Genomic DNA, 57,671 nt, shown 5'->3' on the forward strand with positions numbered 1-57,671 from the left:
TGGCGGTAGACCCAGACCCAAAGCTGCGCGCCCATGCCCAGCAGCGTGGCTGGCAGGTCATTTCCCTGCGCGATTGATCACAGCTATCGCGGTGCAAGCCCACTGCCACGCGGGTTACGAAGGTTGCGTGGGAGCGGGCTTGCCCCGCGATAGCGTCAGCACTAACTACGCTATCGCGGGGCAAGCCCGCTCCCACGCAAATGCTCTCTGCGCCTTATAGCACCTGACGCAAGAACGCCTGCGCGCGCGGATCCCTCGGCGAATCGAAGAACGCCACCGGCGCCGAGTCCTCCAGCAACCTGCCATGATCGAAGAACAGCACCCGATCAGCCACTTCGCGGGCAAAGCCCATCTCGTGGGTCACGCAGACCATGGTCATGCCCTCTTGCGCCAGGGTCTTCATGACGTCCAGCACTTCACCGACCATTTCTGGGTCCAGCGCCGAGGTCGGCTCATCGAACAGCATCACCTTCGGGTCCATCGCCAGCGCCCGAGCAATCGCTACCCGCTGTTGCTGGCCACCGGAGAGCCGCGATGGGTACTCGTTGACTTTCTGGCCGATGCCCACCTTTTCCAGCAGCGCCCGCGCCTTGGCTTCGCGGTCCGCCTTGTTGCGCTTGCGCACGACTTTCTGCGCCAGGCACAGGTTCTCCAGCACGGTCATGTGCGGGAACAGGTTGAAATGCTGGAACACCATGCCGACTTCGCGACGATAGGCGTTGATGTCGGTCTTGGGGTCATCCAGTTGCAGGCCATTGATCGACACATGACCGGCATCGAAGTGCTCCAGGCCATTGAGGCAGCGCAGGAAGGTCGATTTACCGGAACCCGACGGGCCCAGCACCACCACCACTTCGCCTTTGGCCACCTGCGTGGTGACGTTGTCCACCGCACGCACCACCTGGCCGCGGGTGTCGAACACTTTCAACAGATCACGGACTTCAATCACTTTGCGCAAGCCTCCGCTCGAGCCGGCTGGCAAGGTGCGACAGCGGCAGGTTGATCAGCAGGTACAGGCCTGCCACGCAGAACCAGATCTCGAAGGTCGAGAACGAGGTGGTGATCGCCTCGCGACCGCTCTTGGTCAGCTCGGTGATGGCAATGACCGACACCAGCGAGGTGTCCTTGACCAAGCTGATGAACTGCCCAGCCAGCGGCGGCAGTACGCGTTTGAAGGCCTGCGGCAAAATCACATGACGCATCGACTGCCCGGCATTCAGGCCCAGCGAGCGCGCCGCCTCGTTCTGCCCCTTGGCGATCGACTGCACACCGGCGCGCACGATCTCCGCGACATAGGCGCCCGTGAACAGCGCCAGCGCGGCCACCCCAGCGAACTCGCGAGACAGATTGAGCACAGTGCCGATGAAGAAGTAGAAGATGAAAATCTGTACCAAAAGCGGTGTGCCGCGTACCAGTTCGACGTAGACCGTCGACAGATCACGCAGGGTCGGGTTGTTCGACAACCGGCACAAACCGGCGATCAGGCCGATCACCAGGCCCAACGCACCGGATACCACCGACAGCCACAGCGTGGTCCACAGGCCCCAGGCCAGCGGACCGGCCGCCCAGTGCCGGGTGACACCGATCTGATCGCCTTCGGCGACGTCGTCACCGCGGCTCAGTTGCAGGCTGTCCTTGGCCACGTCCAGCACCTGCTCTTGGCCATCCTCGCCCTTGAGCGTGACGCGGGCGCTGTCGCCTTGCAGGACGATATCCTGCACGGTGCCATAGCTGGCCGCGCGCTGGGCTTCTTCGGCCTGGTAGGCGAAGTACTGGGGAACGCGGTTCCAGCGCCACTCGTAGGACATCAACGAGGTGGCGAAGTACAGGCTGATCGCCAGGCCCACCAGCACCAGCGCGGTCAGCGCGTGCCAGGGCCACTGGGCTTTCTTGTGTTTGATCACGAGGGGTACTTCCGTAAATGCGAACGCGCAGGGTTTGCCTGCGCGTTGGGGTCAAAGCCTAGGCTTGTGGCCTGCTTATTCCATTTCCTTCAGCCAGTCCTTGTTCTTGAACCACTTGTCGTGGATACGATCGTAAGTCCCGTCATGCTTGATCTGGTGCAGGAAGTTGTTGATGAAGTTGATGCTGTCGTAGTCGCCTTTCTTCAGGCCAAAAGCCAGCGGCTCGTAGGTGAAGGGCTCTTCGAGGAACAGCAGCTTGCCAGCGCCGGCCTTCTCCACCGCCACCACGTTGTACGGCGCGTCATAGACGAAGGCATCAGCCTTGCCGTTGACCACGTCCATCACCGCTTCCTGCTCGTTGTCGTAGCCGTGGTACTTGGCTTTGCTGATCAGCTTCTTGGTGACCATCTCACCGGTAGTGCCGAGCTTGGAGGTAACGCGGTATTTCTCGTTGTTCAGGTCTTTGTACGACTTGATCTCACCCGCCAGCTCCTTGCGGATCAGCAGGGTCTGGCCGACAACGATGAAGGGTTCGCTGAAGTTCAGGCGCAGGTTGCGCTCTTGGGTCAGGGTCATGCCGCTGCCGATCATGTCGAACTTGTTGGTCAGCAGGGCGGGGATGATGCCGTCGTAGGCGGTGGAGACGGTCTCCAGCTTGACGCCCATGGACTTGGCCATGGCCTTGAGGATGTCCACTTCGAAGCCGATGATTTCACCGCGCTTGTTGGTCATCTGGAAGGGCATGTAGGTCGGATCCATGCCGACCCGCAGGGTACCGCTCTTGACCGCGTCGTCGATGGCGCCGGCCTGGGCGCTGGCCACCGCGACCAGCGCGGTGACGCCGACCAGCAGTCGCGACAGGTATTTCTTCATCATCACCAAGTCCCCTAGCAAAAAGAGTACGAATCTTATTGTTGGCAGTAACGGTCCTACAGACCGCTGCGAAATATCGGATGGGATGCTAACGCATGCGCGGCTCGGGACCTAGAGCCTGGGGAGACTTTGTTGGCCAAAATAGGCCTATGGGGCTGCTTCGCAGCCCATCGCAGGCAAGCCCGCTCCGACAGGTCGTGCATCGAACCCTGTAGGAGCGGGCTTGCCCGCGAAGGGCCGCAAAGCGGCCCCAATGCTGGATCAGGCACCTACCAAGGAAGGCTGTGCCTCATTCTCCGGATGCAACGGCAACAGCGGCGAATGCGGATCGCTGTTGATCGAGTTGCGCCAGACATCGATCCAGGCCGAATTGTGCTCGGCCCAGACCCGCTCATGCAGACGCGACAGCGCCACCGGATCGCTCAACAGCGCCAGACGGGTATTGCCGTCCAGCCCTTTCGGCCCGACTTCCAACGCCTTGGCGATGCGTTCTTCACGCAGCGCTTCGATCGGTGCCGCCTGGCCATGCCGGGCAGTCCCCATCGCGCAGGCCAAAGCGTTCTGGCGTGGGTCGACCACTGCCCGCACGAAGCCGTCATGCAGCGCATGCCAGCGGTTCTCGTGGGTGTACTGGTCGGTCGCCAACAGCTCGTGCGGGGTCGCGTACTCCTCAGGAATGAGGAACAGCTTCTCGTCCTTGGCCCGCAGGCCCAGGCGCACCCGGCTGGAAATCACCGAAACCGGGATCGACAGTACCAGCGAACCAACGATCGGCGCCAACCACCACAGGAAGCTTGGGTTCAACCAGGCCACCAACGCGGCCCAGGCAAAGCCCAACAGGGTCTGTGGACCATGGCGACGCACCGCTTCGCTCCACGGGGTGGAGTCGTCGTCACGCTGCGGCGAGTTCCAGGTCGCCGCCCAGCCGAGGAAGGCAGCCAGGACGAAGCGGGTATGGAAGATCATCCGTACCGGCGCCAGCAGCATCGAGAACAGCATCTCGATCAGCATCGACAGGGTGACTTTAATCCGCCCACCGAACTCGGTGGCGCCCTTGGCCCAGATCAGAATGATGCTCAGCAGCTTGGGCAGGAACAGCAGCACGATGGTGGTGGAGAACAGCGCAATGGCCTTCTCCGGGTGCCATTGTGGCCACAGCGGGTAGAGCTGGAACGGCTCGATGAAGTACTGCGGCTCCATCAGGGTGTTGGTCGCCAGCAAGGCGGTCGACAGCACCAGGAAGAAGAACCACAACGGCGCCGACAGGTACGACATCACCCCGGTAAGGAACACCGCACGGTGTACCGGGTGCATGCCCTTGACCAGGAACAGGCGGAAGTTCATCAGGTTGCCGTGGCACCAGCGCCGGTCGCGCTTGAGCTCATCGAGCAGGTTGGGCGGCAACTCTTCATAGCTGCCCGGCAGGTCGTAGGCGATCCACACACCCCAGCCAGCCCGACGCATCAATGCCGCTTCGACGAAGTCGTGAGACAGAATCGCACCGGCGAAGGCGCCCTTACCGGGCAACGGCGCCAGGGCGCAGTGCTCGATGAACGGCTTCATCCGAATGATCGCGTTGTGGCCCCAATAGTGCGATTCGCCCAGCTGCCAGAAGTGCAGGCCAGCGGTGAACAGCGGGCCGTATACGCGGGTAGCGAACTGCTGCAGTCGCGCATACAGGGTGTCCATGCCCGACGCCTTCGGCGCGGTCTGGATGATGCCGGCATCCGGGTTGGCCTCCATCAGGCGCACCAGGCTGCTCAGGCAGTCACCACTCATCACGCTGTCGGCGTCGAGTACCACCATGTACTTGTACTCGCTGCCCCAACGACGGCAGAAGTCGTCAAGGTTGCCGCTCTTGCGTTTGACGCGACGGCGGCGACGGCGGTAGAAGATGCGACCAAAGCCCTTGGCCTCGCGGCACACGTCCAGCCAGGCCTGCTGTTCGGCAACGGCGATGTCTGGATCATTGGTGTCGCTGAGTACGAAGAAATCGAAACGATCGAGGTTGCCGGTGGCGGCCACCGACTCGAAGGTCGCGCGCAGACCGGCAAACACCCGTGGCACGTCTTCGTTGCAGATCGGCATTACCAGCGCAGTACGCGCCTCGGCGGCGATCGGCTCGCTACCGGCACTGCTGCCGGAGATCTTGTACTTGTCACGCCCGGTGAGCAGCTCGAGGAAGCCCATCAGCGCGGTCCAGAAGCCCGCCGACACCCAGCAGAAGAGGATACCGAACAGAATCAGGATGGAGGTCTGCAATGCATACGGCCAGACCTGCACGACGGTGTCCCACAGCGACTGGTTCATGATCTCGTCGAGATCGACGAACGACCAGCCCTGGTACGGCAGGATGCCTTTCATGTACCAGCCGGCAACGATGGTCTGACCGAGCATCAGCGCCAGCAGGATATAGCGACGCAGCGAGCCGACCCAGCGCCAGCGCGCTGGCGGCAGTTCGCGTTTGGGCGGCTGCGGTGCGTTGGTGCGGCCCGTCATGCGCCGCCACATGCGCACCAGGATATTGGTGCGCCATGGTTCGGGCAGAACCCGGGTGCGCTTGATCGGCGGGGCGATCTTCAGGCACAGCCGGCCGCTGCCGTCGACGCCGAGCATTTCGGCGTCTTCCAGCTCGGCGGCGCTGCCCACGGTCAGGCGCGGGCCCACCGAGGCCTGTACGGCCTCGGTGGCAGTGGCGGCCGGAGTGGCCGCCAGGCGTTGGTGCAGCTCGCTGAACGAGGCGCAGTTGGCGAGCTCCGCCCGCTGCTCGTCGCTCAGTGGTAAGTGGGCCAGGTACTCGCCAAGCGATTCTGGCCTTGCGCTTGAGTTACTCATCGGCAGGCAACTGATAGCTCCAGGTTTCGGTCAGCACCTTCTCGGTGGTGGCCGGGGCCCCGTTGGTGGACGCCGCATCGGCGGCTGGTTGCTCGGCAGGCTTTTCAGCCTTGGCATGCTTGGCCGCAGCCTTGTCATGCTTGGTGTCCTTGGCCGGCTTAGGTGCTTCGACCGGAACGTCCTGCAGCAGGGCAGCGCGCATCTCGGTGGACTTCTTCGGATCCTGGATCTTCAGGCGCAAGGTCAGGCGCCAGCCCTTGGTCTCTGGGTTATAGCGCAGATTGTTCTCGACCACCTCGGCGTTGTCGCCAACGCTGATCTGGCTACGCACCTTGGCGTCTTCCTTCAACGCAGCCAGGACGGGGCCCGCGAAATCGACCAGGAAAGCCACGCTGCCGTCCGGCTGACGGATCAGGTTGGATTGCTTGACGTCACCGGTCGAACGCAGGGTCTGCTTGACCCAACCCAGCTCTGGGGCCTGGAACTTAGGCTCGTCGATGGTCCAGTGCAGGCGGTAGTCATAGTCGACCGGCTTGCCTGGCTCTGGCAGCGTCTCCGGGCTCCAGAAGGCAACGATGTTGTCGTTGGTCTCGTCGGCGGTCGGGATCTCGACCAGATCGACGGTGCCTTTGCCCCAGTCGCCCTTAGGCTCGATCCAGGTGCTTGGACGCTTCTGGTAGTTGTCATCGAGGTCTTCATAGTCGCTGAAGGCGCGGTGACGCTGCATCAGGCCGAAACCACGCGGGTTCTCGACGCTGAAGTTGCTCACAGCCAGGTGTTTCGGGTTGTTCAGCGGGCGCCACAGCCATTCGCCGTTGGCGGCATGGATCGACAGGCCTTCGGAGTCGTGCAGGGCCGGACGGTAGTTCATGACCTTGGAGGGCTGGTTAGGGCCAAACAGGTACATGCTGGTCAGCGGCGCGATACCCAGGCGGCTGACGTGATCACGCAGGTAGATGCGCGACTTGACGTCGACGATGGTGTCGTTGCCCGGGCGCACGGTCAGCTTGTAGGCGCCGGTGGAACGCGGCGAGTCGAGCAGGGCATAGATCACCAGGTGCTTGTCGGCCGGCTTGGGCTTTTCGACCCAGAACTCGGTGAACCGCGGGAATTCTTCGCCGGACGGCAGCGCGGTGTCGATGGCCAGGCCACGGGCCGACAGGCCATAGGCGTGGCCCTTGCCGACGACCCGGAAATAGCTGGCGCCAAGCAAGGTCATGATCTCGTCTTGCTTGTCAGCCTTGTTGATCGGATAGAGCACGCGGAAACCGGCGTAGCCGAGGTTCTCGACGGTCTTGGCGTCGTGCGGCACGTCCTGGAACTCGAAGCGGCTCGGGTCGTACTTGATTTCCTCGACCTTGGTGGCGGTGACCTGGTTGATTTTCACCGGTGTGTCGAAGTGCATGCCCTGGTGGTAGAAGGACAGCTTGAACGGCGTCTTGTCCTTGGCCCACTCGGCCTTTTCCTGAAGGAAGCGGATTTTCTGGTAATCGGCGTACTTCATGTCGCGGAACACCGCCGGCAGATTGCTCTTCGGTGCTTCGTACTTCTGGCCGGCCAGATCCTTTGCCTTGGCTGCAACATCGTCAAGATTGAATGCCCACAGCTGGCCAGCGCTCATCAGGCCGACCAGTGCTACGCCAGCCGCCAGGGCCTTGCGCAGCCGATTGCCGGGGATTCTTGGTGCATTACAGGGACTTACAATCACGAGCAACCCTCGCCGAAAACAGATCATGAAACCAACGGCCAGCGACCAATGCCGGGTTGGCGAGCACTGTTCGGACCCCGTGAGGGCGTAATGATTCCCCAAACGGATCCAGACAATGCTCGAGTCAAGGTGAAACGAACCTGCGAACGCAGGTTCACGCAGCGCGCGATTATCCAGCAGGCCGCGTCACAACGCATCAGGCTGTACAAACTATTTATCGTACAAACCCCCTTGTTTTCCTGCAAACAGGGGGTTATTTCGCCTCAGATTTGTAACATAAATGTTACGGGGCCATCATTGACCAGGTGCACCTGCATGTCGGCGCCAAAACGACCGCTGGCAACGTCCTCGTGCGAGGTCCGTGCGCGCGCCAGCAGATAGTCGAACAACTCGGCGCCCAGCGCCGGTGGTGCGGCAGTCGAGAAGCCTGGGCGCATGCCGCTGCGGGTATCAGCCGCCAGGGTGAACTGGGACACCAGCAGCAAGCCGCCGCCGATGTCCTTGAGCGACAGGTTCATCTTGCCGTCGGCATCGCTGAACACCCGGTAGTTGAGCAGCTTGTGCAACAGCTTATCGGCATGTTCGCGAGTATCTTCAGGCTCGACGGCCACCAGCACCAGCAAACCCTGGTCGATGGCACCGACGATCTCCCCCTCTACCTCGACTCGCGCCCCGCGCACTCGCTGCAGCAGGCCTTTCATGCTTCTTCCAGGGGCAGGTCGAGCAGGCGCCGGGCCATTTGATCGGCAGCGCGCACCAACGCATCGGTGATACCGGGCTCCGACGCGGCATGACCGGCATCGCGGATAACCTTTAGCTCACTATTGGGCCAGGCCTGATGCAGCTCCCAGGCGTTGTCCAGCGGGCAGATGACGTCGTAGCGGCCATGCACGATCACCGCTGGCAGGTGGGCGATCTTGGGCATGTCGCGGATCAGCTGGTCCGGCTCCAGGAAAGCATTGTTGGTGAAGTAGTGACACTCGATCCGAGCGATCGACAACGCGCGCTGTGGCTCGGAGAAACGATCGACCACCAGCGGATTGGGGCGCAGGGTCGCGGTCCGGCCCTCCCAGGTCGACCAGGCCTTGGCCGCGTGCATCTGGGCGATCTGGTCGTTGCCGGTCAGGCGCTTGTGGAAGGCCTTGACCAGGTCGTCGCGTTCATCGGCGGGGATCGGCGCGATGTAGTCCTGCCAATAGTCAGGGAACAGGCGGCTGGCACCTTCTTGGTAGAACCAGCGGATCTCCTGTGGACGGCACAGGAAGATGCCGCGCAGGATCAAGCCATGCACGCGCTCGGGGTGGGTCTGGGCGTAGGCCAGGGCCAGGGTCGAACCCCAGGAGCCGCCAAACAGCACCCACTTGTCGATGCCCAAGTGTTCGCGAATGCGCTCCAGGTCCTCGACCAGATGCCAGGTCGTGTTGTTCTCCAGGCTCGCGTGGGGCGTGGAACGGCCGCAACCGCGCTGATCGAAGGTAATGATGCGATACAGGTTTGGATCGAAATAGCAGCGGCTCTGCGCGTCGCAGCCGGCACCTGGGCCACCGTGGATGAACACCACCGGCAGACCTTCCGGCGAACCACTCTCATCGACATACAGCACATGCGGCGCTTGCACGGCCAGATCGTGCCGGGCGTAAGGTTTGATCTGCGGGTACAGGGTCTGCATTGCGCACTCCATGAAGGGCTATTCTTCGGCTGGCGCCATCATAAACCCGAATCATGCCAGGGCGCACCGGCAACGAGTGCTAACAATCGGCGTCGCCCTCTCGGACTCGGCTGCCCTTAAGATAGCGCCAGCCCATCAACACCGAGGGAGCCCCATGAAAACCTCTGCGCGGCGTCGGCCACGGCGATGGGCAGCTAGCAGGTCCAGACGCGGCTCCGGCGGTGCAACTAGAGTGGAAAAAGACAGCAGTGCGAGAACAGCGATGGTTACTGCTGGGGGCGCTGACGACAGCCTCCGCCCGCTGCGCCATTATTTGCCGTAGCGCTCCCGGCCCCATGCCAGCAGCGTTTCCAGCAAGCCTTTGAGCACCACCTGAGTAGGCCCGGCCAGATCCTCACGGTAAGTGAACGGCTTGACCTCCTCCATATAGGTGCTCTGGGCCAACTCCAGTTGCACCGCATGGATGTGCTGCGCTGGGTTGCCGTAGTGACGGGTGATGTGCCCGCCTTTGAAACGTCCGTTGAGCACGTGGCTGTAACCTCCGGCCCCAGCGCACACCTCCTTGAGCCGCTCCGCCAACTGCGCGTCGCAGCTGGCGCCGTTGAACGTGCCAAGGTTGAAGTCCGGTAGCTTGCCAGCGAACAGGTGCGGGATATGCGAGCGGATCGAATGCGCATCCCACAGCAGGGCATAGCCAAACGCTTCGTGTAGACGCGCCAGCTCGTGCTTGATCGTGTCGTGATAGGGGCGCCAGATCTGCTCCAAGTAAGTCGCACGCTCGTCAGCAGAAGGCGTCAAGCCGTCTTTGAACAGGGGCTTGCCCTCGAACAATGTGGCCGGATACAGGCCCGTGGTAGCTCCGGCGTACAACGGCTTGTCATCGTCAGGCCGATTGAGGTCGATGACAAATCGCGAGTAGTGCGCCGCCACTACACTTGCGCCCATCTCGCGGGCGAAGTCGTAGAGCTGGGGAATGTGCCAGTCAGTGTCGGGCAGGCTGCGCGCCTGATCGACCAGGCCATCGCGCACAGCCGGCGTCAGGCCAAGGCCTGCATGCGGCATGCTGATCAGCAGCGGCAGCCGACCTTGATGGAAACTCAATACCTTGTGCATGTCTGCCTCGCTCAATTGGAAATCTCGTGGCCGCGGCGCACCACGCGCTTGGGCAAGTCACCGCCGAGCCAGTAGGCCAGGTCGGCGGGGCGTTCGATCTGCCAGGCGATGAAGTCCGCCAACTTGCCGACTTCCAGCGAGCCGTGGCTGGCGCCCAGCCCTAGCGCGGTAGCGGCGTGCAGGGTGACGCCGGCCAGGGCCTCCTCCGGGGTCATGCGGAACAACGTGCAGCCCATGTTCAGCATCAAGCGCAGCGACAGGCCTGGCGAGGTGCCTGGGTTAAGGTCGCTGGCCAGGGCGATCTTCACGCCATGCTTGCGCAGCGCGTCCATCGGCGGCAGCTGGGTCTCGCGCAGGAAGTAGAAGGCGCCCGGCAGCAGCACGGCAACCGTGCCGGCCGCAGCCATGGCGATGGCATCCTCTTCGGTCATGAACTCCAGATGATCGGCGGACAACGCCTGGTAGCGCGCCGCCAGGCTCGAGCCACGCTGCGACGACAACTGCTCGGCATGCAGCTTGACCGGCAGGCCCAGTTCACGCGCCTTGATGAACACCCGCTCGACCTGGGCCGGGGAGAACGCCAGGTGCTCGCAGAATGCATCCACCGCATCCACCAGGCCCTCGCCCGCCAGCGCGGGCAGCAGCTCGTCGCAGATATGCGCGATGTAGTCATCGGCCCTGCCTGCGTATTCCGGCGGCAAGGCATGAGCGGCCAGACAGGTACTGCGCACGGTCAGTGGCAGCTCTTCGGCCAGGCGCCGGGCCACGCGCAGCATCTTGCGTTCGTTGGCCAGGTCCAGGCCGTAGCCGGACTTGATCTCCACGGTAGTGACGCCATCGCGCATCAGCGCTTGCACGCGCTGGCGGGCACTGGCGAACAGCTCGTCCTCGCTGGCCGCGCGGGTGGCCCGCACGGTGCTGGCAATGCCGCCGCCTTGCGCGGCAATCTCGGCATAGCTGACGCCCTGCAGGCGCTGTTCGAACTCGCCGCTGCGGTTACCGCCGAACACCGCGTGGGTGTGGCAGTCGATCAGCCCTGGGGTAACCCAGGCGCCCGCCAGATCCACCGTGCGCTCGGCATCGACCGACGGCAGTTCGCCACGCGGGCCGATCCACTCGATCAGGCCTGCGTTGCTGACGATGGCCGCGTCGTCGATGATCGAGTAGCTGCCTTGGGCCATGCTGGCCACCTGGCAATGCTGCCAAAGGGTTCTCATAGAGCCTCTCCGTTACTAACGATGCAGCTCGGCGTGCTCCCTGGCCAGCTCGCCCTGGCCTGCGCGCGGTTTGCACCACAGCAGGTAGGAGGCCACCAGAAACACCACCCAGACCACACCGACGAGCAATGCCGCCTGGGTATCCGGGAAGTAACCGAGCACCGCAAAGATGAACACCATGAAGGCAATCGCCAGCGCTGGTCCATACGGCCAGAACGGCACCGGGAACTTGAGCTGGGCCGCCTCTTCGCGCGTCATCCGGCGACGCATGGCGACTTGTGTGACCAGGATCATCAGCCAGACCCACACCGTAGCGAAGGTGGCGATCGAGGCGATCAACAGGAACACGTTTTCCGGGATCAGGTAGTTGAGCACCACGCCGATCAACAGCGCCGCCCCCATCACCAGCACCGTGAGCCACGGTACGCCGTGTTTCGACAGCTGGGCAAAACCGCGTGGCGCGTGGCCCTGTTGCGCCAGGCCATACATCATCCGGCCAGCGCCGAAGATGTCGCTGTTGATCGCCGACACAGCCGCAGAAATCACCACCACATTGAGCACGGCGGCGGCCGAGCCAATCCCCAGGTTGCTGAAGATCTGCACGAACGGGCTGCCTTGGCTACCGATCTGCGGCCACGGGTACAGGCACATCAACACGAACAGGGTGAGCACATAGAACAGCAGGATGCGCAGCGGCACGGCGTTGATCGCCTTGGGAATCACCCGCTGCGGATCCTTGGCTTCACCGGCGGTGATGCCGATGATTTCAATACCGCCAAAGGCGAACATCACCACCGCAAAGGAGGCGATCAACCCGCCGATACCGTTGGGCATGAAGCCGCCATGCTCGAACAGATTGCCGACCCCCACGGCAGCGCCGTTGCCGACCTGGCCAAAGCCGAAGGCCATGATGCCCAGACCGGCGAGGATCATCGCCACGATGGCGCCGACCTTGAGCAGCGACAGCCAGAACTCCATCTCGCCGAACACCTTGACGTTGCACAGGTTCAGCCCGCCGATCAGGAAGACGATGCCCAGTACCCAGATCCAGCGCGGCACGTCGGGGAACCAGAAGCCCATGTAGATACCGAAGGCGGTCACGTCGGCAATGCAGACGATGATCATCTCGAAGGCGTAGGTCCAGCCGAGGATGAAACCGGCCATAGGCCCTAGGTAGGTACTGGCGTAGTGACCGAAGGAGCCGGCCACCGGGTTGTGCACGGCCATCTCGCCGAGGGCGCGCATGACCATGAACACCGCGGCGCCGCCGATCAGGTAGGCCAGCAGCACGGCGGGGCCGGCCATCTGGATGGCCGAGGCCGAGCCGTAGAACAGGCCGGTGCCGATGGCAGAGCCGAGGGCCATGAACCGAATATGGCGGGACGATAGCCCGCGTTTGAGTCCTTGAGCTTGTTGCATTCTGCGTCCCTTTTATTTTTTTTGGACGAACGACCGCGTGTTGGGGCCGCTTTGCGACCCCCGCTATCTCACAGGCTCGGCAACACTCCAGCCGGCAACAACCCCGTCAGCGTGCCCTCAGCCAGCAGTTCGCTGGCAATCTCGATATCCGGCGAGAAGAACCGGTCACGCTCGTAGTGCGCGACTTTCTCGCGCAGTGCCTTGCGGGCCTGTTCGAGCTTGGCCGAGGTTTTCAGCCCCTTGCGCAGGTCGAGCCCTTGGCACGCGCCCAGCCATTCGATAGCCAGCACGCCACGGGTGTTCTCGGCCATTTCCCACAACCGCTTGCCCGCCGCCGGGGCCATCGACACATGGTCTTCCTGGTTGGCCGAAGTTGGCAGGCTGTCGACGCTGTGCGGATGCGACAGCGCTTTGTTTTCGCTGGCCAGCGCGGCAGCCGTCACCTGGGCGATCATGAAGCCCGAGTTGACCCCGCCGTTTTCTACCAGGAACGGCGGCAGCTGGGACATGTGCTTGTCCATCATCAGCGAGATGCGCCGCTCGCTCAGCGCACCGATCTCGGCAATCGCCAGTGCCAGGTTGTCAGCCGCCATCGCCACCGGCTCGGCGTGGAAGTTACCGCCGGAGATCACATCGCCTTCGGCGGCGAACACCAACGGGTTATCCGACACCGCGTTGGCCTCGATGGCCAATACCTCGGCAGCCTGGCGCAACTGGGTCAGGCAGGCGCCCATGACCTGTGGCTGGCAGCGCAGCGAGTAGGGATCCTGGACCTTGCCGCAGTTCTCGTGCGAGCGCGACACCTCGCTGGAATCGCCGAGCAGATCGCGGTAGCAGGCTGCCGCGTCGATCTGCCCGCGCTGGCCACGCACTTCGTGAATACGCGCATCGAATGGCGAACGCGAACCCAGCGCCGCTTCGACGGTGAGGCCACCGCAGGTGATCGCCGCAGCGAACAGGTCTTCGGCGTGGAACAACCCACGCAAGGCGTAGGCAGTCGACGCCTGGGTTCCATTGAGCAGGGCCAGGCCCTCTTTGGCTGCCAGGGTCAGCGGCTCGAGGCCGGCCACTGCCAGGGCCTCGTTAGCGGGCAACCACTGGCCCTGGTAACGCGCCTTGCCCTCGCCCAGTAGCACCAGCGACATGTGCGCCAATGGTGCCAGGTCGCCCGAGGCGCCTACCGAACCCTTGAGCGGAATGTGCGGATAGACTTCAGCGTTGACCAAGGCGATCAGCGCATCGATGACCTTGCGCCGAATACCGGAGAAGCCGCGGCTCAGGCTGTTGATCTTGAGCACCATGATCAAGCGCACCATGGCGTCATCCAGCGGCGCGCCGATGCCGGCAGCGTGCGACAGCACCAGCGAGCGCTGCAGGTTTTCCAGGTCTTCGCGGGCAATGCGGGTCGAGGCCAGCAGGCCAAAACCGGTGTTGATGCCGTAGGCTGTGCGGTCCTCGGCGAGAATCTGTTCGACGCAAGCGACGCTGGCATTGATCGCCGGGCCAGCACTGTCATCCAGGCGCAGTTGCACGGGCGCGGCGTGAATCGCGCGTAGCTGGGCCAGGGTCAGGGTACCGGGCTTTAGGGTCAGTTCGGTCACTTCGCTACTCCATTCGCATGGGGCCCACAGGCCCCTTCTTGTTATTCAGTATCGCCCTTGTTCGGTGTCGATGATCAACCTGTGATCATCGGCAGATCGAGGCCCTGCTCTTTGGCGCAGTCGACAGCGATCGGGTAACCGGCGTCGGCATGGCGCATGACGCCGGTGCCTGGGTCGTTGGTCAGCACGCGGGCAATGCGCTCGGCGGCTTCGTCGCTACCATCGCAGACGATGACCATCCCTGAGTGTTGCGAGAAGCCCATGCCCACGCCGCCACCATGGTGCAGCGAAACCCAGGTAGCGCCGCTGGCGGTGTTGAGCAGGGCGTTGAGCAGCGGCCAGTCGGACACCGCGTCGGAGCCATCGCGCATCGATTCGGTTTCGCGGTTCGGGCTGGAGACCGAGCCGGAATCAAGGTGGTCGCGGCCAATGACGATCGGCGCCGACAATTCACCGCTACGCACCATTTCATTGAAGGCCAGGCCCAGCTTGGCCCGCAGCCCCAGGCCAACCCAGCAGATACGCGCCGGCAGGCCCTGGAAGCTGATGCGCTCACGGGCCATGTCCAGCCAGCGGTGCAGGTGGGCATCGTCAGCGATCAGCTCTTTGACCTTGGCATCGGTTTTGTAGATGTCTTCGGCTTCGCCCGACAGCGCGGCCCAGCGGAATGGACCCACGCCGCGGCAGAACAGCGGACGGATATAGGCCGGAACGAAGCCTGGGAAGTCGAAGGCATTGCTCACGCCCTCTTCCTTAGCCATCTGGCGAATGTTGTTGCCGTAGTCGAAGGTCGGCACACCTTGCTTCTGGAAGTCGAGCATGGCCTGCACGTGCACGGCCATGGACTGCTTGGCAGCCTTGACCACTGCCGCCGGTTCGGTCTGGGCGCGGTCGCGGTACTGCTCCCAGGTCCAGCCCGCGGGCAGGTAGCCGTTGAGCGGGTCGTGGGCGCTGGTCTGGTCAGTGACCATGTCCGGACGCACGCCACGCTTGACCAGCTCCGGCAGGATTTCGGCGGCGTTGCCCAGCAGGGCGATGGAGATGGCCTTGCCTTCGGCGGTGTATTTGCCAATGCGCGCCAGCGCATCGTCCAGATCGGTGGCTTGCTCGTCGACATAGCGGCTGCTCAGGCGGAAATCGATCCGGCTCTGCTGGCACTCGATGTTCAGCGAGCAAGCGCCGGCCAGGGTCGCCGCCAGCGGCTGGGCGCCGCCCATGCCGCCAAGGCCGGCGGTGAGCACCCACTTGCCCTTGAGGCTACCGTTGTAATGCTGGCGACCGGCTTCGACGAAGGTTTCGTAGGTGCCTTGGACAATGCCCTGGCTGCCGATGTAGATCCAGCTGCCGGCGGTCATCTGGCCGTACATGGCCAGGCCCTTGGCATCCAGTTCGTTGAAGTGCTCCCAGTTGGCCCAGTGTGGTACCAGGTTGGAGTTGGCGATTAGTACGCGCGGGGCGTTGCTGTGGGTCTTGAACACGCCGACCGGCTTGCCAGACTGCACCAGCAGGGTCTCGTCGTCTTCCAGGCGGGTCAGGGTCTCGACGATCTTGTCGTAGCACTCCCAGTTACGCGCGGCGCGGCCGATGCCGCCATAGACCACCAGCTCCTTGGGGTTCTCGGCCACTTGCGGGTCGAGGTTGTTCATCAGCATGCGCAGCGGCGCTTCGGTCAGCCAGCTTTTGGCGGTCAGCTTGTTGCCACGCGGGGCACGGATTTCTACGTCACGGTATTTGTTGTTGTCAGTCACGGGGAAGGTCCTCTGCGGTCATCCGACGGCGGTGTGTCGATGGACAATATACAAGCACACCTTTACTTGTATGTACAAGCATGGACAACTAAAAATATTGTGCCTTTCCCTTAAATGATTAGGGCCGCTTTGCAGCCCATCGTGGGGCAAGCCCGCTCCCACGCAAGCCTGTAGTGCGCACGTGGGAACGGGCTTGCCCCGCGATGGGCTGCAAAGCGGCCCTGGTAATCGTTATCTCAGCGCGCAGTCAGCTCAATCAGGCAAAACCGCCCCTGCACATCCAACCCCAGCAAGCCATCATTGCCTTCCAGCCGCAGGCAGTCATACAACCCCAGGCTCTGCGACTGATGCCCGGCCAGCCCGACTTCGACATGATTGCTGCCAGCAAACAGCAACACCGTCGGCGCCGAACTGAATAACCGGCTGCTGCCATCGAACCACTGCAAGCGCGCCCGATAGCGCTGCGGCGCATAGATCAGGTTGAAATCCCTGATAGGGCCACCCAGCAGCTTGCAGCTGACCTGGCTCTCGCCATTGAAGGCGAAGGCATCGAAGCTAAGTAGCGGTCGGCTAGCCTGGCCATCGACCAACAAGCGCATGCCATCGCCTTGCAGCACGGTGATGATCCGCTGATAACCGCTGAAGCTGGAGAAACCGCCGGACTCTTCGATATCGGCAATCGACAGGCGCCAGCCAAATCCTTCCAGGCTATCGCCCGCGTCGCGGGCAATCTCCTCGGTGAAACCGCCGCCGTTCTTCCACGGCATGCGGGGGTAGTCGCGGGCACGCAACAACTGCAACTGGCTCATTTGCTGAAACGTCCTTCCAAGCGATGACGGGAGCCGGGGTGGATCAATCGCGCAGCCGTAACTGGCTGGCGACCGGACCAGGTACGCCGGCGAATCAACAGGCACGGCTCGCCAGGTTCGATCTGCAGCAAACGGCACTCTTCGGGCTCGGCAAGAATGGCTTCGACCACGTGCTCGCCCTCGGTCAGCGGAGCGACTTGGGACAAGTAGGCGTAGGGCGTCTGCCGGGTGAAGTCCTGGCTCAGGTAATCCGGGGCGATCAGGGCGTTGACGTAGCGGTCTTCGATCTGCACCGGGATGCCGTTCTCGTAATGCACGATCAGCGAATGGAACACCCGCTGACCTTCGCGCATGTCCAGCGCCAGGGCGCGCTCGGAGCCTGCCGCTTCTTCGGCCAGGGTAATCACTTGGCAGCTATGCTGATGGCCACGGCTGGCGATCTCGTCGGCGATGTTGTTGACCTCGAACAGCGCCGAACGGGTCTTGGGTTCGGCAACGAAAGTGCCCACCCCTTGCATGCGCACCAACAGGCCATCGGCGGTCAGTTCGCGCAGGGCGCGGTTGATCGTCATGCGGCTGAAGCCCAGCTGACTGACCAGCTCGCTCTCGGAGGGCACCCGGTGGTGGGGCGGCCACGTGCCGTTTTCGATCTGCTGGATGATCATCTGTTTGACCCGGGCGTACAGCGGCGCCGGCCCTTCGCCCATCTGGGCCACCAGCGCGGAGACAGGAGGTGTCGGCACGGCTTTTATCCTTGTGCGGTATGAGTGAACGGTAGCTTGCCGGAGTTTACCGGGCAGGCAAACGCCTGTATATGTATATACAAGCTAACAAGAACAGGAAAAACCCATGCCCGTCTTCTTCGCCGAGCGCGCACTGCTGTCCACTGGCTGGGCGCGCAACGTCCGTCTTGAGGTCGCCGCCGATGGTCGACTGTCCAGTCTCCAGGCCGACGCCTCGGCCGAGGGCGCCGAGCGTCTGGCCGGCCCGCTACTGCCGGGCATGCCCAACTTGCACTCGCACGCCTTCCAGCGCGCCATGGCAGGCCTGGCTGAGGTGGCGGGCAATCCCAACGACAGTTTCTGGACCTGGCGCGATCTGATGTACCGCCTGGTCGGTCGGATCAGCCCGGAGCAACTGCAAGTCATCGCCCGCCAGCTGTACATCGAAATGCTCAAGGCCGGCTACACCTCGGTGGCAGAGTTCCACTACGTGCATCACGACCGCGATGGCCAGGCGTATGCCGACCCCGCCGAGCTGTCCCGGCGTATCAGCGCTGCCGCGAACAGCGCCGGGATTGGCCTGACGCTGCTGCCGGTGCTGTATAGCCATTCGGGCTTCGGTGGCCAGGCGCCCAGTGACGGCCAGCGCCGCTTCATCAACTCAAGCGAACAGTACCTGCGCTTGCAGGAGCAGCTACAGCCGCTGTTGGCCGCTCAACCAGCGCAACAGCTAGGCCTGTGTTTCCACTCCCTGCGCGCGGTGACCCCGGCGCAGATTGCCGGTGTTGTGGCGAACGGTGACCAGGCCTGCCCGATCCACATCCACATCGCCGAGCAACAAAAGGAAGTCGACGATTGCCTGGCCTGGAGCGGCCTGCGTCCGCTGCAATGGCTGTATGAACATGTCGATGTCGACCGCCGTTGGTGCCTGGTGCATGCCACCCATGCCGACCCAGATGAAGTTCGCGCCATGGCTCATAGCGGCGCGGTGGCCGGGTTGTGCCTGAGCACCGAAGCGAACCTGGGGGACGGGATCTTCCCTGCGGTGGACTACCTGGCCCTGGGTGGCCGCATGGGGATTGGCTCGGACAGCCATGTATCGCTCAGCGTGGTCGAGGAGCTGCGCTGGCTGGAGTATGGCCAACGGCTGCGCGACCAACGACGTAACCGGCTGTACCGGGGCGATCAACCGATGGTTGGCAGAACCCTCTACGATGCCGCGCTCAGTGGTGGCGCGCAGGCGCTGGGGCAGCCGATTGGCGAGCTCAGCGTGGGCAAGCGCGCCGACTGGCTGGTGCTCGATGGGCAGGATCCGTACATTGCCACCGCCGAGGGCGACGCCATTCTCAACCGCTGGCTGTTTGCCGGCGGTGATCGCCAGGTGCGCGATGTGATGGTCAACGGGCTGTGGGTGGTGCGCCAGGGGCGGCATGCGCAGGATGAGGACAGTGGGCGAGCGTTCGTCGAGGTGCTGCGCCAGCTGCTGGACTGATTAAACGCAGTTCCACCGCTATCGCGGGGCAAGCCCGCTCCCACGCTATCTATCTAGACAAGCGTGGGAGCGGGCTTGCCCCGCGATGACAAGCGCATTACCTGGCGGCGATATCCCGATCCGCCACCCGCCAGATCAAGCGATTGGTGTCATACCCTTGCTGGCGCGCCTTGGCCAACAGGTTTTCACGCTGCCACGCCGGCAACGATGGGGTGCGCGACAGAATCCACAGGTACTTGCGATCAGGGCTGCCGACGATGGCCGTGCGGTAATGGGCATCCACATACAGCACCCAATACTCACCCTTGGCCACGCCCGGCGCCAGACGGGTAAACCAGTTATCGAACTCGACCCATAGCTTGTCGGTATGCCCCACTTCCTGCGGCTTGGCATTGCCTTCGGCACGAATCCACTCGCCATCGAGCATCCGGCAGCGGTTCAACACACCAAGGGTGCCATCGGGCTTGGCGTTGTAATGCGCCTCGGACTGGGCACAGTCGCGCTGGAAGTACATCGGCAGGCGCGCCAGCTCATACCATTTGCCCTGGTAGCGCTTGAGGTCCACCGTGCCAGCCGTCTTCGGCGCCAGCGGGTCGACGCTGGAGCTGGCACAGCCGCCCAGCAGCAGCGCCAGGCAGACGCCCAGCAGCAGGGTCAGCCGCCTCATTTGAGGCCCTGCCCGGAGTACATCAACACCTTGTCCGCCGCGTACTGCACGCTGATGAAGCTCTTCTCGTCACCCCAGGTGCAGCTGCTCATGCCCAGCGCTCCGGAGCATTCGGTTGGCGTACCCAGCAGTTGCTCGACCTCGACCTTGTTCATGCCGGCCTTGAGCTTGGAATAGTTTTCCTGATTGATCTTGCTGCACGCGGTCAGGACGACGCACAAGGACAACAGGGCGAGGGAACGCAACGACATGAAGGGACACTCCTGGGACATGGGGCTCAGGCGAGGCGCCTGTGGAGAGCTTAGAAGGCAAAAAGCCTCCTCGGTTCCCTGCCCTGTGTGCTTTGACCCCCTGCCATTGGTCGACTGGTTCGCAATTGATTAATGTTTTACCCACGCAGGTCGACACAGCTCCCAGCGGTGTGGCCGATTGCCGCACCCTCCCTTCGACGTGCTTCCCTGCGCAGACTTTGCCATGACCAACAACCTCAAGTTCAGCCACAAGATCCTGCTGGCCGCTGCCCTCGTGGTGGCCGTTGCCTTTACCTGCTTCGTGCTGTTCAACGATTACCGACAACGCCAGTCCCTGCGTAGCGATACCGAGTCGACCCTGCAGGACCTGGGCAACCTGACTGCCGGCAACATCCGTAACTGGCTCGACAGCCGTATCCAGCTGCTCGACACCTTCGCCCAGCAGATTGCCGTCGACGGCAAGCCCGGCCTGGACCGCGCCCTGGCGCTGCCGGTGTATGCCAGCAACTTCCAGCTCACCTACTTTGGCGGCCAGGACGGCAGCATGCAGTCGGTGCCGGTAGGCAACCGCGCCGCCGACTACGATCCGCGCGTGCGCGGCTGGTACAAAGCCGCCAGCGCCGCCAACCAGACCATCGTCACCGAGCCGTACATCTCGGCCTCGGCCGGCAAGCTGGTGATCACCCTGGCAACCCCCGTGCAGCAAGGCGGCCGACTGATTGGCGTCAGCGGCGTCGACACCGACCTGCAGACCATCAGCAACCTGATCAACGCGCTGGACTTCGATGGCAGTGGCCACGCGTTCATCGTCAATGGCGAAGGCAAGATCCTGATTCATCCCAAGGGAGAGCTGGCGCTCAAGAGCCTCGCCGATATCTACCCGACCGACACCCCACGCATCGGCCGCGGCCTGAAGGAGGTCGAGTTCGAGGGGCGCAAGCAGTTCATCAGCTTCAACCATGTCGACGGCGTGCCCTCGGCTGACTGGTACGTGGCGCTGGTGCTCGACCAGGACGCAGCCTTCGCCATGCTCAGCGAACTGCGCACCTCGGCAGTGGTGGCGACGCTGATCGCAGTAGTGGCGATCATCGCCCTGCTGGGCCTGCTGATCCGCGTCTTGATGGAACCGCTGCACATCATGGGCCGCGCCATGCACGACATCGCCCAGGGCGAAGGCGACCTGACCCGGCGCCTGACCATCCACGCCCAGGACGAGTTCGGCAGCCTCGGCCAGTCGTTCAACCGCTTCGTCGAGCGCATCCATGAGTCGATCCGCGAAGTGTCCTCGGCCACAGGTCAGGTCAATGCGGTGGCTAGCCAGGTGATTACGGCCTCCAACGCCTCGATCCACAATGCCGACCAGCAATCGAGTCGCACCAGCAGCGTTGCCGCAGCGATCAACCAGCTTGGTGCCGCCGCCCAGGAAATCGCCCAGAACGCCGCCCTCGCCTCGCAGCACTCAAGCGATGCGCGCAGCCTGGCCGAGGACGGCCAGCAGGTGGTCGGCCAGACCATCGAGGTGATGAACCAGCTGTCGGCGCGGATCAGCGATTCGTGCGGCAACATCCAGACGCTCAACTCACACACTGCCAACATCGGTCAGATTCTCGATGTGATCAGCGGTATTTCCCAGCAGACCAACCTGCTGGCACTCAATGCCGCCATCGAAGCTGCCCGTGCCGGTGAGGCCGGGCGCGGCTTTGCCGTGGTCGCCGACGAAGTGCGCAACCTTGCGCATCGCACGCAAGAGTCGGCACAGCAGGTTCAGCGCCTGATCGAAGAGCTGCAAGCGGGCGCCCAGGTGGCGGTGAGCACCATGAACCAGAGCCAGCAGCAGAGCGAGCACAGCGTGGGCATCGCCAACCAGGCCGGTGAACGCCTGGGCAGCGTGACCCAGCGCATTGGCGAGATCGACGGCATGAACCAGTCGGTGGCGACTGCCACTGAAGAGCAGACAGCCGTGGTCGAGTCGATCAATGTCGACATCACCGAGATCAATACGCTGAATCAGGAAGGAGTGCAGAACCTGCAGAGCACCTTGCGCGCCTGCAATGACCTGGAGCACCAGGTGGACCGTTTGAAGCAGTTGGTGGGCAGTTTCAGGATCTGATCCTGCAACTGCTGGTATCAGCGAGATCATGCGCGGGAGCGGGCTTGCCCTGCGATGGCGATGGTGAATTCACCACTACTATCGCGGGGCAAGCCCGCTCCCACGTTCGATCCAAACGATGGTGCGCCCTTAGAACCTGGAGCCAGGCTCGAGGAGAAAATCCATCTCTTCACTGGTACTAGGGCGCCCCAGCATCAGGTTGCGATGCGGGAAGCGCCCGAACCGGGCAATCACCCGCTGATGCTGTTCGGCATAATCCAGAAAACCTTCGAACAACCGGCGGTTAGCCTCCGGTTGCTCTTCGAGCAGGGTCTGGTAACGCTCGACGCTCAGGTTCTGCCAATCGAGCACCTCGGCATGCTCCAGCACCAGCAGCACGAACACGCGCTGGATCGGCAGCAGCTGGTAATCCCAGCCTTTCTGCAAGCCCTGCATCGCCACCACTTGGGCACGGCGGTCGCCTTCGAAGGCCAACGGCGTGTCGCGGTGGATCATGCGCGGCAGCTGGTCGAGCAGCAGGATCAGCCCCAGCCAGCCCTGCGGGCTCTGCTGCCACTCATCCAGGCCACCGGCCAAGGCTTGCTCGCATAGATCGCCGAAGCGCTCGCGCGCTTCGTCGTCATGGTGCTTGCCAAACCACAGCGTACTCTTCTCGTCAGCCACGGCCTGGGCACTGGTGCCCCAACCGAACCACCATTCCAACAACGGCTGCCAAGGTGCGAGCATGACTTACTCCTTGTGGTAGGCGGTGACGCGCTCCACCTCTTCCTTCGAGCCAAGGATTACCGACACACGCTGGTGCAGGCTTTCTGGCTTGATGTCGAGGATACGCTCGTAACCGTTGGTGGAGGCGCCGCCGGCCTGCTCGATGATGAACGACATCGGGTTGGCTTCGTACATCAGGCGCAGCTTGCCCGGCTTGCTCGGCTCGCGGGCATCGCGCGGGTACATGAACAGGCCGCCACGGGTGAGGATACGGTGCACGTCGGCCACCATCGAGGCTATCCAACGCATGTTGTAGTTCTTCTTCAGCGGGCCGGTCTCACCTGCCAGCAACTCGCCGACGTAACGCTGCACCGGGGCTTCCCAGTGGCGTTGGTTGGACATGTTGATGGCGAACTCGGCGGTGCTGGTCGGCACCTGGATGTTTTCGTGAGTCAGGACGAAGCTGCCCAGCTCGCGGTCCAGGGTGAAGCCCTTGACGCCATTACCCAGGGTCAGGATCAGCATGGTCTGCGGACCATAGATCGCGTAACCGGCGGCGACCTGCTCAGTGCCAGGCTGGAGGAAGGCGTTCTCGTTGAGGGTTTCGTTCTGGCTCAGGTATTCGTTGGGGCAGCGCAGGACCGAGAAGATGGTGCCGACCGAGACGTTGACGTCGATGTTCGACGAACCGTCCAGTGGGTCGAAGACCAGCAGGTAGGCGCCTTTGGGGTATTTACCGGGGATCTGGTAGGCATTGTCCATTTCTTCGGACGCCATGCCGGCCAGGTGACCGCCCCATTCGTTGGCTTCGAGCAGGATCTCGTTGGAGATCACGTCGAGCTTCTTCTGCACTTCGCCCTGCACGTTTTCGGTGCCCATGCTGCCCAGTACGCCGCCCAGGGCGCCTTTGGACACGTTGTGGCTGATCTCCTTGCACGCACGCGCCACCACCTCGATCAGGAAGCGCAGATCGGCAGGGGTATTGTTGCTGCGGGTCTGCTCAATCAGATAGCGACTCAGGGTAACGCGGGACATGTATGGCTCCGAAAAGGATAGGGGGTGAAAAACCCCCGCAGTTTACAGGGAGAGTGACGGCCTAGCGAGTAAAGAGACGCGCCTGGCGGATCAGACGGTAGATTGGGGGTTGAGTTCATTGGTTGCAGGGCCGATGGTCGGCGGGGGCCTCATCGCGGGACAAGCCCGCTCCCACGCAGCCATGAGCTGCTGCGTGGGAGCGGGCTTGTCCCGCGATAGCATTGCTCAATCCAACGCTTTCCAGATTTCCGTCGCATACTCGCGAATGGTCCGATCCGACGAGAACCAGCCCATTCGCGCAGTATTGAGCACCGCCATGCGCCACCATTCCTGCGGCTTGTGCCAAAGCTCCTCGACCCGGCGCTGGGCATCCCAGTAGGCATCGAAGTCGGCACAGACCAAGAAGCGGTCATAGGCAATCAGCGAATCGATCAGGTGCGCATAGCGCGACGGATCATCCGGCGAGAACACCCCACTGCGAATCGCCTGCAAGACATCCCCCAGACGATGGGAAGCGGCAATCGCCGCATTGGCACCGAAGTCCCCTGCCCGCTTGCGCGCCTCGACCTGCTGAGCAGTCAGGCCGAAGATGAACATGTTTTCCTCGCCGACCTGCTCACACATCTCGACGTTGGCGCCATCGAGGGTGCCGATGGTCAGCGCGCCGTTGAGGCCGAACTTCATGTTGCTGGTACCGGACGCTTCATAGCCGGCGGTGGAGATCTGCTCGGAGAGGTCCGCCGCCGGGATGATGCTCTCGGCCAGGCTGACGTTGTAGTTGGGCAGGAACACCACCTTGAGCAAGCCGCGCACGGTCGGGTCGTTGTTGACCACCCGGGCGATGTCGTTGGCCAGCTTGATGATCAACTTGGCCTGGTGATAACTGGCCGCCGCCTTGCCGGCGAAGATCTTCACCCGCGGCACCCAGTCAGTGCCAGGCTCAGAGCGCATCGCCTGATACAGCGCCACGGTGTGCAGCAGGTTGAGCAACTGGCGCTTGTACTCGTGGATGCGCTTGACCTGAACGTCGAACAACGCCTCAGGATTGACCGTTACCCCCAGCCGATCCTGAATGATGCTGGCCAGCGCGCGCTTGCTATGCAGGCGCTGGGCGGCGAACTGCTTGCGAAACGCCGGCTTGTCAGCGAATGGAGCAAGGTTGGTCAGGCGTGTTTCCGAATCGTCCAGCACCTCTGCCCCCAGCGACTCGATGAGCATGCTGGTCAACTGTGGGTTGGCTTGGTACAGCCAACGACGGAAGGTGATGCCGTTGGTCTTGTTGTTGATCCGCTGCGGATACAGCTTGTGCAGCTCGGCGAACACGGTGCTCTTCATCAGCTTGCTGTGCAGTGCCGACACGCCATTGACGCTGTGCGAGCCGAGGAAGGCCAGGTTGCCCATGCGCACCCGGCGGCCGTTGTCTTCCTCGATCAGCGACACCGCGCGCAGCACGTCGAAGTCGTGCAAGCCTTTGGCCCGCAACGCGTCGATATGGTAGGCGTTGATCAGATAGATGATCTGCATGTGCCGTGGCAGCATGCGCTCCATCAGGGCTACCGGCCAGGTTTCCAGCGCTTCCGGCAGCAGGGTGTGATTGGTGTAGGCCAACGTGCCGACTGTGACTTCCCAGGCTTTCTCCCAAGGGATTTCATGCTGGTCGACGAGTAGCCGCATCAACTCGGCCACAGCGATCGAGGGGTGGGTGTCGTTGAGCTGGATCGCCGCAGCGTCTGGCAGGTTGAGCAAGGTGTCGTGCATGTTCAAGTGCCGACGCAGCAAATCCTGCAATGAGGCGGAAACGAAAAAGTACTCTTGGCGCAGGCGCAACTCCTGCCCCGCTTCAGTGCTATCGGCTGGGTACAGCACCCGCGAGATGCTCTCGGCTCGCGCCACTTCCGCCACCGCGCCTAAATGGTCGCCGGCATTGAAGCGTTCCAGATGCAGCTCTTCCAGGGCCCGCGCACGCCACAGGCGCAGGGTATTGACGCTGGCACCCCGCCAGCCGACCACCGGCGTGTCGTAGGCCACCGCCCGCACCGTCTCGCCCGGCCACCAGACCTGGCGCTGCTGGCCGGCGCTGTCTTGCACGGTTTCAACGCTGCCGCCAAAGCTGATCGGGTAGATCACCTCGGCGCGCTCGAACTCCCAGGGGTTGCCGAAATCCAGCCAGTTTTCGGTCTGCTCCTGCTGCCAGCCATCGACCACCGCCTGGCGGAACAGGCCGTGCTCGTAGCGGATGCCATAGCCATGCGCGGCGATGCCGAGGGTCGACATGCTTTCCATGAAGCAAGCCGCCAAGCGGCCCAGGCCACCATTACCCAGCGCCGCATCGGGTTCGAGCAGGCGGATTCGCTCAAGGTCGACATCCAGCCCATCGAGGGCTTCCCGGGCAATGTCCAGCAGCCCGAGATTGCTCAGGCTGTCGAACAGCAACCGGCCTATCAGGAACTCCAGGGAGAGGTAATAGACGCGCTTCTGGCTGCGTCGATAGGCCTGTCGGGTGTGATCCATCCAGTGGTCGACCATATGGTCGCGCGCGGCCAGGGCGATGGCCTCGAACCAGTCATGATCGAAGGCGTGCTCCGGGTCCTTGCCGACCGCGTAGGTCAGCTTGGCCAATACAGCGGCACGAAATTCGGCCACCTCGGCGTCACGTGCTTTAGGTTCCTGGGACATGCGGCATCCTCGGGCAAGTTGACGAAAGCGGAGGGAGATTGTTGAGACTAGACCCTTCGACAGAGAGTGACAGTTCCCGTTCGCAGTTTTCATGCCCATAACGGCAATCGGGCAAAAGGTTGTTCACAAATTGAACAACTCCGGTATGATCGCGCGCCCCAAGACCGTGATCTGCCCCCCATAACCATGAAACCGACCCTGATTGCCGCGGCCGAAGTCGACCGCCTGGAAACCTGGCAGCGCTATGCCAGCCATATGTGCGGGGGCTGCCATTCGACCTGCTGCACCCTGCCTGTTGAAGTGAAGATCAAAGACCTGATCCGTATTGGCGTGGTGGATGAATTCGAAAAGGACGAGCCGCCAAAGAACGTCGCCAAGCGCCTGCAGAAGGAAGGCATCATCGAACGCTTCAACCAGAAGTCGGGGATCTTCACCCTGACCCGGATGAGCAACGATGACTGCATGTATCTGGATCGTAAAAGCCGCCTGTGCACCATTTATGACAAGCGCCCGGATACCTGCCGCAACCACCCCAAGGTCGGGCCGCGGCCGGGATACTGCGCCTACAAGCCCAAAGCCGTTACGCGCTAATAGCTGGACAGTCTGTTAGCACGCTGAACGTCCTGCGTGGGAGCGGGCTTGCCCCGCGATTACCCCCCTGACTGACACCCCGCACAAACAAAAACGCCCCCGGCCTTTCGACCGGGGGCGTTTTCATTCAGCCTGAGCTAACTCAGTTCTTGGCTTTCTTGGCAGCGCGGGTACGCTCGCCTTCGTCCAAGATCTTCTTACGCAGACGGATCGACTTCGGCGTGACTTCGCACAGCTCGTCGTCCTGGATGAATTCCAGGGCCTGTTCGAGGGTGTGGCGAACTGGCGGAACCAGGGCGATGACTTCGTCCTTGCCCGAAGCACGCATGTTGTCGAGCTTCTTGCCTTTGGTCGGGTTAACGCCCAGGTCGTTGTCACGGCTGTTCAGGCCGATGATCTGACCGTTGTAAATCTCTTGGCCGTGTTCAACGAACAGCTTGCCGCGAGCCTGCAGGGTTTCCAGCGAGTAGGTCAGAGCCTTGCCAGTCTCGACCGACACCAGAACGCCGTTCAGGCGGCCGGACATCTGGCCCGACTTCATGGTGTCGTAGCGATCGAAGATCGAGGTCAGGATGCCTGCACCGTTGGTCAGGGTCAGGAACTGGTTACGGAAACCGATCAGACCACGAGCTGGAATGTTGTACTCCAGGCGAACACGGCCCTTGCCATCCGGAACCATGTTGGTCAGGTCGCCTTTACGCAGACCCATCTCTTCCATGACCTTGCCCTGGGATTCTTCAGGGATGTCGATGGTGACGTTCTCGAACGGCTCCTGCTTGACGCCGTCGACTTCGCGGATGATCACTTCAGGACGGCCTACGGCCATCTCGAAACCTTCACGACGCATGGTTTCGATCAACACCGACAGGTGCAGTTCGCCACGGCCCGATACCTTGAACTTGTCAGGGGAATCGGTTTCCTGAACGCGCAGGGCAACGTTGTACAGCAGCTCTTTGTCCAGACGGTCCTTGATGTTACGGCTGGTGACGAACTTGCCTTCCTTGCCGCAGAACGGCGAGTCGTTGACCTGGAAGGTCATCGAAACGGTCGGCTCGTCAACGGTCAGCGGCTTCATCGCTTCTACCGCGTCAGGTGCGCACAGGGTGTCGGAGATGAACAGCTCATCGAAACCGCTGATGCAGACGATGTCGCCCGCTTGGGCTTCTTCGACGTCGATGCGGTGCAGACCGTGGTGGCCCATCAGCTTGAGGATACGGCCGTTACGCTTCTTGCCGTTGGTGTCGATGGCGACAACCGGGGTGTTCGGCTTGACGCGACCACGGGCGATACGGCCAACGCCGATAACACCGAGGAAGCTGTTGTAGTCCAGAGCGGAGATCTGCATCTGGAACGGACCGTCACGGTCGACAGACGGCGCTGGTACGTTGTCGATGATCGACTGGTACAGCGGGGTCATGTCTTCGGCCATGTCGGTGTGGTCCAGACCGGCGATGCCGTTCAGGGCCGAGGCGTAGACGACTTTGAAGTCCAGCTGTTCGTCGGTAGCACCGAGGTTGTCGAACAGGTCGAAGATCTGGTCCAGAACCCAGTCAGGACGCGCGCCCGGGCGGTCGACCTTGTTGATCACGACGATTGGCTTCAGACCTGCTTCGAAAGCCTTTTTGGTCACGAAGCGGGTTTGCGGCATCGGGCCGTCTTGGGCGTCGACCAGCAGCAGCACCGAGTCAACCATCGACATTACACGCTCAACCTCGCCACCGAAGTCGGCGTGGCCGGGGGTGTCGACGATGTTGATGTGGTAGCCGTTCCAGTTGATGGCGGTGTTTTTCGCCAAAATGGTAATGCCGCGCTCTTTTTCCTGGTCGTTGGAGTCCATCACGCGCTCGTCGTTGAGCTCGTTACGCTCCAGGGTGCCGGACTGGCGCAGGAGTTTGTCGACCAGGGTGGTTTTACCATGGTCAACGTGGGCGATGATGGCGATGTTACGCAGATTTTCGATCACAAATGTATCTCGATCAGAGGATTCGGTTTGCTGCCCAGTCTAGGCAGCCAATATGAAGGTAAAAGGCTCAGCGGGCCCATTGGTCGGGAGGGCGATGGCGGATGCTGCCGCCATACAGCCCTGGCGTCTTATGCCGGACGATAAACACGCACATTGGCATGTCCCTCACTGAGCAGGTGATGCGCGTGCAGGCGGCTCATGACGCCCTTGTCGCAATAAAGAAGGTACTGACGATTGCCATCGAGGTGCTTAAAGCGGCTGTTGATGGCATAGAAAGGCATGACCTGGACCTCGATGCCGTCGATCACCAGGGGTTCGTCTTCCTGGGCATCGGGGTGGCGGATATCGATGACGATCTGGCCAGGCAGGGCTTCGCCCACTTCCTCGACCTGAATGTCCTGGCCCAGCTCGTCGATAACGTGGTCGATCGAGATGAAACGGGCACGCTCCAAGGCGCGCTCGAGCACCTGCATGTCGAACTGGTTTTCTTCGTGCACGACCCGGTGCGGTTTGGCACAGGTGGTCGGGTTCACCGAGATCACGCCGCAGTATTCTGGCATGTGCTTGGCGAACTCGGCGGTACCGATCTGATAAGCGGTGTCGATGATGTCCTGCTTGTGGCTGGCCAATAGCGGGCGCAGTACCAACTTGTCGGTGGCCTGGTCGATCACTGCCAGGTTTGGCAGGGTCTGGCTGGAAACCTGGGAGATCGCCTCGCCGGTGACCAGGGCGTCGATTTCCAGACGGTCGGCGATTTTCGCCGAGGCGCGCAACATCATGCGCTTGAGGGTGACGCCCATGTAGCTGTTGTCGACCTTGCCGAGAATCTCGCCGACCACTTCTTCGAACGGCACGCTGATGAACAGCACGCGCTGGCTGCTGCCGTATTTCTTCCACAGGTAGTGGGCAACTTCCATCACCCCCAGCTCGTGGGCACGGCCGCCGAGATTGAAGAAGCAGAAATGGGTCATCAGGCCGCGGCGCATCATCTGGTAGGCGGCCACCGTGGAGTCGAAGCCACCGGACATCAACACCAACGTCTGCTCCAGAGCGCCCAGCGGATAGCCGCCGATGCCCTGGTGCTGATTGTGGATCACGTACAGGCGCTGGTCGCGGATCTCGATGCGCACCATCACTTCTGGAGTCTTCAGGTCGATCCCAGAGGCGCCGCACTGCTGGCGCAGTTGGCTGCCGACGTAGCGATCGACGTCCATCGAAGTGAAGTCATGGTGGCCGCCGCGCTTGCAGCGTACGGCGAAGCGTTTACCGGCCAGCAGGTGACCGAAGTGCTGCTTGCACTTCTCGACGATATCGTCGAAGTCGCCCAGCGGGTATTCCTCCACTTGCAGGAAGTGGGTGATCCCCGGCATGCAGGACAGGCGCTCGATCATCTCGCGCTGGACTTTTTCGTCTTCGACGCGGGTGACCACTTCGAGGTTGTCCCAGACACCATCGACCTTCAGCTCAGGGTCCAGATCCTTGAGCACATTGCGAATGTTCTTCGCGAGCTGACGGATGAAGCGCTTGCGCACTGGCCGGCTCTTGATGGTGATTTCTGGGAAGACTTTGACGATAAGTTTCATGGGTAAACAGCGCGCCCAGGGCCTGCCGAAAATGAGGGGCGCGAATTATAGCGGAAATTGCTCAGGATTTGAGCAACTTTTGTACAGAAGGTTTGACTTTCTCTGCCAAGCCCTGTTTTACAGGCCTGCAGCTATCGCGGGGCAAGCCCGCTCCCACGCAGCCTCCACGTTCTCCTGTACAGGCAGCGTGGGAGCGGGCTTGCCCCGCGATAGAGCCCTGGCGATGAGAAGCAGTCGAATTTCGCACCGTTACGGTGCATAAACTTTCAAAAACGCCTCTTATCAGTGCGCCACAGCCCGCCCATCCCGGAATAAATGCCCATAAACGCCTGCTTTTGTCCTGCCCTCGCCATTTTTGGGCACTGGCATGCAATTTGCTCCCTTGTGAGGCAGGTAAGCTTGGCCGACTATGCGCGCCCGGCGACACCCTTTTTCCAGGGCAGCGGCCCACCGCGCTCTAGACCATCCGGAGGACAACATGTCGAAGTCGGTTCAGCTCATCAAAGATCATGACGTCAAGTGGATTGATCTGCGTTTCACGGACACCAAAGGCAAGCAGCAACACGTCACCATGCCAGCTCGCGATGCGCTGGATGATGAGTTCTTCGAAGCTGGCAAGATGTTCGATGGTTCCTCCATCGAAGGTTGGAAAGGCATCGAAGCCTCCGACATGATCCTGCTGCCGGATGACAGCACCGCCGTGCTGGACCCGTTCACCGAAGAGCCGACCCTGATCCTGGTCTGCGACGTGATCGAGCCGTCCACCATGCAAGGCTACGACCGCGACCCACGCGCTATCGCCCGTCGCGCCGAAGAGTACCTGAAGACCACCGGTATCGGTGACACCGTCTTCGTCGGTCCAGAGCCTGAGTTCTTCATCTTCGACGACGTCAAGTTCAAGTCCGACATCTCCGGTTCGATGTTCAAGATCTTCTCCGAGCAAGGCTCGTGGATGACCGACCAGGATGTCGAAGGCGGCAACAAAGGCCACCGCCCAGGCGTCAAAGGCGGCTACTTCCCGCTGCCGCCGGTCGACCACGACCACGAAATCCGCACCGCAATGTGCAACGCCCTGGAAGAAATGGGCCAGGTCGTCGAAGTTCACCACCACGAAGTGGCAACTGCCGGCCAGAACGAAATCGGCGTCAAGTTCAACACCCTGGTCGCCAAGGCTGACGAAGTTCAGACCCTGAAGTACTGCGTGCACAACGTTGCCGACGCATACGGCCGCACCGCGACCTTCATGCCTAAGCCACTGTACGGTGACAACGGTTCGGGCATGCACGTGCACATGTCGATCGCCAAAGAAGGCAAGAACACCTTCGCTGGTGAAGGCTATGCCGGCCTGTCGGAAACCGCCCTGTACTTCATCGGCGGCATCATCAAGCACGGTAAAGCCCTGAACGGCTTCACCAACCCGGCTACCAACTCCTATAAGCGTCTAGTACCAGGCTTCGAAGCTCCGGTCATGCTGGCCTACTCGGCCCGTAACCGTTCGGCTTCGATCCGTATCCCTTACGTTTCCAGCCCGAAAGCTCGCCGCATCGAAGCGCGCTTCCCGGACCCAGCTGCCAACCCATACCTGTGCTTCGCTGCACTGCTGATGGCTGGCCTGGACGGCATCCAGAACAAGATCCACCCAGGCGATGCCGCCGACAAGAACCTGTACGACCTGCCGCCTGAAGAGGCCAAGGAAATCCCACAGGTTTGCGGTAGCCTGAAAGAAGCCCTGGAAGAGCTGGACAAGGGCCGTGCGTTCCTGACCAAGGGCGGCGTGTTCTCCGATGACTTCATCGATGCTTACATCGAACTGAAGTCGGAAGAAGAAATCCGCGTTCGCACCTTCGTCCACCCGCTGGAATACGATCTGTACTACAGCGTCTGATGCTAGCGGCGCCTGGCGCCGCAACCATCACCAAGAAACGGCCTCCTCGCGAGGCCGTTTCTGTTTTCAGAGGCACCTTTTTCGGAAGTGTCTGACTGCCGATATTTGAGACGGGTTGCACACTTCGGGGCTCCACTGCCACAGGAGACTCATCATGCGCCTTGCCTCACTTGCGCTGTGCTGCGCACTCGGCCTCACTGGCTGCAGTGCCGAGCCAGTCGATCCTGCCCTGTCCCGATTACTCGACAGTATCGAACGCCGGCTGGCGCTTGCCGAAGCCGTGGCCCTGCACAAGTGGGACCGCCAGCAACCGGTCCAAGCCACTGCCCGCGAGCAATCGGTGCTCGACGCCGTGCGCCGCTCAGCCCCAGCCCATCAACTCAGCACAGAACACGCCGAGGCGTTCTTTGCCGACCAGATGGAAGCCAACAAGCTGCTGCAATACGCCTTGCTGTCGCAATGGCGACTGGATGGCGAAGCCCCCGATCTGCCGCGCCAAGACCTGCAAAGCAAGATTCGCCCTCGACTGGATGTCCTGCAGGATGATCTGCTGCGCAACCTCGCGCAGTTCCGCCATAACCGTTCTGCCCAGTGCCCTGAGCAAGTCGCCAGCGCACTGCGACAGCGCGAAGGCGACTTCCTGCATTACCTGGCGATGATTCGCGCCTCTGGCCAGCTGTGTGAATGAGTCAAGCGTCGCTATGCTCTATATTGGTGCATGAAAAGTCTAAGCGCCCCGCGATGCAGCCCAATTTGGGTCACGTGAAACGATAAACCACGATTTAAATCCCCCGAATGGCGCGGTAGCAGGTGTTTCTCGGGAAATTGCGCTTCTTTTCGGAGCCTTGGTTTGTTTCTTGCATTTTCAAGCCATCACGCGGATCACCAGCGCGCCCGCCCTTGGCCCAGCCATCGGCGGCCCATGTGCCAAAAGAGGTCAACGACGCCCCATGACCATCAGCGATGCACAGCACCGTCTGCTTCTGGACAACCTGACCACCGCCACGCTGCTGCTCAACGCCGAGCTGCGCCTGGAGTACATGAACCCGGCTGCGGAAATGCTCCTGGCCGTCAGTGGCCAGCGCAGTCATGGCCAGTTCATCAGTGAGCTGTTCACCGAGTCGACTGAAGCGCTCAACTCGCTGCGCCAGGCGGTGGAACAAGCACACCCGTTCACCAAGCGCGAAGCCCAACTGACCTCGTTGACCGGCCAGAGCATCACCGTCGACTACGCCGTTACGCCGATCCTGCATCAGGGCCAGACCCTGCTGCTGCTTGAAGTACACCCGCGCGACCGACTGCTGCGCATCACTAAAGAAGAAGCCCAGCTGTCCAAGCAGGAAACCACCAAGATGCTGGTGCGTGGCCTGGCCCACGAGATCAAGAACCCGCTAGGCGGTATTCGCGGCGCAGCGCAGCTGCTCGCGCGCGAGCTGCCCGAGGATGGCCTGCGTGACTACACCAACGTGATCATCGAAGAGGCCGACCGCCTGCGCAACCTGGTCGACCGCATGCTCGGCTCGAACAAACTGCCGTCGCTTGCGATGACCAACGTGCATGAAGTGCTGGAGCGCGTGTGCAGCCTGGTCGAGGCCGAGAGCCAGGGTGGCATCACGTTGGTGCGCGATTACGACCCGAGCCTGCCGGACGTGCTGATCGACCGCGAACAGATGATCCAGGCCGTCCTCAACATCGTGCGTAACGCCATGCAGGCGATCAGTGGCCAGAACGAGCTGCGCCTGGGTCGTATCACCCTGCGCAGTCGTGCGGTGCGCCAGTTCACCATCGGCCACATCCGTCATCGCCTGGTGGCTAGGGTCGAGATTACCGACAACGGCCCCGGCATCCCGGCGGAACTGCAAGACACCCTCTTCTATCCCATGGTCAGCGGACGCCCGGACGGCACCGGGCTCGGCCTGGCCATCACCCAGAACATCATCAGCCAGCACCAGGGCCTGATCGAATGTGAAAGCCACGCCGGCCACACCACCTTCTCGATCTTCCTGCCCCTGGAACAAGGAGCCACAGCCCAATGAGCCGTAGTGAAACTGTCTGGATCGTCGACGATGATCGCTCCATCCGCTGGGTCCTGGAAAAAGCCCTGCAACAAGAAGGCATGACCACCCAGAGCTTCGACAGCGCCGACGGCGTCATGGGCCGCCTGGCCCGGCAGCAGCCGGATGTGATCATCTCTGACATCCGCATGCCCGGTGCCAGTGGCCTGGACCTGTTGGCGCAGATCCGCGAACAGCATCCGCGCCTGCCGGTGATCATCATGACCGCCCATTCCGACCTGGACAGCGCCGTGGCCTCGTACCAAGGCGGCGCGTTCGAGTATCTGCCCAAGCCATTCGACGTGGACGAGGCGGTGTCGCTGGTCAAGCGTGCCAATCAACATGCCCAGGAGCAGCAAGGCCTGGACGTACCGGCAGCCCTGACCCGCACCCCGGAGATCATCGGTGAAGCGCCGGCGATGCAGGAGGTGTTCCGCGCCATTGGCCGGCTCAGCCACTCCAACATCACCGTGCTGATCAACGGTGAGTCGGGCACCGGTAAAGAGCTGGTCGCCCACGCCCTGCACCGCCACAGCCCGCGCGCGGCGTCGCCGTTCATTGCCTTGAACATGGCGGCGATCCCCAAGGACTTGATGGAGTCCGAGCTGTTCGGTCACGAGAAAGGCGCCTTCACCGGCGCGGCCAACCTGCGCCGTGGCCGCTTCGAACAGGCCGACGGCGGCACCTTGTTCCTCGACGAGATCGGCGACATGCCCGCCGACACCCAGACCCGACTGTTGCGGGTGCTGGCCGACGGCGAGTTCTACCGGGTTGGCGGCCATGTGCCGGTCAAGGTCGACGTGCGCATCATCGCCGCGACCCATCAGAATCTGGAAACCCTGGTGCAGGCCGGCAAGTTCCGGGAAGACTTGTTCCATCGCCTGAACGTCATCCGCATTCATATCCCGCGCCTGGCAGATCGCCGCGAAGATATTCCGACCTTGGCGCGGCACTTCCTCGGGCGCGCGGCCCAGGAGTTGGCGGTCGAGCCCAAACTGCTCAAGCCGGAGACCGAAGAGTTCATTCGCAACCTGCCGTGGCCAGGCAACGTGCGCCAGCTGGAGAACACCTGCCGCTGGATCACCGTAATGGCCTCCAGCCGCGAAGTGCTGATCGGCGACCTGCCGCCCGAGCTACTCAACCTGCCGCAGGATGCCGCGCCGGTGACCAACTGGGAGCAGGCGTTGCGCCAATGGGCCGACCAGGCGCTGGCCCGGGGTCAGTCCAACCTGCTCGACAGCGCAGTGCCCAGTTTTGAACGGATCATGATCGAGACGGCGCTCAAGCATACGGCGGGGCGTCGGCGCGATGCTGCGGTGTTGCTGGGTTGGGGGCGCAATACCCTGACGCGCAAGATCAAAGAACTGGGAATGAAGGTCGATGGCGGGGATGATGATGAAGGCGATGAGCATTGATCAACGCTAGCCATTGACCGGCATCGCGCGGCAGCCCCTCCTCACGCGGGAGCGGGCTTGCCCCGCGATAGCATTGTTGCAGACACATCCTGCTCCAATCCTGCCTGGCAACGGTTCACATTGCGGCCCACCTTGAGAGCTCATCATTCAAGGAGACCGACATGGATCGTCCCGCCTCCAACCGCCTGCGCCGAGGCCGCTTTTCAGAACCCGGCCGTATCTACCTGCTGACCAGCACAACGAAGGACCGGCGGCCCATATTCGCCGATTTCGGTGCTGCCCGCTGCCTCCCCCCGCCGAAATTGAAAACGCCCTTCGCTCTCTTGCCTGGGTAATCATGCCCGATCACTTCCACTGGCTGATCGAACTGCACGACAGTACGCTGTGTAGCTTGATGCGGCGATTCAAATCCAGAAGCCGTTGCTCGCTATACAAACAAGGCAAGGTATAGGGACGGTTATGGCAGCCTGGCTACCATGACCGGGCACTGAGGCGCGATGAGGATGTGCGCGACTTTGCGCGCTATATCGTGTGCAATCCGCTGCGGGCAGGCTTGGCAGAGCGCCTTGGCGATTACCCTCATTGGGACGCTGTTTGGCTGTGAGGATGCGATCGCGGGACAAGCCCGCTCCCACGTTGATGCGCGCTGTTAAAGATTGAACCGCGCCACCATGCCCCTGCAATACTGCTCCAACTACTCTTACTCGCCTTGCGTCAGGCGCTGAAAGGCCAACGAGCGTTTGCGTGTGAGGCCTTAACTTTGTCTGGGGTCGAACTGTCTGCATGCACCGTTGCTGTGCTTCATGCACCTCGCAAAGGCACAAATCCCCTCAAAGCCTGGCCGAACTGTCTTGAAACGCAATGTTTCCGGGCTCTCCGAAACTGGCACGACACCTGCAATAAGTACTGTATCTCCAGTTTCGGGGACCTCGGTACAGGCAGGCCGGGAATTCCCCTCTTTTATTCGTGCAGTTCGCTGCACATCCAACGCCCAGCGTGCTCCCGGCCTATCGCCGCGCTGCACGCTCCAGTTCTGGGGACCTCGGTACAGGCAGGCCGGGAATCCCCTCTTTTATTCGTGCAGCCTCACCTGCACTCGCCAGCGTCCCGCATCCTCTGCACCGACCCAGTCGCCCTGCAGAGGGCGCGCGGCGACCACTGTCAGCAGCAAGCCTTCCTCGCTCTTCTGCACCCGCCAGCCCACTGGCTTACCCTGCAACGTCAGCTGCCCACGCTGGGACTTGCCCTGTGCTTCGAAGACCACTGCAACCGTGCCTTCGACATTCTCGCCATGCAGCTTGGGCTCTTCGTTGAACCACAGGTCCAAGCCGCCCTGCACCACTTCTATCTGCTCCAGCACGCGCTCTTCAGGGGTAGTAAGGCGGCCGATCATCAGCCCGACCATTACCCCGACGATGGCCAGGGAAAACATCACGCGTGGGAAGGCTTTCGAACGCAGGTCGGGTTCGGGGGTAGAATGCCCGTCATCTTCATGCTTGGAGCCGTGCATGTTTCACGTCATCCTTTTTCAACCAGAAATTCCGCCGAATACCGGCAATATCATCCGCCTGTGTGCCAACAGCGGCTGCGCCTTGCACCTGATCGAGCCGATCGGCTTCGAGCTGGACGACAAGCGCTTGCGCCGGGCCGGGCTGGATTACCATGAGTATGCCACGCTCAAGCGCCACCAGAGCCTGGCCGGATGCCTGGAAAGCCTCGGCCAGCCGCGCCTGTTCGCCTTCACCACCAAAGGCTCGCATCCGTTTCACGAGGTCGCTTACCAGCCGGGCGATGCGTTCTTGTTTGGGCCTGAAAGTCGCGGGTTGCCCGCCGAAGTGCTGGACAATTTGCCGGCTGAGCAGAAGCTGCGCCTGCCGATGCGTCCGGGCTGTCGCAGCTTGAACCTGTCCAATACCGTTGCAGTGACGGTATACGAGGCGTGGCGTCAGCAAGGGTTTGCCTGACGGCCATGAAAAAAGCGCCCCAAGGGGCGCTTTTCGTTTCTCGCAAGCCGTGCTTACTGCAGCGACGGTGCTTCGCCAGCGGCCTGCATGCGCTCCATCTCTTGCGCGTACAGGGCGTCGAAGTTGACCGGCGACAGCATCAGGGCCGGGAACGAACCACGGGTCACCAGGCTGTCCAGGGTTTCGCGCGCATACGGGAACAGGATGTTCGGGCAGAATGCACCCAGGGTGTGGCTCATCGATGGCGCGTCGAGGTTCTTGATCAGGAAGATACCCGCCTGCTGAACTTCGGCAATGAACGCCACTTCGTCACCGTTCTTGACGGTTACCGACAGGGTCAGTACGACTTCGTGGAAGTCACCTTCCAGGGCTTTCTGACGGGTGTTCAGGTCCAGCGAAACCGCCGGTTCCCACTGCTGACGAAAGATCTGCGGGCTCTTTGGCGCTTCGAACGACAGGTCGCGCACATAGATGCGCTGCATGGAAAATTGTGGGGCGTTTTCGTCGGCGGCGGCGCCGTTATTTTGTTGGTCAGTCATGGCAGATCCTTTTCCTAATGGGGTTCTAAGCGGTGTGAATCAGGCCGCGAGAAGGCTGTCGAGCTTGCCCGCCCGCTCCAGGGCATAGAGGTCATCGCAACCACCGACATGGGTACTGCCGATCCAGATCTGCGGCACCGAGGTACGGCCGGCCTTCTGGCTCATTTCGGCGCGAACCTGTGGTTTGCCGTCGACCTTGATTTCCTCGAACGCCACGCCCTTGCTCTCGAGCAGGTACTTGGCGCGCATGCAGTAGGGGCAGTAGTCGCTGGAGTAAACGATGACGGGCTTCATATCACTTCACCAGGGGCAGGTTATCGGCTTTCCAGCTGGAAATGCCACCGCTGAGCTTGGCGGCGGTGTAACCAGCCTTGAGCAGTTCACGGCAATGGGTACCAGACTGCTGGCCCATGCTGTCGACCACGATCAGGGTCTTGTCTTTGTGTTTCTCCAGCTCTGCCATGCGAGTGGCGAGCTTGTCTTGCGGGATGTTCAGCGCACCGACGATGTGCCCTGCCGAATATTCCTTGCTCGGGCGGATGTCGATCACCAGACCCTTGTCGGCATTGACCAGGGCGGTCAATTGGCCGTTGCTCAGGCTCTGCCCGCCGCGACGAATTTCATTGACCAGCAGCAGGATCAGCAGAACGAAGAAGATCGCCACCAAAATGAAGTGGTTTGTGGCAAAAGTGATCAGGTTAGCAACCATCAGGTGTGTTCCACGCGATTGAAAATGGCGGCCAGTATACACAGCCCCAAAGGCCCACCAAAGCCCGTAGGCCAGGCAGGCGAACAGCTTTCATTACAGCTGGTCGGGACGATGGTCGGGCAGCACGATGAATTTTCGCCCCAGATGGCGTATTTGCCCTAAAATGCGTGTCTTTATCATCTTCTAGCAACCGTGAGTGGGATTGATGACGAGCACGCCTAAACCCCTGGTCCTGATCATCCTGGATGGTTTCGGTCACAGCGAAAGCCCCGAGTACAACGCCATCTTTGCAGCCAACACCCCGGTCTACGATCGCCTGCGGGCTACCCAGCCCAACGGCTTGATCTCCGGCTCTGGCATGGATGTCGGCTTGCCCGACGGCCAGATGGGCAACTCTGAGGTCGGTCACATGAACCTGGGTGCCGGGCGCGTGGTGTACCAGGACTTCACCCGGGTGACCAAGGCCATCCGTGACGGCGAGTTCTTCCATAACCCCGTGCTGACGGGTGCGGTGGACAAGGCCGCCAGCGCCGGCAAGGCCGTGCACATTCTCGGCCTGCTTTCCGACGGCGGCGTACACAGCCACCAGGACCACCTGGTCGCCATGGCCGAACTGGCCGCACAACGTGGCGCCGAGAAAATCTACCTGCACGCCTTCCTCGATGGTCGCGACACCCCGCCACGCAGCGCCCAGTCGTCGATCGAACTGCTCGACGCGACCTTCGCCAAGCTGGGTAAAGGCCGCATCGCCAGCCTGATTGGCCGCTACTTCGCAATGGATCGTGACAACCGTTGGGACCGCGTCAGCGCCGCCTACAACCTGATCGTCGACTCGGTCGCCGATTACACTGCCGATACCGCCGTGGCAGGCCTTGAAGCGGCCTACGCACGCGACGAGAGCGATGAGTTCGTCAAGGCCACGCGCATTGGCGAAGCGGTGAAAGTCGAAGATGGCGATGCGGTGATCTTCATGAACTTCCGCGCCGACCGTGCCCGCGAGCTGTCGCGCGTGTTCGTCGAGCCAGACTTCAACGAATTCCCGCGTGCCCGCCTGCCCAAGCTTGCCGCCTACATCGGCCTGACCCAGTACTCGGCCAAGATCGCTGCCCCTGCGGCCTTTGCCCCAGCCAGCCTGGACAACGTACTGGGCGAGTACCTGGCGAAAAACGGCAAGACCCAGCTGCGTATCGCCGAGACCGAGAAGTATGCCCACGTGACGTTCTTCTTCTCGGGCGGGCGTGAAGAGCCGTTCGAAGGCGAAGAGCGCATCCTGATCCCGTCGCCGAAGGTCGCCACCTACGACCTGCAGCCAGAAATGAGCGCCCCTGAAGTGACCGACCGCATCGTCGAAGCCATCGAGCAGCAGCGCTTCGATGTCATCGTGGTCAACTACGCCAACGGCGACATGGTCGGCCATACCGGCGTGTTCGAGGCAGCGGTCAAGGCTGTCGAGGCGCTGGACACTTGCGTGGGACGCATTGTCGAGGCGCTGGACAAGGTTGGCGGCGAAGCGCTGATTACCGCTGACCACGGCAACGTTGAACAAATGGAAGACGAGTGCACCGGCCAGGCGCATACCGCTCATACCACCGAGCCGGTGCCGTTCATCTATGTTGGCAAGCGCAAGCTCAAGGTCCGCGAAGGCGGCGTGCTGGCGGACGTGGCGCCGACCATGCTGCAACTGCTGGGCCTGGAAAAGCCAGCAGAGATGACCGGAACCTCGATCCTGGTGGATGCCTGATAACTACGGGGCCTGTCCAACAGGTCCTGGCACACCGCCTGTTTTATGATCGACTCGATTGCTGTGGGAGCGGGCTCGCCCGCGAAGGGCCGCAAAGCGGCCCCAGTCTCACGGTTTTCCAGACCAACGCCTCGCCGCAGATGCCGCGAGGCGTTTTTTTTGCAGGCCCAGGCGGGCATACTAGGCCAGTCTCCATCCCTGGTACGCCCAACCTCATGCTTCGCGCCCTGATTCTTCTCGCCCTGTCTTGCCTGTTCAGCCCGGCCTTCGCCGATGAGCGTGCGCAGACCCAGCAACAACTGGACGCCACCCGCCAGGACATCGCCGAGCTCAAGAAGATGCTGGGCAAGCTCCAGGAGGAAAAGTCTGGCGTGCAAAAAGACCTCAAGAGCACCGAGACCGATATCGGCGCGCTGGAAAAACAGGTGGAGGCGTTGCAGCAAGAACTAAAAAAGACCGAGGGCGAACTGGAGCGCCTTGATACCGAGAAAAAAAAACTCCAGTCCGCCCGCGTTGAACAGCAACGCCTGATCGCCATTCAGGCCCGTTCGGCTTACCAGAACAATGGCCGTGAGGAATACCTCAAGCTGCTGCTCAACCAGCAGAACCCTGAGAAATTCGCCCGCACCCTGACGTACTACGATTACCTGAGCAAGGCGCGCCTGGAGCAACTGCGCACCTTCAACGAAACCCTGCGCCAGCTGGCCAATGTCGAACAGGACATCGCCAGCCAACAGGCGCAACTGCTGGCCCAGCGCGGCAATCTCGACAGCCGCCGGCAAGAGCTCGAAGCCGAGCGCAGCAAGCGCCAGCAGGTGCTGGCCAAGCTCAACAGCGACCTGAAAGAGCGCGACCAGAAACTGCAAGCGCGCCAGCAGGATCAAGCCGAGCTGGGCAAAGTCCTCAAAACCATCGAGGAAACCCTTGCTCGTCAGGCCCGCGAAGCCGAGGAGGCGCGCCAGAAGGCCTTGCTCGCTCAGCAGGAGGCTGAGAAGCGTCGCCAGCAAGAAGCCCTGGCCGCTCGCCAAGCGCCAGAGCCGCCGAAGAAAAAGGCCCTGACCACCCTCGGCCCACTGGTTTCTGGTGATGGCGCCAACTACGGCGGCGCATTTTCTGCCGCTCGGGGAAAACTTCCGTGGCCAGTCAATGGTCGACTACTGGCACGCTTCGGCGATGCGCGCGGTGGCGATGCCCGGGCCAAATGGGATGGCGTGATGATCAGCGCCGCCACCGGCACCCAAGTGCGCGCTGTGCATGGCGGTAGAGTGGTATTTGCCGACTGGTTGCGCGGCGCTGGACTTCTGGTCATTCTCGACCATGGTAATGGTTACCTGAGCCTGTACGGCCACAACCAGAGCCTGCTCAAGAGCGCCGGTGACGTAGTCAAGGCCGGCGAAGCCATCTCCACCGTGGGTGACAGCGGTGGCCAGGATAGCGCAGGCTTGTACTTCGCCATTCGCCAGCAGGGCCGCCCCAGCGACCCCGCGCAATGGTGCCGTGGCTAGGCATTTTATTTTTACGGTGGCTGCACCGTGGCTCCTGCGGGAGCGCCAACAGGATCAGGAGTTCGTTCGACATGCTGCACTCGCCTCGCCTCACCCAACTGGCCCTGACCATCGCCCTGGCGATCGGCGCGCCCCTGGCCGTTGCCGCTGAGCCGGCCAAGCCAGCCGCGGTGCCAGCGCCGGTGCCTGCCACCGAGGTGACGGCCAAGTCGCCGCTGCCGCTGGAGGAGCTGCGCACCTTTGCCGAGGTCATGGACCGGATCAAGGCGGCCTACGTCGAGCCGGTGGACGACAAGACCCTGTTGGAAAACGCCATCAAGGGCATGCTCAGCAACCTCGACCCACACTCCGCCTACCTCGGCCCTGAAGACTTCCAGGAGTTGCAGGAAAGCACCAGCGGCGAATTCGGCGGTTTGGGCATCGAAGTCGGCATGGAAGACGGCTTTGTCAAAGTCGTCTCGCCGATCGACGACACCCCGGCCTCCCGCGCAGGCATCGAGGCGGGCGATTTGATCGTCAAGATCAACGGCGCGCCCACCCGCGGCCAGACCATGACCGAAGCGGTCGACAAGATGCGTGGCAAGATCGGCGAAAAAATCACCCTGACCCTGGTTCGCGATGGCGGTACGCCGTTCGACGTCACCCTCGCCCGCGCGGTCATCCAGGTCAAGAGCGTCAAGAGCCAGCTGCTCGAGAACGATTACGGCTACATCCGCATCACCCAGTTCCAGGTCAAGACCGGCGATGAAGTCGGCAAGGCCTTGGCCAAGATGCGCAAGGACAACGGCAAGAAGCTGCGCGGTGTGGTCCTGGACCTGCGCAACAACCCAGGCGGCGTGCTGCAGTCGGCGGTAGAAGTGGCCGACCACTTCCTCACCAAGGGCCTGATCGTCTACACCAAGGGCCGTATCGCCAACTCTGAACTGCGCTTCTCGGCCAACGCCGCCGACGCCAGCGAAGGCGTACCGTTGGTGGTGCTGATCAACGGTGGCAGCGCCTCGGCCTCGGAGATCGTCGCCGGCGCTCTGCAAGACCAGAAGCGCGCCGTGCTGATGGGCACCGACAGTTTCGGCAAAGGCTCGGTTCAGACCGTGCTGCCACTGGCCAATGACCGCGCCCTGAAGCTCACCACCGCCCTGTACTTCACCCCCAACGGCCGCTCGATCCAGGCCCAGGGGATCGTTCCGGACATCGAAGTGCGCCCAGCCAAGCTGACCGCCGAAGCCGATACCGAGAACTTCAAGGAAGCCGACCTGCAAGGTCACCTGGGCAACGGCAACGGCGGCGCCGACCGCCCGACCGGAAGCAGCAAACGCAAGGATCGCCCACAGGATGATGACTTCCAGCTGAGCCAGGCCCTGAGCCTGCTCAAAGGCCTGAACATCACCAAGGGCGATTGATCCTCTCGATGCGTTATCTGCTGTTTACGCTGTTCTGGCTGCTGGCTGGCACCGCCCATGCGGCGCCAGCCAAGGCTTATATGAGCATCATCATCGACGACCTGGGCCAGAACATCGAGCGCGACAATCGCACGCTCGCCCTGCCTGGGCCGGTCACCATGGCGATCATGCCCGACACGCCGCATGCCAGCGACTTCGCCCGTCAGGCGCACAAGGCCGGCAAGACGGTCATCCTGCACATGCCCATGGATCCGGCCACCGGCCCCTACGCCTGGCACCCCGATATCCCGTTGCCGGAACTCGCTAGCCGGCTCAATGCCGCCCTGGCGAAGGTGCCCCACGCTGCCGGCATCAACAATCACATGGGCAGCCGCATGACCGCCCAGCGCACGCCAATGACCTGGTTGATGGCTGAGTTGCAGCAGCGTCACCTGTTCTTCGTCGACAGCCGCACCAGTGCCGCCACGGTCGCCGCCGCCGAAGCTCAGGCGATCGGCCTGGCGCATGTGTCGCGGGATGTGTTCCTGGATGATGTGCGCACCACAGAAGCGATCACCGCCCAGCTCCAGGTGGGTATTGCCCAGGCCCGCAAGCAGGGCTCGGCGGTACTGATCGGCCACCCCTATCCACAGACGCTGGAGGTTCTGCAACGGGAAATTCCGCGCCTGAAGAGCCAGGGCGTCGAGCTGATCGAGCTTTCACAGATGATTGCCGAGCGTGGTAACCAAGCCATGCCCGGACATGGCAAAAACGGCCGCTACAGCAACCGCTGACTATCTGTCAGATCTATCTACCGCTTGCCGCCCAGGCAGTTGAAAACAATGGAACTCCAAACATTACGGAGACTTCCATGTTCAAGCGCCACCCTTTCTGCCTGGGCGCAGCCCTGATCAGCCTGGCCATAACGGCCAGCGCCGAAGATACCGTCCAGCCTTCGGTCCCCACCCCTGAGCTGCTGACCAATGCCCACGGTGAGCGTCGCCAATGGACCGGCATTGGCCGCCTGACCCGGCCAGGCGGTAGCCAATGCATTGCCAGCCTGATCGACAGCCGCGCGCCCGGAATGGCCGCATCAGGCCCCGCCTACCTGGTCACCGCGGGGCATTGCGTGGACAAACGCAACGGCGTGATCGGCCATGACACTGAGATCGAAGGCAGCATCAGCTTCAACTTCTTCGTAGACACCCAGGACCAGCGCCACACCTTCGCCCTCAAACGCACGGTGTGGAGCAGCATGCAGGGCCTCGATCTGGCCCTATTGGAGCTGGACGCGAGTCTCAGCCAGGTCATGGCGCACGGCATTGTGCCGTTAGCGCTAGCCGCAGATTCTCCCCCTGGCGCAAACGTGCATGTCATCGGCGAGTCATCCGCCAATGAGCTTGGCTTGCGCCTGACAACCTGCAGCCAGGCCACTACCGACTTCGTGATCGCAGCCCCGTGGGTATGGCGCAACATCTACAGCAACGACTGCCTAGGCCTGGGACCCGGCTCCTCCGGCAGCCCAGTGATCGATGTGCAAAGTGGCCGCCTGCTCAGCGTGCTCAACAGCGTTTCTGAACCGATAAGCGGCAAAGCTGCCCCTTGCTCACTGAGCAGCCCCTGCCAAGTGCCGGTTCAAACTGATAAACCCGCGTTGACGACGGGCTTTTCCATACCACTGGGCCGCTTGCAAGGGTGTTTCGCTCAAGGCTTTGCCAATCTGTCACTGGACAGTTGCCAACTGCTGCCGGGCTTTGAGTTGATCGTCGAAAAAAATCCCCGATCGCTCACCAAGATCGCGACCGATGCAGAGGGTAACGAGCGTCTACCCAGGTGGGGCCTTAGCTTTTCCCTGAATACGCCACGCTACCGATACAAAACCGTGCGCAACCCGCTCGCCTGTGAAAACCCTGAGGGCTACAGCGGCACTATCGCTGCTGAGCAAAATCACATTGACGAGCCCATCGGTCCAGAACCAGGCTGGCACTTCCTCTGCCTGATCGGCGTCGACTCAGCCGAGCACAAGCCCTCCCCGGCCTTGATGGGCAATAGCCTGAGCCTAGCGACCCAGCTGCTTCCCGCAGCTCCCGTGCCAGACCCCGACATGACCGTCACAGCGCTGCCCAATGGCAATGTACAAGTCAGTTGGCGCACCGCACCGCCGCACCTGACCCTGTACCGGGTAAAGCGCGGGCCACCTGCGACGACTGACTGCCAGGATCCCGCTGGCTTTCGTCACCTGCGCCATAAGCGCTATGAGTTCAAGGCCCAGCAACTGCCCCTGACGCTGTGCACGGTCAGTGAAGACTTGATAGAGCAACGCTCTGCAGTACGCACCGATCTGTTACAACCAGCGGCTTCAGGGAAAAAATGAGCGTCGCAACGAGAAAGGGCCCTGTTCTCACGAACAGGGCCCTTCTCTTTTGCTTCAACCGTTGTCAGCTATAGACACGGCCAAGCAACTGGCGATGGCTCTCGAACTGATCGAGCACATCACGCACCACCTGTTCAGGGGTAAAGCCCATCAGGTCGTACTCCTGGCTGCCGTCGTGCAGGTACACCTCGGCGCGGTAGAAACGCTGGCGGACTTCCGGCTCACCTTCGACCGGTGCCTCGCTCGGCGCGGCCATGTAGCCGTCCAGGCTCACTTCATAGACGAACGGGTTACCCTCTTCCATCATCACCCGCAGGCCCATCATGTTGCGCGACTGGCCCACTCGGGTTTCGACCTCGAAGCCCAGGGTGCGCAACTGTGCGGCGGCATCCTTGAGCGCAGGGCTGACCTGCTTGTCCATGAAGCGCTGAACCACGGCCTGAGTCGGCTGCAGGTCCATCGCACTGAGGCGCTCGCTGAAACCGCGACGACCACGGGCGGCCAGTTCGGCGCGCTCCTGCTCAAGCTGCGAGTCCTGCTTCATGGCCTTGTACAGGCCGAACATGAACAGCACCAACACCACCGAGAACGGCAGCCCGGCCAGTACCACCATGGTCTGCATCGCCGCGAAGTTGCCGGCGAACAGCAAACCGATGGTGACCAGGGTAATCACCACCGACCAGAACACCACCATCCAATGCGGCGCGTCTTCGTCGACCTGACCACCTTTGCACGACAGGTTGGCCATCATCACCGCGCCGGAGTCGGCTGGGGTGAGGAACAGCACGAAGCCCACGAACACCGCTACACCAATGACGATCTTGGCCGCTGGGAAGTACTCCAGCAGCTGGTAGATCGACATCGACGGCTGCTCCAGCGCGGTCTTGCCCAACTCCACGGCGCCATGGTTCATCACCAGGTCCAGCGCAGTGTTGCCGAAGATCGACAGCCAGGCCAGGGTGAAGCCCAGCGGGATCAGCAGCACGCCAGCGACCAGCTCACGCACGGTGCGGCCTTTGGAAATACGGGCAATGAACATGCCGACGAATGGGCCCCAGGAGATCCACCAGGCCCAGTAGAACACGGTCCACAGGCCCAACCAGCGCTCGGACTTGCCGGCCTCGCCTTCATAGACGTAGAGGTCGAAGGTCTTGAGCACGATGCCGTTGAGGTAGTCGCCAATGTTCTGCACGAAGCCGTTGAGCAGGTGCAGGGTGTCACCCGCCAGCAGGACAAAGATCAACAGGCCGCTGAACAGCAGGATGTTCAGGTTGGACAGACGACGGATGCCATTTTCCACACCGGAAACCGCCGCCACCGTGGCGACCGTAGCCATGACCAGGATCACGATCAGCAGGTTGGTCTTGCTGTGGTCCATGCCGAACAGGTATTCCAGCCCCGAGGCCACCTGCATCGAGCCGATACCCAGGTTGGTCACCAGGCCCAGCAGGGTCACGAACATACCGAAGATGTCCACTGCGTGACCGGCGCCACCCTTGACCCAACGCTCGCCCATCAACGGATACAGCGCCGAGCGCAATGCCAGCGGCTGGTTGTGGCGGTAGGCGAAGTAACCCACGGCCAGGCCGACCAGGGCGTAGATCGCCCAGCCGTGCAGGCCCCAGTGCAGGAAGGTCAGTTGCAGGCCCTGGCGCGCAGCCTCGGCGCTGGCCGAAGGGCCTTCAGGCGGATTGAAGTAGTGGTCCAGCGGCTCGGAGGCGCCAAAGTACAGCAGCGAGATACCGATACCGGAGGAGAACAACATGCCAGCCCAGGCGCCGTAGCTGAAGTCAGGCTGGTCATCCTTGCCGCCAAGCTTGAGCTTGCCGAAATTGGAGAAGGCCAAGACCACTACGAATACCAGGTATCCGCCGATCACCAGCATGTAGTACCAGCCGAAAGTGCGGGTCAGCCAAGTCTGGGCGACGTTGAGAACTTCACCGGCTTTTTCCGGTACAGCGATAAGCAAGGCAGTCAACACAAGGATCAGCAGCGCGGAGGTGATGAACACCACGTTGTTGACCCGGACCCTCTCGGCGGGGGGTTTGGTTAGGGAGGCAGAACTCATTGCACGAATGCTCCGGGGAGTGCGGCTGTGGAGGCTAATCAGTCATTTCCCGCGCAATTGGTGCAATAGCCCTACTGCGTCAGGTGTTATAAAAGCACCTTGGAAACCGTGATCCCGAATCGAAACGTTGCAAAAAACCAGACAGATGGCCTGAGTGCGAGCCGCCTCCCATGCTTGGGTGCGCGCATTAGCCACAGATCATCTCGCCCGCTCCAAGGGCCTGTCGCACGGCCTGTGACCGTTCGGCAGAATCTGTCATTCGCATCGCTCCAGCCCGTCAACGCCTTGTATTCCGGGGGTTACACGATTTCCTGGGGTGACAATCAGTGCCGCTTGGACCAGCTGAAAAACTGTCAATGGCACAAATTGTCGCAGAGCTTATTCTTTATTGATTGAACGTTCAATCAAAACAAAATAGACTGGCCTTCGCCGAGGCAGCCGCTTGTCGTCTGCCCGCAGGCCTGAGGAGAAAGCAAGATGCCCAAGGTCGGTATGCAACCCATCCGCCGCCAGCAGTTGATCGAAGCCACCCTGCAGGCGGTCGATCAGGTCGGACTGGGGGACGCCAGCATTGCGCTTATTGCCCGTTTGGCCGGGGTGTCGAATGGCATCATCAGTCACTACTTTCGGGACAAGAACGGCCTGATCGCAGCGACAATGCGTTACATCATGAACATGCTCAACGAAGGCGTAAGAGCACGTCGCCAGGCCCTGACGGACGACAGCCCGCGCGCTCACCTGAAGGTGATCATCGAGGGCAACTTCGATGCCAGCCAGGTGAACGGCCCGGCAATGAAAACCTGGTTGGCCTTCTGGGCTTCCAGCATGCACCAACCCGATTTGCACAGGTTGCAGCGGATCAACGATCACCGCTTGTATTCCAACCTGTGCTGTCAGTTCCGCCGCGCCCTGCCGCTCTACCATGCGCGTAAGGCAGCCCGCGGGCTGGCAGCGCTGATCGACGGCCTTTGGCTGCGTGGCGCTCTGTCGGGAGATGCATTCGACACCGAGCAGGCAATACGAATTGCCTACGAATACATGGATCTACAACTGGCTAAGCAGCACACCCTGGCCACAACCGACCAGGCCGCTGAACAAGCGCGCACGGCACTTGCCCACCCGGCAGGAGCGTGACGCGCAAAGCCAACCACACACTGCACTTGCGAGGACACTATGGCCCGTTTCGGAACGCAAAAACTCTACATCGATGGTGGTTATGTCGACGCTGGCTCTGACGCCACCTTCGAAGCCATCAACCCGGCTACCGGCGAAGTCCTCGCCCACGTGCAGCGTGCTACCCAGGCTGACGTCGAGAAAGCCGTCGAAAGCGCCGAGCGTGGCCAGAAAGTCTGGGCGGCGATGACCGCCATGCAGCGTTCGCGCATCCTGCGTCGCGCCGTCGACATCCTGCGCGAGCGCAATGACGAGCTGGCCCAGCTGGAAACCCTGGACACCGGCAAGTCGTACTCGGAAACCCGCTACGTCGACATCGTCACCGGCGCCGACGTGCTGGAATACTACGCAGGCTTGGTACCGGCCATCGAAGGCGAGCAGATCCCCCTGCGTGAAAGCTCCTTCGTCTACACCCGTCGCGAGCCGCTGGGCGTCACCGTCGGTATCGGCGCGTGGAACTACCCGATCCAGATCGCCCTGTGGAAATCCGCTCCAGCCCTGGCCGCTGGCAACGCGATGATCTTCAAGCCGTCGGAAGTCACCTCGCTGACTACCCTGAAACTGGCTGAAATCTACACCGAAGCTGGCCTGCCAAACGGCGTCTTCAACGTTCTGACCGGCAGCGGTCGCGAAGTCGGCACCTGGCTGACCGAGCACCCGCGCATCGAGAAAGTTTCCTTCACCGGCGGCACCACCACCGGCAAAAAAGTCATGGCCAGCGCTTCGAGCTCCTCGCTCAAGGAAGTGACCATGGAACTGGGCGGTAAATCGCCGCTGATCATCTGCGCCGACGCCGACCTGGACAAGGCAGCCGACATCGCCATGATGGCCAACTTCTACAGCTCCGGTCAGGTCTGCACCAACGGCACTCGGGTGTTCATCCCTGCCGCGATGAAAGCCGCCTTCGAAGCCAAGATCGCCGAGCGCGTTGCGCGCATCCGTGTCGGCAACCCAGAAGATGAAAACACCAACTTCGGCCCGCTGGTCAGCTTCCAGCACATGGAAAGCGTGCTGGGTTACATCGCCAAGGGTAAAGAAGAAGGTGCCCGCGTCCTGTGCGGCGGCGAGCGTCTGACCGAAGGTGATTTCGCCAAGGGCGCATTCGTTGCCCCAACCGTGTTCACCGACTGCACCGACGACATGACCATCGTCAAAGAAGAGATCTTCGGCCCAGTGATGAGCATCCTCTCCTACGAGAGCGAAGAAGAAGTCATCCGCCGCGCCAACGACACCGAGTACGGCCTGGCCGCTGGCGTATGCACCAACGACATCAGCCGCGCCCACCGTATCATCCACCAGCTTGAAGCTGGCATCTGCTGGATCAACGCCTGGGGTGAGTCGCCAGCTGAAATGCCAGTGGGCGGCTACAAGCAGTCGGGCGTTGGCCGTGAAAACGGCGTCAGCTCGCTGGCCCAGTACACCCGCATCAAGTCGGTCCAGGTTGAGCTGGGCGGCTACTCGTCGGTCTTCTGACCAACCGTTTCCAGCTGCTAGCTTCAAGCTGCAAGAAAGAGCCGGTCGGCGTCATGCCACCGGCCCTTGCAGGCCTCATCCATTCGCGAGCTTTGCACAACTGCTTTTCTTGCAGCTTGTAGCTTGAAGCTTGCCGCTCAAATGGGAGAAACCCATGGAATACGATTACATCATCGTCGGCGCAGGTTCGGCCGGTAACACGATCGCCACCCGCCTGACCGAAGACGCCAACGTCAGCGTACTGCTGCTCGAAGCCGGCGGTCCGGACTACCGCTTCGACTTCCGCACCCAGATGCCAGCCGCCCTGGCCTTCCCGCTGCAGGGCCGCCGCTACAACTGGGCCTACGAGACCGATCCAGAGCCACATATGGACGGCCGCCGCATGGAATGTGGCCGCGGCAAGGGCCTGGGTGGCTCCTCGCTGATCAACGGCATGTGCTACATCCGTGGCAACGCCCTGGACTTCGACGGCTGGGCCAAGTTGCCAGGGCTGGAAGACTGGACTTACCTGGACTGCCTGCCGTACTTCCGCAAAGCGGAAACCCGTGACATCGGCCCGAACGATTACCACGGCGGCGAAGGCCCGGTCAGCGTCACCACGCCTAAAGCCGGCAACAACCCGCTGTTCCACGCCATGGTCGAAGCCGGCGTGCAGGCCGGCTACCCGCGCACTGAAGACCTCAACGGCTACCAGCAGGAAGGTTTCGGCCCGATGGACCGTACCGTGACCAAGAAAGGCCGTCGCGCCAGCACCGCTCGCGGTTACCTGGACCAGGCCAAGAAGCGTCCGAACCTGACCATCGTCACCCACGCCCTGTCTGACCGCATCCTGTTCGACGGCAAGCGCGCCGTGGGCGTGACCTACCTGGTCGGCGACAGCGAAGAGCGCGTCGAAGCGCGTGCACGCAAGGAAGTCATCGTCAGCTCCGGCGCCATCGCTTCGCCGCAACTGCTGCAACGCTCCGGCGTCGGCCCCCGCGCCCTGCTGGAAAGCCTCGACGTACCGGTGGTGCACGACCTGCCGGGCGTCGGCGAGAACCTGCAAGACCACCTGGAGCTGTACCTGCAGTACGCCTGCACCCAGCCGGTCTCGCTGTATCCGTCGCTGCTGTGGTGGAACCAGCCGGCCATTGGCGCCGAGTGGTTGTTCAATGGCACTGGCATCGGCGCCAGCAACCAGTTCGAGGCCGGTGGTTTCATCCGTACTCGTCCTGAGTTCGAGTGGCCGAACATCCAGTACCACTTCCTGCCGGTAGCGATTAACTACAACGGCTCCAATGGCGTGAAGGAACACGGCTTCCAGGCGCACATGGGCTCGATGCGTTCGCCAAGCCGCGGCCGTATCCAACTCAAGTCCAAGGACCCGCGCCAGCACCCGAGCATCCTGTTCAACTACATGGCCACCGAGCAGGACTGGCAGGAATTCCGCGACGGCATCCGCCTGACCCGCGAGATCATGGCCCAGCCAGCGCTGGACCCGTACCGTGGTCGCGAGATCAGCCCGGGTGAGCATGTGCAAACCGACGAAGAGCTGGACAAGTTCATCCGTGAGCACGCCGAGACCGCGTTCCACCCATCCTGCTCGTGCAAGATGGGTACCGACGAGATGGCGGTGGTCGACAACGAAGGCCGCGTGCATGGCATGCAAGGCCTGCGCGTGGTCGATGCCTCGATTATGCCGATCATCATCACCGGCAACCTCAACGCCACCACGATCATGATCGCCGAGAAAATCTCCGACAAGATCCGTGGTCGCAAGCCACTGCCGCGCAGCACGGCCAAGTACTACGTGGCTAATGGTGCACCGGTCAAAGGCAAGCCGATGCGTGAAGTCAAGCAAGGCTGATTTGCGCGTTATCCGCTTGGGGCTGCTGCGCAGCCCCAAGCTTCTTCATGAGCACACGCTCAGGTGGGAATAGGGAAAAACCGCCGCATCAACGAGTCATCATCGGCCCCCAGTCGCCGCGCCAAAACCTCCCGATCAAACACCTCCCCCGTACGCATCTCATACACCCTCGCCCCGGCCGGCACCTGACCCAATCCCTTCAGCCGCACCTCCATGAACCGATGGTTCGCCCCCTGCACAGCGGTCACTTTCTCGACCTGGAGATAACGCCCCGGCAGCATCAACGACTCGACCTCATCCGGCCGTCGCGAGAACGGCGCCACCGGTGTAGCCTCAGCAAACTCGCCTGGTTCCAGCACATACACCACCGCATGGTCATCAAATACCGTCTTGCCGCTAACCTGCGCCTGTGGGTTGTTGAACACCTCCCAAAGTGCGTATGGGTTCTCGGTGAACGAGGTGAAATCGGTGGTCACCAGCACATCACCCACCCCTACCCCACCCTCACGAAACACCGACGTGCCGGTACCGCGTAATACCGACGCTGCCCGGTACAGCGTTAACTGATTGTTCAGCCCAATCTGGCCCAGCGCATGCGCCAGGTCGTGGCTTCGCTGGATACTGACACTGCGCCTGCCCTCAAGCGGCAAGCCACGCCAGAGGTTGTTGTAGCGCTCCGGTGAGCTGGTGTATTCGGCAATGGCTGCCGAACCATAGCCATACTCATCGCGGTACACCGGATACGGCTCACTGAAGGCATCCAGGTATTCGCCACTCGTACCCAACACATCCAGATCAGCCCAAGGTACTGCGCCCATCAGCGATTCTTGACGCGCCAGAGCGCGATCGGAATACGCCAGGAGCTCATCGGCTGCGGGCAGCATGTAACGCTCCCAGTCAGGCCCGGAAACGGCCAGTTCGCTCTGCGCGCCGATACGCAGCGGTTGCCGCGCATCGGCAAACAACTCGCCACTGCGCATCATCGCCGCGTCCAACAAGATGAACAGGATATCCAGCACCACAGCCCACCACGCTGCCACACGCCAAGCCGACTTACCGTTGATGGCGCGATCCAGATGCAAGCCAAGACTGCCCACGCCAAGCCCCAGCGAAGTCAGCACCACCGGCCATCCAAACGGCGCCATAGGTGCAATGATCACGCTGGCAGCCTGCAACCCGGCCAGCCAATTCGCCTTGCGCAGCTCGGCATTACTGGTCAGGCGCTCATGGGCGTTGTTGACCAGTTGCGCCATGGCTTGCTCGCGCAAGCGTACGAACAGGTCGCCAGTGATGGCCTGCCCGGCGATGCCGATATCGCCCCGCGCTTGTGCCAGCAACTTCAAGTAGTTGCGCAGGCGCGGTCGCAGTGATTGCGCCAGCACATCAACGCCGATGAAATACTCGATCAAACGCTCACGGCCCACGGACGTGCCCGCCTGATCGCTCAACCACGCCTGCAGTGCGTGGCGATCATCGAACACCCGTAGCGCATCCTGCTCATCCGCCAGGTACAGGCAAGGCCTGCCCGTGCCGAGCGTTCGCTGGAACAGTGTCCGGGCGGCGATGCCACCAATGCTCAAGGCACTCCAGCCGCTCTGCGCCGAGGCCGCACAGCTGCGACGCAGCGCCTGCACAGTGATCGGCACAGTGGCTACCACAAGGCTCGCCGCGCGCACCTCGGCGCGCTCCGCCTCGGTAAGCGCCGACCGCTCAAGCGCGGCCACAAAACGCGCCCGGGCCAGCACACAGAAGTCCTCACTGTGTTGCGCCTGAAAAGCTTGCAGCAGCTGCGTGTAGCGCTCAGAGAAGTTCATCTGCCAGAACATATCCAGCACCGCTTGGGGCGCCAGGCGAACTTCGTTGTGCTCGTCATATTCGCCATGGCTGGCATCCACCCGATAGAAACCGCCATAGACAGACAGCTGGTCAGCATCGGTTTGCTGCGCCGGACTGAATCGCTGCATCACCAGCTCAGTTAACGTCAGCGAACGCCGCGGCGGCCCCCGATGACGCCAGCCGGTATAACTCAGCGCGCTGCTGGCGGCCGATTCGAACTCATGCCAATAGAGCGTGTCAGGGTCGAGCCAGTACCCCAGCAGGCGCTGCAGCACGTGGCCGGCAGCCTGCCGGGCAAGGCCATGCAAATCAGGAAATCGACCCAGGAAACGCTGGGCAATGTGTTCAAGTGTCTGGTTGTTGCCGCTACTCATGTTGCTCTGCCTAAGTGAAGGTGGAGCACCACTTCAGCTCAAGTCGCCTGCCGCCATGCGGTAACGCTTTACAGCCCGCGCTGGCATCAGGTTAGAATCGATTGGCACGCAACCTGCGTGCTCGGCGTCAGCCTTCCCTTCGCGTTTCCCCGGAGTACTGCCTTTGGATGCAAGCACCATCAATAGCCTGTTCCTGATCGGCGCATTGCTGGTGGGTGCAAGTATCTTGGTCAGTTCGCTGTCATCGCGCCTGGGCATCCCTATTCTGGTCATCATCCTCGCGGTCGGCATGGTCGCTGGAGTCGATGGTGGCGGCATCATCTTCAACAACTATCCAACCGCCTACCTGGTGGGCAACCTGGCCTTGGCGGTGATCCTGCTCGACGGCGGCTTGCGTACGCGAGTGGCGAGCTTTCGCGTAGCCTTGTGGCCGGCGTTGTCGCTGGCCACAGTGGGCGTTTTGATCACCACAGCGTTGACCGGCATGGTCGCCGCCTGGCTGTTCGACCTGAGCCTGATTCAAGGGCTGCTGATCGGCGCCATCGTCGGTTCGACCGACGCCGCAGCGGTGTTCTCGCTGCTCGGCGGCAAGGGTCTGAACGAACGGGTTACCGCCACGCTTGAGATCGAGTCGGGCAGTAACGACCCGATGGCGGTGTTTCTCACCGTCACCCTGATCGACATGATTGCCAGCGGCCAGACTGGCCTGCACTGGAGCCTGTTGACCCACCTGCTGCGCGAGTTCGGCATCGGTGGCCTGCTGGGCCTGGGCGGGGGCTGGCTGATGCTGCAGCTGGTCAACCGGATCAACCTGGCCGGCGGCCTGTACCCGATCCTGGTGGTCGCCGGTGGCCTGGTGGTGTTCTCCCTGACCAACGCCCTGCATGGCAGCGGGTTCCTTGCCGTGTACCTATGCGGCCTGGTCTTGGGCAACCGCCCCATTCGCAGCCGCCACGGCATTCTGCACATGCTCGACGGCATGGCCTGGCTGGCGCAGATCGGCATGTTCCTGGTACTCGGCCTGCTGGTCACGCCGCACGACCTGCTGCCGATCGCCTTGCCCGCGCTGGGCCTGGCGCTGTGGATGATCCTGGTCGCCCGCCCCCTTTCGGTGGTCGCCGCCCTGTTGCCGTTCAAGGCTTTCCATGGCCGCGAGAAAGGCTTCATCTCCTGGGTTGGCCTGCGCGGTGCGGTGCCGATCATTCTTGCGGTGTTCCCGCTGATGGCCGGGCTGCCGCAGGCGCAGCTGTTCTTCAACCTGGCGTTCTTCATCGTGCTGGTATCACTGCTGGTGCAGGGCACCAGCCTGCCGTGGATGGCCAAGCTGCTGAAGGTTACGGTGCCGCCGGACCCAGCGCCGATCTCCCGCTCCGCGCTGGAGGTGCACGTCACCAGCGAGTGGGAGCTGTTCGTCTATCGCCTGGGCGCAGAAAAATGGTGCATCGGCGCCGCCCTGCGCGAGCTGAAGATGCCTGAAGGCACGCGGATTGCCGCGCTGTTTCGCGGCGAGCAATTGCTCCACCCCTCGGGCAGTACCGTGCTGGAAGTGGGCGACATGCTCTGCGTGATCGGTCATGAGCACAATCTATCGGCGCTGGGCAAACTGTTCAGCCAAGCGCCCCAGCGAGGTTTGGATCTACGCTTCTTTGGCGACTTCGTCCTTGAAGGTGATGCCGAGCTGGGTGCAGTGGCGGCACTTTATGGCCTGAAACTCGATGGCCTGGACGCGAAAATGCCGTTGGCGCAGTTCATCCGACAAAAGGTCGGAGGCGCTCCAGTAGTAGGGGATCAGATCGAATGGCACGGCACAATCTGGACCGTCGCGGTGATGGACGGGAACAAGATCCACAAAGTCGGCGTCAGATTCCCGGAAGGTACTCGGCCTGGCCCCGGGTTGTTCCTCTAGACTTCGACTTACCTCGTTTTACAAAAACCCTGCACAAGACTCTGCCTATGTCCCTGCGCGTGTATCTCCGCGCAGCCCTGCTCGGGCTGTGCTTGTCCCTCTCGTTCGCTGTCAGCGCGGCCGAGGCTCCAACCACCGCCAGCATCCAGAACAGCCTCGACAAGATTGCCGATCGCAAGCTTCCAGAGGCCGAGCAGAAGGCTCTGCAGCAAGTCCTCGAAGACACCTTGAGCCTGCTCGCCAGCAAGGAAGACAGCGAGAAGAAGCTCGCCGCGCTCAAGCAACAGCTGGCCGACGCTCCGCGCCTGACCAGCGAAAGCCAGCGCGAACTGATCAAGCTCAAGACCAGCAAGACCGTACCGGTTGCCCAACGCTACGCCAGCCTCAGCGTGCCGCAGTTGGAACAGCTGCTCAGCGAACGCAGCACCCTTCAGGGTGAGCTGCAAAAAGCGCTGTCCGAAGCCAATAGCCTGATCATCAACTCGCAGACCCGCCCCGAACGGGCCCAACGCGAGATCAGCAACAACCAGACTCGCGCCCAACAGATCAATAGCAGCCTCAAGTCCGGCAAGGACAACGGCAAGACCCTGTCCGCCGACCAGCGCAACCAGCTTAATGCCGAACTGGCATCGCTCAACGCCGTGACCCTGCTGCGCCGCCAGGAACTGGCTGGCAACGGCCTGCTGCAAGACCTGGGCAACGCTCAGCACGACCTCTTGATCGAACGCGCAGCGCGTCT

Annotated in this window: 45 protein-coding genes and 3 pseudogenes (1 of these 48 running past the window's edge); 20 read left to right on the forward strand and 28 right to left on the reverse strand. The window is 62.1% G+C overall.

Annotation, left to right across the window (positions count from 1 at the left end; translation table 11 throughout):
- Positions 1-214 precede the first annotated feature (214 nt).
- The 14 genes from OIU19_RS14705 to hutC all read right to left on the reverse strand — a co-directional run bounded on the left by OIU19_RS14705 (position 215) and on the right by hutC (position 17,603).
- Positions 215-949 (reverse strand): amino acid ABC transporter ATP-binding protein, encoded by a 735-nt coding sequence (locus OIU19_RS14705; protein ID WP_264235821.1) that lies wholly within the window; start codon positions 947-949, stop codon positions 215-217.
- Positions 942-1,904 carry an amino acid ABC transporter permease gene (locus OIU19_RS14710; protein ID WP_186557343.1) on the reverse strand — a complete coding sequence of 321 codons (963 nt, stop codon included), beginning with the start codon at positions 1,902-1,904 and terminating at the stop codon, positions 942-944. The genes OIU19_RS14705 and OIU19_RS14710 overlap by 8 nt, the downstream gene beginning before the upstream one ends.
- Positions 1,905-1,979: 75 nt before the next feature.
- Positions 1,980-2,777 (reverse strand): transporter substrate-binding domain-containing protein, encoded by a 798-nt coding sequence (locus tag OIU19_RS14715; protein WP_186557389.1) that lies wholly within the window; start codon positions 2,775-2,777, stop codon positions 1,980-1,982.
- A gap of 261 nt (positions 2,778-3,038) precedes the next feature.
- Positions 3,039-5,612, reverse strand: coding sequence for a glucans biosynthesis glucosyltransferase MdoH (gene mdoH, locus OIU19_RS14720; protein WP_264235618.1), 2,574 nt, complete (start codon positions 5,610-5,612; stop codon positions 3,039-3,041).
- Positions 5,605-7,320 carry a glucan biosynthesis protein G gene (locus OIU19_RS14725; RefSeq protein ID WP_319004519.1) on the reverse strand — a complete coding sequence of 572 codons (1,716 nt, stop codon included), beginning with the start codon at positions 7,318-7,320 and terminating at the stop codon, positions 5,605-5,607. The genes mdoH and OIU19_RS14725 overlap by 8 nt, the downstream gene beginning before the upstream one ends.
- 263 nt (positions 7,321-7,583) lie before the next feature.
- Positions 7,584-8,021, reverse strand: coding sequence for a D-aminoacyl-tRNA deacylase (gene dtd / locus OIU19_RS14730; RefSeq protein ID WP_186557635.1), 438 nt, complete (start codon positions 8,019-8,021; stop codon positions 7,584-7,586).
- Positions 8,018-8,989, reverse strand: coding sequence for a prolyl aminopeptidase (gene pip, locus OIU19_RS14735; RefSeq protein WP_264235619.1), 972 nt, complete (start codon positions 8,987-8,989; stop codon positions 8,018-8,020). The genes dtd and pip overlap by 4 nt, the downstream gene beginning before the upstream one ends.
- A gap of 309 nt (positions 8,990-9,298) precedes the next feature.
- On the reverse strand, positions 9,299-10,102 hold the full coding sequence (gene hutG, locus OIU19_RS14740) for an N-formylglutamate deformylase (RefSeq protein ID WP_264235620.1): 804 nt from the start codon (positions 10,100-10,102) through the stop codon (positions 9,299-9,301).
- Positions 10,103-10,113: 11 nt separating this feature from the next.
- The gene (hutI, locus tag OIU19_RS14745; RefSeq protein WP_264235621.1) at positions 10,114-11,319 is read right to left on the reverse strand and encodes an imidazolonepropionase; all 1,206 of its coding nucleotides are present in this window, start codon (positions 11,317-11,319) and stop codon (positions 10,114-10,116) included.
- Between the two features lie 15 nt (positions 11,320-11,334).
- Complete coding sequence (locus tag OIU19_RS14750; protein WP_264235622.1) at positions 11,335-12,738, reverse strand: amino acid permease; 1,404 nt, start codon at positions 12,736-12,738, stop codon at positions 11,335-11,337.
- Positions 12,739-12,806: 68 nt separating this feature from the next.
- The gene (gene hutH, locus OIU19_RS14755; RefSeq protein WP_264235623.1) at positions 12,807-14,339 is read right to left on the reverse strand and encodes a histidine ammonia-lyase; all 1,533 of its coding nucleotides are present in this window, start codon (positions 14,337-14,339) and stop codon (positions 12,807-12,809) included.
- Positions 14,340-14,413: 74 nt separating this feature from the next.
- On the reverse strand, positions 14,414-16,087 hold the full coding sequence (gene hutU, locus OIU19_RS14760) for a urocanate hydratase (protein WP_264235624.1): 1,674 nt from the start codon (positions 16,085-16,087) through the stop codon (positions 14,414-14,416).
- Between the two features lie 236 nt (positions 16,088-16,323).
- Positions 16,324-16,896 (reverse strand): HutD family protein, encoded by a 573-nt coding sequence (locus tag OIU19_RS14765; RefSeq protein ID WP_264235625.1) that lies wholly within the window; start codon positions 16,894-16,896, stop codon positions 16,324-16,326.
- Positions 16,893-17,603 (reverse strand): histidine utilization repressor, encoded by a 711-nt coding sequence (gene hutC / locus OIU19_RS14770; RefSeq protein ID WP_264235823.1) that lies wholly within the window; start codon positions 17,601-17,603, stop codon positions 16,893-16,895. The genes OIU19_RS14765 and hutC overlap by 4 nt, the downstream gene beginning before the upstream one ends.
- Before the next feature lie 142 nt (positions 17,604-17,745).
- On the opposite strand from hutC, the gene OIU19_RS14775 reads away from it, so the two are divergent.
- Positions 17,746-19,110 (forward strand): formimidoylglutamate deiminase, encoded by a 1,365-nt coding sequence (locus OIU19_RS14775; protein ID WP_264235626.1) that lies wholly within the window; start codon positions 17,746-17,748, stop codon positions 19,108-19,110.
- Positions 19,111-19,207: 97 nt separating this feature from the next.
- Here the strand turns inward: OIU19_RS14775 and OIU19_RS14780 are convergent, their stop codons facing one another.
- Together OIU19_RS14780 and bamE are read right to left on the reverse strand one after the other, a co-directional pair.
- Positions 19,208-19,777 carry a lipocalin family protein gene (locus tag OIU19_RS14780; RefSeq protein WP_264235627.1) on the reverse strand — a complete coding sequence of 190 codons (570 nt, stop codon included), beginning with the start codon at positions 19,775-19,777 and terminating at the stop codon, positions 19,208-19,210.
- Positions 19,774-20,028, reverse strand: coding sequence for an outer membrane protein assembly factor BamE (gene bamE, locus OIU19_RS14785; protein WP_264235628.1), 255 nt, complete (start codon positions 20,026-20,028; stop codon positions 19,774-19,776). Before bamE ends, OIU19_RS14780 begins: the two co-directional genes overlap by 4 nt.
- Positions 20,029-20,251: 223 nt before the next feature.
- Between bamE and OIU19_RS14790 the strand changes: the two are divergent.
- Positions 20,252-21,283 (forward strand): annotated as a pseudogene (locus tag OIU19_RS14790) (cache domain-containing protein); the annotation flags it as partial.
- A 66-nt stretch (positions 21,284-21,349) separates the two neighbouring features.
- A complete protein-coding gene (locus tag OIU19_RS14795) occupies positions 21,350-22,138 on the forward strand; it encodes a methyl-accepting chemotaxis protein (RefSeq protein WP_372353322.1) in 789 nt (262 codons plus the stop codon).
- A 129-nt stretch (positions 22,139-22,267) separates the two neighbouring features.
- Here the strand turns inward: OIU19_RS14795 and OIU19_RS14800 are convergent, their stop codons facing one another.
- The 3 genes from OIU19_RS14800 to OIU19_RS14810 all read right to left on the reverse strand — a co-directional run bounded on the left by OIU19_RS14800 (position 22,268) and on the right by OIU19_RS14810 (position 26,554).
- Complete coding sequence (locus OIU19_RS14800) at positions 22,268-22,864, reverse strand: DUF924 family protein (RefSeq protein WP_264235630.1); 597 nt, start codon at positions 22,862-22,864, stop codon at positions 22,268-22,270.
- A 3-nt stretch (positions 22,865-22,867) separates the two neighbouring features.
- Positions 22,868-23,878, reverse strand: coding sequence for a class 1 fructose-bisphosphatase (locus OIU19_RS14805; protein ID WP_186557622.1), 1,011 nt, complete (start codon positions 23,876-23,878; stop codon positions 22,868-22,870).
- Between the two features lie 225 nt (positions 23,879-24,103).
- On the reverse strand, positions 24,104-26,554 hold the full coding sequence (locus tag OIU19_RS14810) for a glycogen/starch/alpha-glucan phosphorylase (protein ID WP_264235631.1): 2,451 nt from the start codon (positions 26,552-26,554) through the stop codon (positions 24,104-24,106).
- Between the two features lie 186 nt (positions 26,555-26,740).
- Here OIU19_RS14810 and OIU19_RS14815 point away from each other — a divergent pair, with 186 nt between their 5' ends.
- Positions 26,741-27,145, forward strand: coding sequence for a YkgJ family cysteine cluster protein (locus tag OIU19_RS14815; protein WP_264235632.1), 405 nt, complete (start codon positions 26,741-26,743; stop codon positions 27,143-27,145).
- A 142-nt stretch (positions 27,146-27,287) separates the two neighbouring features.
- Here OIU19_RS14815 and typA read toward each other — a convergent pair whose 3' ends face one another.
- Entirely contained in the window at positions 27,288-29,108 is a 1,821-nt protein-coding gene (gene typA / locus OIU19_RS14820) for a translational GTPase TypA (RefSeq protein ID WP_186557619.1), read from the reverse strand.
- A 128-nt stretch (positions 29,109-29,236) separates the two neighbouring features.
- Positions 29,237-30,691 carry a tRNA uracil 4-sulfurtransferase ThiI gene (gene thiI, locus OIU19_RS14825; protein ID WP_264235633.1) on the reverse strand — a complete coding sequence of 485 codons (1,455 nt, stop codon included), beginning with the start codon at positions 30,689-30,691 and terminating at the stop codon, positions 29,237-29,239.
- Between the two features lie 478 nt (positions 30,692-31,169).
- Between thiI and glnA the strand changes: the two genes are divergently transcribed.
- The 5 genes and pseudogenes from glnA to OIU19_RS14850 all read left to right on the forward strand — a co-directional run bounded on the left by glnA (position 31,170) and on the right by OIU19_RS14850 (position 36,649).
- On the forward strand, positions 31,170-32,576 hold the full coding sequence (gene glnA / locus OIU19_RS14830; RefSeq protein WP_186557617.1) for a glutamate--ammonia ligase: 1,407 nt from the start codon (positions 31,170-31,172) through the stop codon (positions 32,574-32,576).
- 154 nt (positions 32,577-32,730) lie between these two features.
- Positions 32,731-33,264, forward strand: coding sequence for a chorismate mutase (locus OIU19_RS14835; RefSeq protein WP_264235634.1), 534 nt, complete (start codon positions 32,731-32,733; stop codon positions 33,262-33,264).
- Positions 33,265-33,526: 262 nt separating this feature from the next.
- Complete coding sequence (gene glnL / locus OIU19_RS14840; protein ID WP_186557615.1) at positions 33,527-34,612, forward strand: nitrogen regulation protein NR(II); 1,086 nt, start codon at positions 33,527-33,529, stop codon at positions 34,610-34,612.
- The gene (ntrC, locus tag OIU19_RS14845; RefSeq protein ID WP_264235635.1) at positions 34,609-36,045 is read left to right on the forward strand and encodes a nitrogen regulation protein NR(I); all 1,437 of its coding nucleotides are present in this window, start codon (positions 34,609-34,611) and stop codon (positions 36,043-36,045) included. Before glnL ends, ntrC begins: the two co-directional genes overlap by 4 nt.
- Positions 36,046-36,206: 161 nt before the next feature.
- Positions 36,207-36,649 (forward strand): annotated as a pseudogene (locus OIU19_RS14850) (transposase).
- A 468-nt stretch (positions 36,650-37,117) separates the two neighbouring features.
- Here the strand turns inward: OIU19_RS14850 and OIU19_RS14855 are convergent.
- The gene (locus OIU19_RS14855; protein WP_186557612.1) at positions 37,118-37,555 is read right to left on the reverse strand and encodes a hypothetical protein; all 438 of its coding nucleotides are present in this window, start codon (positions 37,553-37,555) and stop codon (positions 37,118-37,120) included.
- Between OIU19_RS14855 and trmL the strand changes: the two genes are divergently transcribed.
- Positions 37,554-38,009, forward strand: a complete 456-nt coding sequence (gene trmL / locus OIU19_RS14860; RefSeq protein WP_186557611.1) for a tRNA (uridine(34)/cytosine(34)/5-carboxymethylaminomethyluridine(34)-2'-O)-methyltransferase TrmL — start codon at positions 37,554-37,556, stop codon at positions 38,007-38,009. The two genes, OIU19_RS14855 and trmL, sit on opposite strands and share 2 nt — an antisense overlap.
- Positions 38,010-38,062: 53 nt before the next feature.
- Here the strand turns inward: trmL and secB are convergent, their stop codons facing one another.
- The 3 genes from secB to OIU19_RS14875 are packed head-to-tail and all read right to left on the reverse strand — an operon-like array spanning position 38,063 to position 39,257.
- Positions 38,063-38,548, reverse strand: a complete 486-nt coding sequence (gene secB, locus OIU19_RS14865; RefSeq protein ID WP_186557610.1) for a protein-export chaperone SecB — start codon at positions 38,546-38,548, stop codon at positions 38,063-38,065.
- A gap of 39 nt (positions 38,549-38,587) precedes the next feature.
- Positions 38,588-38,842, reverse strand: a complete 255-nt coding sequence (gene grxC, locus OIU19_RS14870; protein ID WP_186557609.1) for a glutaredoxin 3 — start codon at positions 38,840-38,842, stop codon at positions 38,588-38,590.
- A gap of 1 nt (position 38,843) precedes the next feature.
- Positions 38,844-39,257 (reverse strand): rhodanese-like domain-containing protein, encoded by a 414-nt coding sequence (locus OIU19_RS14875; RefSeq protein ID WP_186557608.1) that lies wholly within the window; start codon positions 39,255-39,257, stop codon positions 38,844-38,846.
- A 205-nt stretch (positions 39,258-39,462) separates the two neighbouring features.
- On the opposite strand from OIU19_RS14875, the gene gpmI reads away from it, so the two are divergent.
- The 5 genes from gpmI to OIU19_RS14900 all read left to right on the forward strand — a co-directional run bounded on the left by gpmI (position 39,463) and on the right by OIU19_RS14900 (position 46,256).
- Positions 39,463-40,998: a 2,3-bisphosphoglycerate-independent phosphoglycerate mutase gene (gene gpmI / locus OIU19_RS14880; RefSeq protein WP_264235636.1), complete on the forward strand. Its 1,536-nt coding sequence runs from the start codon at positions 39,463-39,465 to the stop codon at positions 40,996-40,998.
- A gap of 215 nt (positions 40,999-41,213) precedes the next feature.
- The gene (locus OIU19_RS14885; protein WP_264235637.1) at positions 41,214-42,503 is read left to right on the forward strand and encodes a murein hydrolase activator EnvC; all 1,290 of its coding nucleotides are present in this window, start codon (positions 41,214-41,216) and stop codon (positions 42,501-42,503) included.
- Positions 42,504-42,574: 71 nt separating this feature from the next.
- Entirely contained in the window at positions 42,575-43,903 is a 1,329-nt protein-coding gene (locus OIU19_RS14890; RefSeq protein WP_186556607.1) for a S41 family peptidase, read from the forward strand.
- A gap of 8 nt (positions 43,904-43,911) precedes the next feature.
- Positions 43,912-44,676, forward strand: a complete 765-nt coding sequence (locus OIU19_RS14895) for a divergent polysaccharide deacetylase family protein (RefSeq protein ID WP_264235639.1) — start codon at positions 43,912-43,914, stop codon at positions 44,674-44,676.
- Between the two features lie 77 nt (positions 44,677-44,753).
- Complete coding sequence (locus OIU19_RS14900) at positions 44,754-46,256, forward strand: trypsin-like peptidase domain-containing protein (protein ID WP_264235640.1); 1,503 nt, start codon at positions 44,754-44,756, stop codon at positions 46,254-46,256.
- A 64-nt stretch (positions 46,257-46,320) separates the two neighbouring features.
- Here OIU19_RS14900 and OIU19_RS14905 read toward each other — a convergent pair whose 3' ends face one another.
- Both OIU19_RS14905 and OIU19_RS14910 read right to left on the reverse strand, forming a co-directional pair.
- Positions 46,321-46,599, reverse strand: a complete 279-nt coding sequence (locus OIU19_RS14905; RefSeq protein ID WP_264235641.1) for a hypothetical protein — start codon at positions 46,597-46,599, stop codon at positions 46,321-46,323.
- A gap of 151 nt (positions 46,600-46,750) precedes the next feature.
- Positions 46,751-48,267 (reverse strand): annotated as a pseudogene (locus tag OIU19_RS14910) (BCCT family transporter); the annotation flags it as partial.
- A gap of 534 nt (positions 48,268-48,801) precedes the next feature.
- On the opposite strand from OIU19_RS14910, the gene betI reads away from it, so the two are divergent.
- The 3 genes from betI (at position 48,802) to betA (ending at position 52,816) form a co-directional block, all read left to right on the forward strand.
- Positions 48,802-49,458, forward strand: coding sequence for a transcriptional regulator BetI (betI, locus tag OIU19_RS14915; RefSeq protein ID WP_186556604.1), 657 nt, complete (start codon positions 48,802-48,804; stop codon positions 49,456-49,458).
- A 39-nt stretch (positions 49,459-49,497) separates the two neighbouring features.
- Positions 49,498-50,970, forward strand: a complete 1,473-nt coding sequence (gene betB, locus OIU19_RS14920; protein WP_264235642.1) for a betaine-aldehyde dehydrogenase — start codon at positions 49,498-49,500, stop codon at positions 50,968-50,970.
- 154 nt (positions 50,971-51,124) lie between these two features.
- Entirely contained in the window at positions 51,125-52,816 is a 1,692-nt protein-coding gene (gene betA, locus OIU19_RS14925; protein ID WP_264235643.1) for a choline dehydrogenase, read from the forward strand.
- A 59-nt stretch (positions 52,817-52,875) separates the two neighbouring features.
- Here betA and OIU19_RS14930 read toward each other — a convergent pair whose 3' ends face one another.
- A complete protein-coding gene (locus tag OIU19_RS14930; RefSeq protein ID WP_264235644.1) occupies positions 52,876-55,026 on the reverse strand; it encodes a dermonecrotic toxin domain-containing protein in 2,151 nt (716 codons plus the stop codon).
- 163 nt (positions 55,027-55,189) lie between these two features.
- Here OIU19_RS14930 and OIU19_RS14935 point away from each other — a divergent pair, with 163 nt between their 5' ends.
- Both OIU19_RS14935 and mscK read left to right on the forward strand, forming a co-directional pair.
- Positions 55,190-56,932: a potassium/proton antiporter gene (locus OIU19_RS14935; protein WP_264235645.1), complete on the forward strand. Its 1,743-nt coding sequence runs from the start codon at positions 55,190-55,192 to the stop codon at positions 56,930-56,932.
- Positions 56,933-56,979: 47 nt separating this feature from the next.
- Positions 56,980-57,671 carry the beginning of a mechanosensitive channel MscK gene (mscK, locus tag OIU19_RS14940; RefSeq protein WP_264235646.1) on the forward strand. It continues 2,626 nt past the right edge of the window, so only the first 692 of its 3,318 coding nucleotides appear in the window; it begins with the start codon at positions 56,980-56,982; its stop codon lies off the right edge, out of view.

Origin of the sequence: Pseudomonas sp. BT-42-2 (assembly GCF_025847435.2) — a bacterium.
Classification (GTDB): domain Bacteria; phylum Pseudomonadota; class Gammaproteobacteria; order Pseudomonadales; family Pseudomonadaceae; genus Aquipseudomonas; species Aquipseudomonas urmiensis.

Bases quoted from the DNA above. Each gene is read 5' to 3' on its own strand.
- OIU19_RS14715 (WP_186557389.1), bottom strand. From the start codon at position 2,777: ATGAAGAAATACCTGTCGCGACTGCTGGTCGGCGTCACCGCGCTGGTC.
- mdoH (WP_264235618.1), bottom strand. From the start codon at position 5,612: ATGAGTAACTCAAGCGCAAGGCCAGAATCGCTTGGCGAGTACCTGGCC.
- dtd (WP_186557635.1), bottom strand. From the start codon at position 8,021: ATGAAAGGCCTGCTGCAGCGAGTGCGCGGGGCGCGAGTCGAGGTAGAG.
- pip (WP_264235619.1), bottom strand. From the start codon at position 8,989: ATGCAGACCCTGTACCCGCAGATCAAACCTTACGCCCGGCACGATCTG.
- hutG (WP_264235620.1), bottom strand. From the start codon at position 10,102: ATGCACAAGGTATTGAGTTTCCATCAAGGTCGGCTGCCGCTGCTGATC.
- hutI (WP_264235621.1), bottom strand. From the start codon at position 11,319: ATGAGAACCCTTTGGCAGCATTGCCAGGTGGCCAGCATGGCCCAAGGC.
- OIU19_RS14750 (WP_264235622.1), bottom strand. From the start codon at position 12,738: ATGCAACAAGCTCAAGGACTCAAACGCGGGCTATCGTCCCGCCATATT.
- OIU19_RS14765 (WP_264235625.1), bottom strand. From the start codon at position 16,896: ATGAGCCAGTTGCAGTTGTTGCGTGCCCGCGACTACCCCCGCATGCCG.
- hutC (WP_264235823.1), bottom strand. From the start codon at position 17,603: ATGGGCGAAGGGCCGGCGCCGCTGTACGCCCGGGTCAAACAGATGATC.
- OIU19_RS14775 (WP_264235626.1), top strand. From the start codon at position 17,746: ATGCCCGTCTTCTTCGCCGAGCGCGCACTGCTGTCCACTGGCTGGGCG.
- OIU19_RS14780 (WP_264235627.1), bottom strand. From the start codon at position 19,777: ATGAGGCGGCTGACCCTGCTGCTGGGCGTCTGCCTGGCGCTGCTGCTG.
- bamE (WP_264235628.1), bottom strand. From the start codon at position 20,028: ATGTCGTTGCGTTCCCTCGCCCTGTTGTCCTTGTGCGTCGTCCTGACC.
- OIU19_RS14800 (WP_264235630.1), bottom strand. From the start codon at position 22,864: ATGCTCGCACCTTGGCAGCCGTTGTTGGAATGGTGGTTCGGTTGGGGC.
- OIU19_RS14805 (WP_186557622.1), bottom strand. From the start codon at position 23,878: ATGTCCCGCGTTACCCTGAGTCGCTATCTGATTGAGCAGACCCGCAGC.
- OIU19_RS14810 (WP_264235631.1), bottom strand. From the start codon at position 26,554: ATGTCCCAGGAACCTAAAGCACGTGACGCCGAGGTGGCCGAATTTCGT.
- OIU19_RS14815 (WP_264235632.1), top strand. From the start codon at position 26,741: ATGAAACCGACCCTGATTGCCGCGGCCGAAGTCGACCGCCTGGAAACC.
- thiI (WP_264235633.1), bottom strand. From the start codon at position 30,691: ATGAAACTTATCGTCAAAGTCTTCCCAGAAATCACCATCAAGAGCCGG.
- glnA (WP_186557617.1), top strand. From the start codon at position 31,170: ATGTCGAAGTCGGTTCAGCTCATCAAAGATCATGACGTCAAGTGGATT.
- OIU19_RS14835 (WP_264235634.1), top strand. From the start codon at position 32,731: ATGCGCCTTGCCTCACTTGCGCTGTGCTGCGCACTCGGCCTCACTGGC.
- glnL (WP_186557615.1), top strand. From the start codon at position 33,527: ATGACCATCAGCGATGCACAGCACCGTCTGCTTCTGGACAACCTGACC.
- ntrC (WP_264235635.1), top strand. From the start codon at position 34,609: ATGAGCCGTAGTGAAACTGTCTGGATCGTCGACGATGATCGCTCCATC.
- trmL (WP_186557611.1), top strand. From the start codon at position 37,554: ATGTTTCACGTCATCCTTTTTCAACCAGAAATTCCGCCGAATACCGGC.
- OIU19_RS14855 (WP_186557612.1), bottom strand. From the start codon at position 37,555: ATGCACGGCTCCAAGCATGAAGATGACGGGCATTCTACCCCCGAACCC.
- secB (WP_186557610.1), bottom strand. From the start codon at position 38,548: ATGACTGACCAACAAAATAACGGCGCCGCCGCCGACGAAAACGCCCCA.
- grxC (WP_186557609.1), bottom strand. From the start codon at position 38,842: ATGAAGCCCGTCATCGTTTACTCCAGCGACTACTGCCCCTACTGCATG.
- OIU19_RS14875 (WP_186557608.1), bottom strand. From the start codon at position 39,257: ATGGTTGCTAACCTGATCACTTTTGCCACAAACCACTTCATTTTGGTG.
- gpmI (WP_264235636.1), top strand. From the start codon at position 39,463: ATGACGAGCACGCCTAAACCCCTGGTCCTGATCATCCTGGATGGTTTC.
- OIU19_RS14885 (WP_264235637.1), top strand. From the start codon at position 41,214: ATGCTTCGCGCCCTGATTCTTCTCGCCCTGTCTTGCCTGTTCAGCCCG.
- OIU19_RS14890 (WP_186556607.1), top strand. From the start codon at position 42,575: ATGCTGCACTCGCCTCGCCTCACCCAACTGGCCCTGACCATCGCCCTG.
- OIU19_RS14895 (WP_264235639.1), top strand. From the start codon at position 43,912: ATGCGTTATCTGCTGTTTACGCTGTTCTGGCTGCTGGCTGGCACCGCC.
- OIU19_RS14900 (WP_264235640.1), top strand. From the start codon at position 44,754: ATGTTCAAGCGCCACCCTTTCTGCCTGGGCGCAGCCCTGATCAGCCTG.
- betI (WP_186556604.1), top strand. From the start codon at position 48,802: ATGCCCAAGGTCGGTATGCAACCCATCCGCCGCCAGCAGTTGATCGAA.
- betB (WP_264235642.1), top strand. From the start codon at position 49,498: ATGGCCCGTTTCGGAACGCAAAAACTCTACATCGATGGTGGTTATGTC.
- betA (WP_264235643.1), top strand. From the start codon at position 51,125: ATGGAATACGATTACATCATCGTCGGCGCAGGTTCGGCCGGTAACACG.
- OIU19_RS14930 (WP_264235644.1), bottom strand. From the start codon at position 55,026: ATGAGTAGCGGCAACAACCAGACACTTGAACACATTGCCCAGCGTTTC.